The organism is Pseudomonas sp. B6(2017) (assembly GCF_002112765.1).
Lineage (GTDB): Bacteria > Pseudomonadota > Gammaproteobacteria > Pseudomonadales > Pseudomonadaceae > Aquipseudomonas > Aquipseudomonas piscis.
In genome coordinates, this window is record NZ_NEIQ01000024.1 from 1 (window position 1) to 53603 (window position 53603).

The following is a 53603-nucleotide window of genomic DNA, read 5'->3' on the forward strand; positions in this document are numbered from 1 at the left end:
CCTGAGATCCCAACCATCGAAACTATCGAGGACGACAATGGACTTCTCGCAGAGCAAGAAAACCTTCACTGAGCAGGATCGGAAAGCCAACGAGGCCCGGGAGTACCTGCGCCAGACCGACTGGCTGGTGGTACGCAAGCTGGAAACCGGCAAGGACGTCCCGGCAGATATCGCAGAGAAGCGTGCCGAGGCGCGCAGCTTGATCTAACTCAACAACACCCGTCCACACCCGCCAGCGAGCGGGTATTTTTTTGCCTGGAGAAAAATCCAATGCCACTCACAGAGCAGCAACTGCTGCAGATCCTTCCGAACGCCGGCCCTCGAGCCGGCGTTTTTGTTCCTGCACTCAATCGCGCAATGATGCGCTGGAAGATCGATAGCCGGATCCGCCAGGCAGCGTTCATCGCCCAGGTCGGGCATGAGTCTGGCCAGTTGCGCAGCCTCGTCGAGAACCTGAACTACAGCGCCGAGGCGTTGGCGCGAACCTGGCCCAACCGGTTCACCGCGGAGACCGCTGCCACCTGCGCTCGTCAGCCTGAGAAGATCGCCAACAAAGTGTATGGCGGCCGCATGGGCAATGGCCCGGAGGCTTCCGGTGACGGTTGGAGATTCCGCGGTCGAGGCCTACTGCAGGTCACTGGCCGGTCGAACTATGTCGCCGCCGGCGTAGGCCTGGGCCTGTCACTGGAGACCCAGCCCGAGCTACTCGAGCAACCAGAACAAGCCGCCCAGTCTGCCGCATGGTGGTGGTCAACCCATGGCCTGAACGAACTGGCCGACGCCGGCCGAATCCAGGACATCGGCAGCATTATCAACACTGGGCAGCCGGGCCGGGTGCCGAATGGCGCGGCTGATCGCAAGGCCCTTTATGAACTGGCGCTGAAGGTGTTGGCATGAACGCCCTAGTGCTGAAGGTTGGCGGAATTGCTCTGGCTGCCTTGCTGCTGGCCGGCCTGGAAGCCTGGGCTCTGTTCAGCGTCTACGGCCACGGCAAGGCAGTGAGGGATGCCGAATGGCAGGTGCGCTGGAGCAACCGGGACGCCGGCGACAAGCAAGCCTGGGCCATCGATGAGCGGGCAGAGCGCGACAAAGAGCAGGCCCGGCAGAACTCAATCAACAAGGCGGTGCAGGATGGACAACGGAAAATCGATAGCGCGGTCGCTGATGCTGTTACCGCTCGCTCTGCTGCTGATAGCCTGCAGCGGGCCGTCGACGATCTCACAGAGCGCCTCAAGCGTACGGCCAGCAGCAATTCCTGCACTGCCGCCGCAAGCGCGGCAGCAACCCGCACCGCCCTGGTGCTTGCCGAGCTGTTCAAGCGCGCTGACGCGCGAGCGGGAGACCTGGCAGCAGAGGCTGATCAGAGCCGGAGCAGGGGAGTGACGTGCGAGCAGGCCTATGATGCTCTGGTCAAACTATCCGGGCAGCGCCATGAAGCGAATCATTGAAGGAATGATAGAGGCGGGTGAGTCACTTATTCGCAAGGCCAACGAGAGCCTTCACACTTACAACAGCGCCCCTGCCGCCGGCGTCCGGGTAGAAGAGCTCGAGCGCCCCCGGTTGTCGCTAAAATTCGTTGCGTAATTCAAATCGATGCATTTCATCATCAAGGCCTGCGTACCTCCAGCCTACTGAGGAGAAGAATGCTGCCGCCACAGCATTCTGAGGTGAGACGAAAGCTACCCATCCGCTACAAGGAGGATGCCCAGGCCATTTGATGGTCTCGTATAAAGCGTTACGACCGAGGCCTTGCTTCTTGTAAGCAGGAGACACCGCGATATCTGTTATGCCATGCAGCTCATGAGGTGCGGGATGCCAGGCGCACCCTATAAGCGCCACTGGCTGGTTATCCTCAAGCGCTACAAGCTGAATGCCGTTGTCTTCACTCATTACGGCATCTAGCCATTCCCGGTCTAAAGGTCCCAGTTCTTGATTGAGTTGGGGGTCTTTGAACCAGTCTTGAATCCAGCCCCAATCCTCTTGTACAAGTCGCCTAAGTTGCATGGTGACGCTCCGTTGCTAGCCCCACGCATCGTACCATGAGGCAGCAAACGGAATTTGGTGGCAAGAAGGTTGAGCCAGAGATCTGGACTTTGCAAGTCCGACAGCTTAGAAGTCACGGCGCGTGCGGTGCTGGCAGAACTCCGACAGCGGATCGAATATGAGTGTGTGCTCGTTGCGGCCGTTGTAGCTTGCGAGTAATCAGCAGATGCTGATCAAAGCCGGGGAAGGGGGATGAATGACGTGCGAGCAGGCCTACGAGAGCTTGGCGAGATAGCGTGTAAGGCGCGGAGTGAAAGACTGAACCCTGTTCGTTGCTGTTAAGTCACAAAGATATCGGGAAATCGCCGGCGTGCCGCCGGATAAGAAGACGTGCAGAGGCCAAATCATCAGGCCTGGAAGTGTTGCTATACATTAAGCGTGGAGTGCTACTCAGCGAGGTCAAGCCCATGATTAATACGGCCCTGGTTGAATGGCGGTATCTATTGGCTATACAGGATATCGCTGAGGAATCTATCGATGATCGATACTGTCAACTGATCTCCACCGCCAATGAGATGTTGCGATTGGGGCTAGTTAATCGCTCTGAGTGGCACGCTCAGATTCAGCAGGCTGGAGATTGGTTGGTGGCCGCGATTGAGCGCGAGCAATCCTTGCTGGAAACTAAAGAACCTGCCGGCGCGAGCAAAATCCGATGATGGCCTGTGCAGTCATCATCCTTAAGGAGGGCGAGCTGCATCGTCGGCGCCGCGTTGTAGCGCCCCAAGGGCTGGCCACCTGGGCGCATTCCGCAATCGCTCTATATGCGTCAGGATCATCGATGTTCGTGTACTCGACGCCGTTGATTCGTTGACCCGTTATCACCAGGTCATGCATCCGGTCGTCAAGGTGGCGGCGCCATTGCGCCATCCTCTCGGCTTTCGCGCCTGGTGGGGGTAGGGGTTGATTCTTCATCGGATCAGACTACGTAACTGAGACTGTTTTTATGTGCAGTATCTGATATGTGGCGAGGTCGCGATTTGAGGCGATGAGATGTCGAGGCAGGAGGATTGGTGTATGGTCGACAGGATGCCAGAGGAAGGCAGGATTTTTGGTGCTATTTTTGCGTGGTTCTCACGCACCTGTAGATCTTAATGAGCATTCGATTGTAGCAAGCGCATAGGTCACAAGGCTTATGCCGTAGCTTTCGGACGGGACTACGTGCCTAGCTCTCTAACCATAGAAAAGGAGTTCTAATGGGTCTTTTTAGGCTATTTCTAGCGCTATTTGTCATAGCCGGACATTCGTTGGCTGAAGTGTTTGGCGTGATAGGAACTACATGGTCCGCCATGGCGGTATTTGTTTTTTTCGTTATCTCTGGCTTTTACATGGCCTTGGTAATGGACACAAAGTATAAAGATACACCTGTTAGCGCTTTCTACTTTAGTCGTGCCGCTAGGATATTCCCAACATACTGGCTTGCTGCAATATTTTCATTTGCATCCCTATATTATATGTTTGGTAGCATCTATTTTGTTCCATTTAAAAGTGTTTCTTTTCTAGATCAGGTTTTTATTTTATTTACTAACCTGTTTGTTTTTGGACAGGATCTCACGTATTTACTGTGCTTTCGAAACTTGACGGATAGCATCTGCTTGACAGAGGGTCAATATCTCCTTAATGCTCCAGGTTGGTCTATATCGGTTGAGCTTATTTTCTACCTCATTGCTCCGTTTTTTGTCAGAGGGTTGTGGAGAAGTGCGCTTCTTCTATGTATTGGTCTTGTTTATGTATTTGTTGTTAAGGAGTTAGGGGTTTCTGCTTTTCAGGAGTTTTTCAATAATCCTGGAATAAATGATGCCTCGATATATTACTATTTTTTCCCTGTATCATTCACATTTTTCGGTGCTGGTGCGTGCTCTTATTATGCCATCTATAAGGTGGGTGCTGGTAAGTCTCATATAACCACGCTTAACTATATATTTGGTGTTTTTGTTCTGTTCGCTGCATCTCAGGTTTTCACGCCAATGATTTCCTGGTGGTGGACTGCGCTTATTGCATTCATGGTTCCCGGATTGTTTTCAGCTACAAAATCCAATAAATACGATCGTATGATTGGGGAGCTTTCTTATCCGGTCTACATGTTCCATTTCCCCATTATGGTACTTTTCAGAACATATCAGATTGGGGTTGGGTCGATAGGTCTTGGCAACGCAGTAGCTATCGCATCTATCGCAGCAGGCATCCTTGTCTATGTAGCCGTTGACCGTCCTATAGATAAGTGGCGGCATGCCATGACACAGAGAAAAATTTTGGGAAAAAATATCGAGGTTTCTGCATAGCTGGAGAATTGTGTTCGTTCGGCAGGACGCCGGAGGCGGGGTGTAAATATCTAATTGCGGACCACGGTCGTTTTTGCGGACCAGAAACAACAAGGGCCTGCGAGAGGAAAACTCACGCAAGCCCTTGATTTATATGGTGCCCGAAGCCGGAATCGAACCGGCACGCCCTTACGAGCGGGGGATTTTAAGTCCCATGCGTCTACCAGTTTCGCCATTCGGGCGGTAGCGCGATAACGCGGCACTGGGGTCTTGAGTTGGCATTGCGCCAGCCAGTGCTTGAAACAGGGTGTGGAATATATACATCCACTCCTTGTGAAGCAAGGTCGAAACCGCCAAAAAGGCTTCTTCCGGCGCTTTGGAGGCACGAAAAAAACCGCGATAAATCATGGGGCTACGATTATTTTGGCTGGTTTTGCTTCAGCGCTGTCCTGGGTCCGGCTGCACCAGGTGCCGCCAGGGAAATACCTCGCGGGCGAAATGACTCACGTAGCCGCCTGTCGTGGCCTGGATCACCATGAACTGCAAAGCGGCACGCATCTGTTGCAAGGCTTGCAGTTGCGCAAGGCTCAGGCAGGTGTTGCGCAGCCGCAGTATCCGCAGCGAGTCCATGGCGGGGCTGGCGAACAGCTTTTCGTAGCTGGAAAACGCGGTGACGACACCGGCCTCGCGCCGCTGCGCCCAGGTCTGTTGCAGCTCGCTGGATTCGCTGAAGTCCAGGGTGGACAAGCCTGGCAAGTTGTTCGCTGCGGCCAGGTTGTCGATGAAGCCCTGGGTGTCGGAGCCAGCGCCAATGCGCAGCAGTTCCAGGTGTGACAGGTCCACCTGGAAGAAATCGCCATTGGGAGCGTTGGGCAAGGTCAGTTCGCTGAGGTAGGGCGCCTTGGCGACGAAGCGGGCGATCTCTCCGGCCTCTGCCATCATGCTGCCGGCCTTTTGCACCAGCGAGGTGTTGTGGTGCTCGGGGGCGGTGGGGCTGATCTCCAGGGACCTGAGCTGGGTAAAGATCACGGCGCTGTCCAGCAACGGAGTGAACTCCCATTCGCGGGTGCCGTTGGCGCCGGTGTCGGGGCCGCAGAACAGCAGCGAACTGATGACGCTGGCCACGGCCTGCTCGGCCAGGCACTCCAGGGTCCAGGCCAGGGGCTCGTCCCACAGTTCGCCATGGAACTCCACATGCAAGCCACCGCGCATGGGCGCCAGGGCCAGGTAGTTGTAGTCGCTGGTCCACAGCGGCGTGGTGAAGTCATCGGGATCGTCGTCGCGCTCGGCGGCCTGCTCTCGAGTGAACTGATGAATGCGCTGCTGCAGCGCCAGTAGCCGCTGGTAGCCTGGAGAGGACAAGGGATCGGACATCGGGAAAATCCACGGGTGGGGTAGGGGCAGGGCGCTCAAGGCGGATCGATGATAACAAACCCGCAGGGCGTCGCAGGCGGGGCGATCGGTACAGTTTTCCAACAAATAGAGCCTGTTGCCGGACTGTCGCGCAGGCTAGGATCGGCCCGCAAACCACACTTGGATCATGCGGGACGGAGCCGGAACATGTTGCAAGCACCACTGCCCCTGGCGGCATCGACGGGCCTGGACGCCAGGGAAATCACCCCGGCCGACGAAGCCGTGCTGCAGCGGTTCTTTGTCGCCAACCCAGGCTACTTCCATCTGGTGCATGGTTGCGCGCCGCAGCCGGACGAAGCCCGCAACGAGATCCAGGACAGCCTGCCCGAAGGCTGGAGTTTTACCCGCAAATGGAAGATCGGTTATTTCGACGATCAGGGCGAGCTGGTGGCTTTTGCCAGCCTGGTCAGCGATCTGCTGGCCCAGGGGATATGGCATATCGGCTTGTTCATGGTGGCGAGCTCCCACCAGGGCGGCGGCATCGCCGGGCAACTGCATGAACAGCTCGAAAGCTGGGCTGGTGAACAGGGCGCGCGCTGGCTACGGCTGGTGGTGGTGCAGGACAACCTGCGGGCCCAGGGCTTCTGGAGGCGATGCGGCTACGCCCAGGTGCGAACCCGGGACGATATCGAGCTGGGTCTGTTGCGCCATCAAGTGTCGATCATACTCAAGCCACTGGTGCCGAGCGATCTTGCCGATTACCTGGAACTGATGCCCCATGACCGGAGCGGTTCCATGGCGCCACCCAAGTCCAGGCCTGCACTAGATGAGTAAGCCGCCATGTCGATGAAACTGCCGTCCAGCATTGTCCGGTTCATCGGCGATGCTCAGCTGGTGCCCGATACCGTAGGCGAGTCGCCCTGTCGGGTGCAGAGCTTTCATCGTTCGGGGGAAGTGTTTTTCCTCAAGTCGTCACCGGCGATCTTCGCGCCCACCACCTACAGCGTATTGCGCGAGGCTCGGGTCCTGGACTGGCTGGCCGGGCGGCTGAAGGTCCCCGAGCTGGTACTGGTGGCGCAGGACCCTGGGCACGAGTTCATGATCACCCGCCAAGTGCCTGGAGTGCCGCTGTCCGAGTGGCTCGGCGAGCCAACGGTGGTGCTGGAGCTGTTCGTGCAGGCATTGCGCCAGGTACAGGCGGTGCCGGTGATGGATTGTCCATTGGATTCGGGTGTCGCGGTGCGCCTCGCGGAGCTGGACTACCTGCTGGCCAACGGACTGTGTGCTGCGGAGCATGATCTCGGGCAATGGGCGGGCCTGACCAGCGCCGAGGATCTACGGGATCGTTTGCATGGCAACAGGCCCCGGGAAGAGCGGCTGTTCTCCCATGGCGATCTGGGCGACAGCAATATCTTCGTCGATCAGCGCGGTGAACTGCATTTCATCGATCTCGGGCGCGGCGGCCTGGCCGATCCTTGGCTGGATATCGCCTTCGTCCACCGTGACCTGCGCGAACAGCTCGGCCCGCAGCTTGCCGATGAGTTCCTGGCCGGCCTGCCGCTGCCCGACCAGCCTGCCCGGCGTGAATACTTCGAACAGCTGGATGAGTTGTTCTAGGGCGGTCCATGGGCTGAACTAACAACGGTCCTGCCAGTCCCATGGGACGTCTTTATCTGTCTGGGGGAAACACCATGAAGAACCGTCTTGCACCGCTCTGCGCCGCTGTTCTGGCCTCGACCCTGCCGATGCTGGCCCACGCCGCGCAGCCACAGGTTGCAGAGCCCTCCTATCAGAGCCAGGTCGCTCGCTACCAGTGCGAAGGCAAGGTGCGTATCGACGCTGCCTACTTGAACATCGACAACGGTACTTCCTTCGCCACCCTCTACTACAAGGACCAGCTGATTCCGATGCACATCGCACGCTCGGCTTCCGGGGCCCTGTATGTGGCGGACGACGAGCAGAACAGCTTCCGCTGGCATACCAAGGGCAAGGGCGCCGTGCTGTCGTTCCTGGAGGCCGATCACACTGCCAAGGAGCAGGTCCTGCTCAAGGACTGCCAGGAACTGGACCCTCAGTAAGGGGTGTTCGGGAGGCAAAAAAATGCCCGCGGGAGAGCGCGGGCCAATACCTTAGTTGCTTGAATGAGCAAGGCGACTATACCGAGACCGAGCCGGGGCCTGGATGAAAGAAGTTTCATCCAGGCCCCGCTTCGTATTTGGTCGGCAAATGGCCGGCTGCTGCGGTAACTGTTCTAACCTCAAGAAGCGAAGCACAAATCCCTTCAGGAAGAGAGGTGGGCATGGCACTGCAACAGCAACGCCCTGGCGAGCACGAAAGCAACGAGGAGGTGGAGGAGCCCGAGGTCGAGCACTGGGAGCCGCCACCCCAGACCTGGAAGCATCCGGACGACGGCAAGAGCCTGTCGGAGCTGGATGAAGAACGTCCCCTGAGACCCTGAGCCACAGCCCCGCCATCGAGCGGGGTTGTGGTTCCTGGTGCCGGCTGCCTGCTCTGGTACCATCGCCGGCGTTGCCGTCCCGGGGTATCGGGACGGGTTGTTCGCTTAAGGGAGAAACCCATGATCGTCACCACCACCGCCCAGATCGAAGGCCGCGAAATCGCCGCTTACCTGGATATCGTCAGCTCGGAATCCGTCCAGGGCATCAACGTGGTCCGCGACCTGTTCGCCGGCATGCGCGACTTCTTCGGTGGGCGCTCCCAGACCCTCGAACGTGCCTTGCGCGAGGCCCGGGTCCAGGCCACTGACGAGATCAAGGATCGCGCGCGTCGGCTGGATGCCGATGCCGTGGTCGGTGTGGATTTCGAGATCAGCATGCCTTCAGGTCGCGGCGGCATGGTGGTGGTCTTCGCCACCGGCACTGCGGTCAAGCTCAAGTAACCGGTGGCGAGTCGGCGAGGTTCATCCGATCGGGGTGCACAATTCCACCAGGGTGCCATCCGGGCAACGGACGTAGGACACCGTCTGCCCCCAAGGCTTGGTGGTGGGTGCGGCCAGTTCCCGCGCACCGTGTTCCAGGGCCTTGGCGTGCGCCGCCTGGACATCCTCGGTGACCAGGCCCAGCTCCATGCCCAGGGGTTGCCGTGAGCTATGGGCGGCGACGTGGCCGTCCTGGAAGTTCATCTGCGCCAACTGGTGGTCGGCGAAGGCCAGGGCGGTGCTGCCGGTCTCCAGTTCCCCGTAGGTGCCGGACTCGTGGAGGAAGCGGCGCTTGAAGCCGAAGGCTTGCTCGAAGAACCGCAAGGAGTCTTCCACCTGCGGAACATAGATGATGGTGTAGCCGAACTGCATGGGTTGACGCTCCCTGTCACTGGATGAGAGGACGCGAATCTAGCACGAAGTCGCGCACTGCCTGTAACGCGTGAACTCATGCTTGGTGCTCCTGGAGCTGCCAGCCTTGGGCCGACCATTGCAGGGTATGGGTCACGGCCAGGGCCTGGAGAAAGTCCTGGTCATGGGAGGCCACCACCATGGCTCCGGGGAAGTCCCGCAGGGCCCGTTCGAAGGCTTGCACCGACTCCAGGTCCAGATGGTTGGTCGGTTCGTCGAGCAACAGCAGGCGTGCCGGGTTGCCATTCCACAGCGCCAGCGCCAGTGCGGCTTTCAAGCGTTCCCCACCACTGAGCAAGGCGCAGGGTTGCTGCACCCGCTGGGCGTCCAGTTGCAGGCGCGCCAGGCGAGTGCGCAGGGCGCTCTCTTCCAGAGGCAAGGTGACGCTGGCCAACTGCTCCAGCAGGGAGTGTCCAGGGTCCAGCTGCGCCAGGTGCTGGTCCAGGTAGGCGCTGGCCACTGCCACCCGACATTCGCCGCTCAGGGGTTGCAACTGGCCGGCGAGCATCTTCAGCAAGGTGGATTTGCCACAGCTATTGGGGCCGACCAGAGCGATGCGTGCCGGCCCGCTGACATTGCAGGTCAGGAAGGACGATGGCGCGCGGCTATCCAGCCAGGGCAGCTGTGCCTGTTGCAGGTTGAACACGCTCTGGCCCGCCGGCAGGGTGGTGGCGGGCAAGGTCAGCAGCGTCGGCTGTTCCGGGCCGACGCGGGCAAAGGCCTCGCGCACCTGGTCATCCAGGTTGTCCTTGTGCCCTTGGTGGGTGTGGCGCACCTTGCCCATGATGTCCCGGGCGGCGCCGAGCATCTTGGCCCGTTCGAAACCCGAGACATTGGCGGTCTTGGCGTACCGGCGCGATGCCGCGGCGTGGCGCTGGATGGTGTCGTGCTCCCGTTGCAGGCGCTTGTGCTCGCGACTGCGCTGGGTCCGCGCATGTTCCAGGGCCGCCTGGGCCGCTTCATGCTGCGCCTCGCGCTGGGCCTGGAACAGCTCGTAGTTGCCGCCGTAGACCTGTACCCCGTGGGGGCTGAGCTCGACGATACGCTGCACCTGCATCAGCAACTGGCGGTCGTGGCTGACCAGGATCAGCCCGCCACGCCATTGCTGCAATTGCTCGCTGAGCCAGCGCCGGCCGCTGCGATCCAGGTGGTTGCTGGGCTCGTCGAGCAACAGCAACTCGGCGGCGCTGAGCAGGGCGCCGACCAGCACCACCCGGGCCAGTTGCCCGCCACTGAGGACTGCGGCCGGATCGTCCGGCCCGACCTCCGGCAGGCCGGCAGCGTCCAGGGCCTGGCGCAGGCGTTCGGCCAGGTCCCAGCGCTCCTCCACCTGTTGCAGGTCTTCCAGGCTGGCGGTGCCGGCCGCCAAGCGCTCCAGCGCGCCCAGCGCCTCGGCGAGCCCGGCGACCTGGGCCACGCTCTGCCCAGGTTCGGGCCGCGGGTCCTGGGGCACGTAGGCCAGGTGGGCATTGCGCTGAATGCTGCCGGAAGTGGGTTGCAATTGGCCGGCGATCAAGCGCAGCAGCAGGGATTTGCCCATGCCGTTACGCCCGACGATGGCCGTTGGCTGGCGATCGAAAGTCAGGTTCAGGGCGTCAAGCAGGGTTTCGCCATTGGCGAATTGGTAAGTCAGCTGGTTCAGGGAAACCAGTGCGGGCAGCCGGGTGACGTGAGTCATCAGCACCTCCGGAAAATGCGCAAACAGGCCAACGAGCATGGAAGGGCTCGTCGCGGATACATTTCTGGAAGGCTTAGTTGTTCACGTTGGCAATCGCCCTTGGACGGCTAGGAAGGTGCGTAGCCTAGCGCCGGAAGATTCCGGCTGCCAAGCCTTAAATGTATGGGTTTTGTATTCAAGCCGGCGGCTTGGGCTGCCCAAGGTCTCGGAGAAAGCGTGCCAGGGCGGCTTCCTCGGCTTTCAGGCCCTGGCGTTTGCGCGAGCGTGGCAAGCGGGCCAGTTCACCTTGGGCGAAACCCTCCAGCAGCGCCGGATGGATGTAGCACTTGCGGCAGACCGCCGGGGTATTGCCCAGTTCGCAGGCCACTTGCTTGACGGTGGCCACCAGGTGTTTCCTGGCTTCCGAGTCCGGCTGCCATGGCAGGCGCCGCAGCAGCGCCAGGGCCAGAGCGCTACCGGCCCAGGTGCGGTAGTCCTTGGCGGTGAAGCTCATCCCGGTCAGTTGCTGCAGGTGCAGATTGATATCCGACGAACTCACCGAGTGCCGCTGGCCGTCTTCGTCCAGGTACTGGAACAGCTGCTGGCCGGGCAACTCCCGGCAGCGCTTGACCACTCGTGCCAGGCGCGGGTCCCGGACCGTGATCTGGTGCTCGACGCCGCTCTTGCCACGAAACTGGAAGTGAATGGCATTGCCGTTGACCTGGACATGGCGGTTACGCAGGGTAGTCAGCCCGTAGGAGCGATTGTCCCTGGCGTACTGGCTGTTGCCGACCCGGATCAGGCTTTCATCGAGCAAGGTGATGACCGTGGCCAGGACCTTGTCGCGGCTGAACCCGGGACTGGCCAGTTGCGCCTGCAGCTGGCGGCGCAGCCGGGGCAGGGCATTGCCGAACTGCAACAGCCGGGCGTACTTGTCGCTGTCGCGCACCTCGCGCCAACGTGGGTGGTAACGATACTGCTTGCGCCCGCGGGCATCACGCCCGGTGGCCTGCAAGTGGCCCTTGGGGTCGGCGCAGATCCATACCTGGGCGTAGGCCGGCGGGATCGCCAGGGCGTTGATCCGCTGGATCTCGGCTACGTCGGTGATGCGCTGGCCCTGGGCTTGGTAATAGGCGAACTTGCCTCGCAGCTTGCGCCGGCTGATCCCGGGCTGGCGGTCGTCGGTGTAGTGCAGGTCTGGGGGCAGGTCGGGAGTGTCCGGGGTAACGGGCATGGCAGCGGATCCTTCGAGCGGCGGGCCGATAGGGAATGGACCGCGCCGCCGCCCCGGGGTGCCGGATTTCTAACAGGCCGTTGAAAAACGTAGGCGAGGCAGCCAGCGCAAGGCGCAAACAGGCAAAAAAGGCGCAGATTACAAGTGGCAAATGAGCATTTTGACCGGGCTGGCGCACCCGCCTGTTTTCAACGCAGCGATGGCAACGCAGGTAGTTTTTCAACGGCCTGCCAAGCCCCTATGCCAGGACGGCCACGGCCTTGATCTGGGCCCAGAGTCGTTGCCCGGGGTGCAGGCCGAGCTGGTCCCGGGAGAAGCGGGTGATGCGCGCGAGCAAGGGCGTGCCCATGGCGTCCAGGCGCACCAGTACATGGGCGGTGTTGTCGGCCGGGATTTCCTCGCTGACGGTGACCGGCAGGCGATTGAGGATGCTGCTGTGCTCGCTGGCCTGCAGGCTCAGGCTGACGTCCCGGGCCTGGACCTTGAAGCGCAGGCTCCGGCCCGGCGCCACGGGTTCATGGGCCACGCGCACCAGCAGCTGGCTGCCGGGCAGTTGCAGGCTCAGCAGCTGGTAGGCCGGGTCGTAGGCGCTGACCTGGCCCTGGACCACCACGCCGGCGTCGTCGCCCAGGGCCAGGGGCAGGTCCAGGCGCGCCAGTGTGTCGCCCACCGGGCCGCTGGCCAGGGCCCGACCCTCGCTGAGCAGGACGATATGATCGGCCAGGCGCGCCACTTCATCCTGGGAATGGCTGACGTAGAGCACCGGGATATCCAGCTCGTCATGCAGGCGTTCCAGGTAGGGCAGGATCTCGTTCTTGCGCTTGGAGTCCAGGGCCGCCAGGGGTTCGTCCATCAGCAGCAACCGTGGGCTGGTGAGCAGGGCCCGGGCGATGCCGATGCGCTGGCGTTCACCGCCGGACAGGTGCTGCGGATGGCGCTGTAGCAGGTGGCCGATCCCCAGGAGTTCGGTGGCCTGGGCCATGTCGACCCGGCGCTGCTGCCTGGGAATACGGCGCAGGCCGAACTCCAGGTTGGCCTGCACCGACAGGTGGGGGAACAGGCTGGCTTCCTGGAACACGTAGCCCAGGGAGCGCTTGTGGGGGGGGACGAACAGCTTGCGCTGGCTGTCCTGCCAGAGTTCGTCGTTGATCTGGATGCGCCCGCGCCCGGTTTTCTCCAGGCCGGCGATGCAGCGCAGGCAGGTGGTCTTGCCGGAGCCCGAATGGCCGAACAGCGCCGTCACCCCGCGCCCGGGTAATTGCAGGTCAAGATCCAGGGCGAAGGCGCCATAGCCCACTTGCAGTTGCAGTTGGATGCTCATGCCGTCAGCTCCAGCCAGCCCGGGTCTTGCGGCTGGAGTACAAGACCAGCAGCACCAGGAACGAGAACACCAGCATCGCCCCGGCCAGCCAGTGGGCCTGGGCGTATTCCATGGCCTCGACATGATCGTAGATCTGCACCGACACCACCCGGGTCTTCTCGGGGATGTTGCCGCCGATCATCAGCACCACACCGAACTCGCCGACGGTGTGGGCAAACCCGAGGATCGCGGCAGTGATGAAGCCCGGCCGGGCCAGGGGCAGGATCACCGTGAAAAAGGTATCCCAGGGGTTGGCGCGCAAGGTCGCGGCCACTTCCAGGGGCCGGCTGCCGATGGCCGAGAAGGCGTTTTGCAAAGGTTGCACCACGAAAGGCATGGAGTAGATCACCGAGCCCAGCACCAGCCCACTGAAACTGAAGGTCAGGGTGCCCAGCCCGAGGGATTGGGTGAGCTGGCCGAAGAACCCATTGGGTCCCAGGGCCAGGAGCAGGTAGAAACCGATCACCGTGGGTGGCAGCACCAGCGGCAGGGCCACCACGGCGCCGATGGGACCGCGCAGCCAGGAGCGGGTGCGCGACAGCCACAGGGCAATCGGAGTGCCGACCACCAGCAGGATGAGGGTGGTCAGGGACGCCAGTTTCAGGGTCAGCCAGATCGCGGAGAAATCGGCACTCGAGAGGTTCATTTATAGCTGGTAGCCATAGGACTTGATGATCGCCGCGGCCTTCGGACCCTTGAGGTAGTCCACCAGGGCCTTGGCCGCAGGGTTGTCCTTGCCCTTGTTGAGGATCACTGCATCCTGCTTGATCGGGTCATGCATGTCGCCAGGCACGATCCACGCCGAGCCGCCGGTGACCTTGCCATCCTTGTAGATCTGCGACAGGGCGACGAACCCCAGTTCGGCGTTGCCGGTGGAAACGAACTGATAGGCCTGGGTGATGTTCTGGCCTTCGACGATCTTGCCCTTGACCTTGTCGGTCAGGCCCAGCTTGGCCAGCACCTGGGTCGCGGCCAGGCCGTAGGGTGCGGCCTTGGGGTTGGCGATGGACAGGTGCTGGTACTGGTTGTCCTTGAGTACCTGGCCCTTGCCGTCGACGTAACCATCCTTGGCCGACCACAGGGCCAGCGTGCCGACGGCGTAGGTGAAGCGCGAGCCCTTGACGATGTCGCCTTCGCTCTCGAGCTTTTCAGGGGTGCTGTCATCGGCGGCGAGGAAGACCTCGAAGGGCGCGCCGTTCTTGATCTGGGTATAGAACTGCCCGGTGGCGCCATAGGCGGCTACCAGCTTGTGTCCGGTGTCTTTCTCGAAGTCGCTGGCGATGGCCTGGATCGGGGCGGTGAAGTTGGCGGCGACCGCCACCTGGACCTCGGCGGCCTGGACCGAGCCGAAGGCGAACAGGACAAGCAGGGTAGCGAGGCAAGTCGGGGCGAAACCTGGGGCGCGAAGGTTCATCGAACAGCTCCATTGAGGGGAAAAGGAAGCGTTGGGCAGTGATGGGCGGGAACGCAAGGGCTGCACCAAGGCGAGGAGAAATCGCTGTATAGCGAAATATATAGCGAATTGCCGACGAACGGAACTGCGCCCAGGGTGCGGCAAGCGGTGGCCGCGACCCGATCACGGCCACCAGGCATCAATGCCTGCGCAGTCGTGCCAGGGTCTGTTCGGCCAGGCGCAGGGTCAGCTCGTAGGCCGGCAGCTCCACGCCCAGGCGCAATGCTTGTCCGGACCACAGGTTGGCGAATTGCGCCTCGCCTTTTGCCCGCAGCGGCAGCAGTGCGCCACCGGCCCGGGGAAAGGCCGGGGCCAGCGGGCTGATCGGGCCGAGTTCGCGCATCACGCGGTTGACGATGCCCCGCGCCGGGCGGCCAGTGAACAGGTTGGTCAGCGCGGTCTGGCTTTCCTTGGCGGTGCGCAGCGCCTTGTGGTGGGAGGCGCTGACCTTGGCTTCCGGAGTGAACAGGTAGGCGGTGCCCAGTTGTACGGCCGAGGCGCCCAACGCCAGTGCCGCGACGATGCCCCGGGCATCACCGATGCCGCCGGCGGCGATCACCGGCACCTTCACGGCATCGACGATCTGCGGCACCAGGGCCATGGTGCCGACCTGGGTATCCAGGCTGTCGCTGAGGAAGATCGCCCGGTGCCCGCCGGCTTCGTAACCCATGGCGATGATCGCGTCGCAACCACGAGCTTCCAGCCACAGGGCTTCGTCGACGGTGGTGGCCGAGGACAGGATCTTCGCGCCAGTGGCCTTGACCCGCGCCAGCAACGCCGGCTCCGGCAGGCCGAAATGGAAGCTCACGACCTCGGGCCGCAGTTCTTCCACCAACTGGCAACTGGTTTCATCGAAGGGGGCACGGTCGCTGACTGGTGTCGGTGCGTCGAAGTCGACTCCCAGTTCGCGGTAGTAGGGTTCCAGGGCGTTCTTCCAGCGGCTTTCGCGCTCGCTGTCGACGGCCTGCGGCTGGTGGCAGAAGAAGTTGAGATTCAACGGATGGTGCGTGGCGGAACGAATCACCTGTACTTCCTGGCGGATCTGCTCGGGGCCGAGCATGGCGCAAGGTAGCGAGCCCAGGGCGCCGGCGCGGGAGGCGCCGATCACCATGGCGGAACCGGCGGGGCCGGCCATGGGCGCTTGAATGATCGGCAGTTCGATTCCCAGCAGGTCCAGCAGGCGAGTATCGGTCCATGGGCTCATTTGAAGTGGTTCTCCAGCGGCGGATTCAGACGATGCTGCGGCGTTTTTTAACAGGAGAAAGCGGCCCAAGGCCAGCTGAGTTTTGCCCGGCTTGCATGAAAGCCCCGGTGGATCGGCCGTGCCGGGTGATACCGGGCAGGCTGTCTGCGGCTGCTTCCAGGCGCTAGACTGCGCCGGGATTTTCCACTCATCGTTTCGTTAAGGAAGGCCGACCATGGAAGTAAAACTGCGGGAAGTGCTGCCTTTCAGGGTGGCGGGATTGCAAGTGCGTACCCTCAACACCCTGGAGCAACAGGCGGATACCGCACGGATCGGTCCGATGTGGCAGCGTTTCTACGTCGAGAACCTGTACGACAAGATTGCCCCAAGGCAAATGGATTCCTTCGTCTACGGGGTGTATTCCAACTACGAGTCCGATGCCTCGGGGTATTTCGACGTGACCGCCGGCGTGGCGCTGGACGCGGCCTGCGCCGATTATCCGATGGTGGATATCCAGGGAGGGGATTACCTGGTGTTCAGCACCAAGGGGGAAATGCCGGAGTGCGTGATCCAGGCCTGGGGATTCATCTGGGCGTACTTCCAGGACAACCCCCAGGTGCGCCGCGCCTATGCCACCGACTTCGAGGTCTATACCAGCGCCGACTCGGTGGCGATCTATATCGGCGTTCATGCCTCGGGCGAGCTTTCTCGCTCCAGCAACTGACGCTTGCGTTCCACACCCCAGCGATAGCCCGAGAGGTCGCCGTCGCTGCGCACCACGCGGTGGCAGGGAATCGCCACTGCCAGGCTGTTGGCGCCACAAGCCTGGGCCACTGCCCGGTACGAACGCGGGGCCCCGATGCGTTGGGCGATCTCGGAATAGCTGGCGGTGCTGCCGGCCGGGATGGTTCTCAGGGCCTGCCAGACCCGCTCCTGGAAAGCGGTGCCGCGCAGGTCCAGGGGCAGGTTCAGGCCGATGGCCGGTGCCTCGATGAAGCCCACCACCTGGGCTACCAGTTGCTCGAACTGCTGGTCGGCGCCGATCAGGTTGGCCCGGGGAAATTTGTCCTGCAGTTCCTGCACCAACCGCTCGGGATCGTCTCCCAGGAGAATGGCGCAGACCCCGCGTTCGCTTTGGGCCACCAGGATCGCTCCCAGCGAGCACTGGCCCACGGCGAAGCGGATATCGCGGTTGGAGCCGCCTGCGCGATAGTCGCTGGGTTTCATGCCCAGGACCTGGTCCGCCGCCTCGTAGAAGCGGCTGTTGGAATTGAAGCCGGCGTCGTACAGGGCATCGGTCACTGATTGACCCTGCTGCAAATGCGAGCGGACCTTGCGCGAGCGCTGCGCATTGGCATAGCCCCGCGGGGTCAAGCCGGTGACCGCCTTGAAGACCCGGTGGAAGTGGTAGCTGCTCATCCCCGCCTGCTGTGCCAGTTGCTCCAGGCTGGGCGCCGACTCGGCGCTCTCGATCTGCCGGCAGGCCGCCGCCACCAGCGCACCATAGCGCGCCGCGAGCTGGGTCTGGTCGCCGGCCTGGCGCTTGCTCGGGCGATAGCCTGCGGCCTCGGCTTGCTCGGCATTGTCGAAGAACTCGACGTTTTCCGCCTTCGGCAGACGTGACAGGCTGCTGGGCCGGCAATACACGCCGGTGGTCCTGACGGCATAGACGAAGCGGTCGTCGGCGCTGGCGTCGCGGTTGAGCACGGCCTGCCAGCGGGGGTCCTGTTCGATGCGCTGTTTGCGCGACGGAGCATTCATGGTCGGTTCTCGGCTGGGAATGGTGGCCAGCTTAACCTTGTCCCCCTTGCTCGGCACTCCGTCGCTTGCGGTCTAATTCCAGGGTCGGGCCGGCTTGGCGAAATGTCAGGTTGATCCGTTGCTGGCCGAGCAAGGGATGGCTGCCATCCTTCACGGGGAGTACGCCGTGATAGCGCAGGCGATCCACGCCGCCCCAGACCACCACGTCGCCGTGCAGCAAGGGCACCCGCAGGCTGCGATCGCTGCGTTGCAAGCCGCCGAACAGAAAGACCGCCGGCAGGCCCAGGGACAGGGAGACGATGGGCGCGCTGTAGTCGTGCTCGTTCTTATCCTGGTGCAGGGACATCTTTGCCCCGGGACGGTAGCAGTTGATCAGGCAGGAATCGGGGGTGAAGTCGGCGAAGCCTGCGGCGTGCGCTGCCGCCACGGCCAGTTGGCGGAAGACTTCGGGCATCCTCGGCCATGGATACCCATTCTGCGGGTCGGTGGCGCTATAGCGGTAGCCAGTCAAGTCGGTGGTCCAGCCCAGTTGCCCGCAACTGCTCAGGCCCACCGACATGGTGAAGCCGCCGGGGGTGAGCATCTGGCGAAAGGGCGCCTGCGCCAGCACTTGCTCCAGTGCCGGCAGCAGGCGTTCGATCCAGGGCAAGGCAAACCCGCGCAGCGCCAGGGATTGTGGCCCCAGATGCTCCATGCGTGGGGGCTGCTGCAGTTCTTCCTCGCTGAACAGGCCGAGGTTGCCAGGGGCGGTATCGCTAGAGCGCATCGTGGAAAATAACTCCCAGAGTATGGCGTTGGCCGCTGTGCACACGGCTGACGCCATGGCGCATGGTCACCCGGTAATGGCCGCGAGAGCCCTTGACCGGTCGATGATGCACGGCGAATACCAGCCCATCACCCTGCTTCAGACCAATGACCTGGGGGCGCGATTGCATGCGTGGACGCTGTTCGGTGAGCACCAGTTCGCCACCTGTGAAGTCCTTTTCGGGTTGGGACAGCAAGAACACCACCTGCAAGGGAAAGACATGTTCGCCGTAGAGGTCCTGGTGCAGGCAGTTGTAGTCCCCGGTGGTGTATTGCAGCAACAGCGGCGTGGGGCGTTGCTGCCCAGCCTCATGGCAGCGCTGCAGGAACTGCGGGTGCTGTTCGGGGTAGTGGGTGTCGATGCCCATGGCCAGGTTCCAGCGGTTGGCGATCGCCACCAAGCGTGGATACAGCTGCTGGCGCAACTGGGCTACCAGCTCGGGCAGCGGATAGCGAAAGTACTGGTACTGGCCAAGCCCGAAGCCATGGCGGGCCATGAGCACCTTGGAGCGAAACAGCTCGCTGTGGGGGTAGAGTTCGCTCAGGGCCTGGCATTCATCGACGTTCAGCAGCCCTTGGAGACGAGCGCAGCCGTCCTGGTCGAGGGCCTGGTCGATGCAGGCCCAGTCCAGTCGTTGCAGGCGATGGGGCAGGGGGGAGACGGTCATGGCGCAAGTTTCCTGGACCGAAGGCGGACTGCAGTCATTCTGCGGCCCCGAGAAGTGGCGGGCACTCCGCTGCTTGCGCTTGAATCCGATTACAGGGCCTTGCTCACGCTGACATCGCTGATGACGTCGTCGCTCTGGCCGTGCAGGGCCAGCAGGGCGGTCAGTGCTTCTTCGGCGGTACCGGTTTCGAGCTGGGCGAATTCGAAGCGACGCTCGCCGTTTAGCTTGTACTTGATGACGTATTTGGTGGTGTTGGGCACGGGGCTACCTGTTTGTCACAAGGAGGGGAAAGCGCTACCTAGCGCAATTTCGAAGTGGAGCGGCGGATGATGCGGATCGAGTGAGTCAGGTTCGGCTTGCGGGTCACGCTGATGGCGCGCCGGGAAACGGTGTCGATGGTGATGTTCCAGAAGCCGGTGCTGGGGGCGGTGATCTTCGCCGGGAACTTGTCGAAGGCGCCGCCGTGATAGGTGTGCCGGCCGCCGTTCTTGAAGCTGCGGAAGTTGGCGTCGTTCATCAGGCGGATGTTGCAGGTCTGGGAGCATTCGATGACGACGATGTCGTCCTCGTTGAGGTGCTCGCGCTGATGGATGAATTTCATGTTGGGGGGGACTCCAGGAAGCCGATTGCGGCTAAAGCAAAAAACGTTTGCGTGGGCAGTGCTGCAGTTTATCAGGCTGAAGGGTTTATTATCCGGCCCCGCTGTCGGGCTTTGACAATTTAAAACAGTTATTTGGATTTTTATCGGCGATAAAGCCGTGCCTCCGGAGAAAAATGGCGTGCTGGCTGTCGGAGGGGTTTTCATTGGAGATTTCATATGAAGCGGTGGGTGTGGGTACTGGCATTGGCAATTGGCGGCTGTTCCACCGTCTCGGATATCAACCAGACGCCACCGACTCTGAATGTCATTTCCGGGAAAAAGCCCGAAGAGTACGCCAAGTGCCTGAGCGCGAGGCTGGCCGACAGCCGTGGTGCCTTGCAGCTTGAGGCGAACAAGTCCGGCGGTTATCGAGTGATAGTCCCGCAAAGCCTGTCGCCGGCCCCGGCGGCGATTTTCTATATCGATGAACGTTCTGGTGGTAGCAGCATCAAGCTGCACGAGCAGATGTCCAACAACCCGTTGCGTCCTGGGGATGTGCTCAAGGCCGGGGAGCGCTGCATCTCCGGTTGAAGGGCGTGTAACGGCACGCCTGCAAGGTTTCCTGCGTTACTCGACAGGAAGCCGGCAGGCTTTTTTTTGCCTGCTGGAAAGACCGGGCAACCCCGGCTTTTCGGGCTGTAGAGGGTAATTGGGCGTTGTCGGTGTGGATCTATTGACCTACTATTCTGTTGCTTATATCAAGTAAGTCTAAGCATATAACTAGAATAATGGAGTTCATATGATCCCACTGGATCGAATGCTATTGAGTGGCCTGATGCTGCTTTTTGTGCAATCTGCCCATGCCGTGGACGGGCAGAAAGTCTTCACCCAGGGCGGCTCCCAGCCGGGGGCGGCGGCCTGCATGGCCTGTCATGGTGCGGATGCGATGGGCCTGGGGCCAGCCGGTTTTCCGCGTCTGGCCGGCTTGCCGGCGGGGTACCTGAGCAAGCAACTGCATGATTTTCGCAGTGGTGCTCGTACCAGCCCGGTCATGCAGCCGCTGGCCAAGGCCCTGACCGAAGATGAAATCTCCGCCGTGACCGCCACCCTCGCTGCCATGCCTGCCTCGAAAACCCCTGCTACCAGTCGCGCCCAGCCTGCGGTCGGGGTGGGCGAGCGCCTGGCCTTGCGCGGAGCCTGGGATCGCCAGGTACCCGAGTGCGTCAGTTGTCATGGCCCGGGGGGTGCGGGTGTCGGCCAGGCTTTTCCACCGCTGGCCGGGCAGCCTGCTACCTATTTGGCGGCGCAGCTGAACGCCTGGCGCGAGGGTGCTCGGCACAATGACCCCAATGACCTGATGGGGCATATCGCCAAGTCCCTGAGTGCCGAGGAAGTCACCGCGGTGGCGGACTACTTCGCCAACCTGAGCCAGAAGGAGGCACGTCCATGAAGCCAATGATTGCAGGGACGGTGCTGGCGGCGCTGGCGGCCCAGGTGCAAGCGGCCGGGATCGCCATGGAAGACCAGTCGCAGATCCAGGCGCCGAGCGCATCCGCCAGCACCCGGTATTTCCAGGCACCGGCCGAGAGTGAACTGCCGGACAACGCCTACGGCAAGCTGGTGCGCGAGGGGCATGCATTGTTCGTCGATACCAAGCGCCTGGCGCCGAAGTATGTGGGCAACGGCCTCAACTGCAGTAACTGTCACCTCGACCAGGGGCGCCTGGCCAACTCCGCTCCGCTGTGGGGCGCCTATCCGATGTATCCCGCCTATCGCAAGAAAAACGACAAGGTCAATACCTTCGCCGAGCGCTTGCAGGGCTGCTTCCAGTTCAGCATGAACGGTGGCCAGCCGCCGGCGGCGGACAGTCCGGAAATCACCGCGTTGTCGGTATACGCCTATTGGTTGGCGAGCAAGGCGCCGTTGGGCACCGAGCTGCCGGGCCGTGGTTATCCCGACGTGCCGCAGCCGGCCAAGGGGTATGACCTCAAGCGTGGCGCCGCGGTGTACCAGGCGCAGTGCTCGGTCTGCCATGGCGAGCAAGGCCAGGGGCAGAAATCAGGGGAGGGCTACGTGATGCCGCCGCTCTGGGGCAAGGACTCCTACAACTGGGGAGCAGGGATGCACCGGATCAATACCGCGGCGTCATTCATCAAGCACAACATGCCCTTGGGCAAGGGGGGCAGCCTGAGCGATGAGCAAGCGTGGGACGTCGCGGCCTTCGTCAACAGCCATGAACGGCCTCAGGATCCGCGCCTGGTGGATGGCTCGATCGAGAAGACCCGAGTCAAGTTTCACGCCAACGATGGGGTGAATCTGTATGGGCAAACGGTAGAAGGCGTACTGATCGGCCAAGGCATCCGATAAACTGTCGTCTATCGTCACCGATGCCGCCCGGGCTCCCGCCTTGGCGGCATCGTCTTTATGGGAGAAAGCATGAAGCGGGAACACGTCAGGGAAAAGCATGCAGAGGGCTTGATCTCTGCCACCCATGTAATCCAGAACCCGGCCAACTCCGGGGAGTGGATCGTGTTTTTCAAGAAAAGCGCTGGGCGCAGCTATTTCCTGGTGGATGACAGCGATGAGGTGGAATCCTTCGCGCGCCTGGACGACTTGATCGAGACCATTCGCGGCCTGGGGATCAAGTTTGCCGAGATCCATATCTAGACCTCGCTATTTGCAGACCACTACCACGCTGCGGCTCTTGTAGTTGCCGACATCCACGCCCAGGGTCTTGTCGCTTTCATTGGGGGCAGGAGTGCCTTGCGTACCGATGATCCGATAGCCGGTACCGGCGCAGGAGGCCTCGGCCTTTTCATAGCAGCCGGCCCAGGATCCGGCTTCCCCGGAACAGTCTATGCTCAAAGCCTGTTCGCCATTGGCCAGGTAGGTATCGGACACGGTGGCGCAGCCGCCCAGGGCCAGGATCGCCGAGATTGCCAGCAGTTTGTTCATGGATTTTTCGTCGTCTTGAAGGGGGTGGGAACATCGGTTGGCGATGCTATAGCTAATGGCCATCGCGGTACAGGAATTGCTGATCGCTCTTGGCCTTGCTCTTGTTGTAGCTGCTTGCAGGCGGTGTTGCGAGATCGGTGCCGCAGGCATCATGCCTGGTGCCATCACCGGTTATCCGAAAGGGGCTTGGATGTTACCCGGGATCGCCCGCAAGCAGGCTGTCTACGCTCTCGCTGGTCGGGCTGGAAGCAGCGCACTGCAAGCCTTTGGGCTCATGCTCCAAGCGATCCGATGGACGCTGCGGAACTATCTGGCGCTTTATTTCTCTATGATGGCAGCGGTTAGCCAGTGTGGGGCATTGTAAGGTGCTCGCCGCCTGATTAGACTGCGCCGAAACTCGTACGCACAGCCTTATTTAAGGACTCATATGATCAAGAAATGCTTGTTCCCTGCAGCCGGTTACGGTACTCGCTTCCTGCCAGCGACTAAGGCCATGCCCAAAGAAATGCTGCCGGTGGTGAACAAGCCACTGATCCAGTACGGCGTTGAAGAAGCGCTGGATGCTGGGTTGAATGAAATCTCCATCGTGACCGGTCGTGGCAAGCGCGCCCTCGAAGACCACTTCGACATCAGTTACGAGTTGGAAAACCAGATCAAGGGCACCGACAAGGAGAAGTACCTGGTCGGTATTCGCAAGCTGCTGGACGAGTGCTCGTTCTCCTACACCCGCCAGACCGAAATGAAGGGCCTGGGCCATGCGATTCTCACCGGTCGCCCGCTGATCGGTGACGAACCTTTCGCGGTAGTGCTGGCTGACGACCTGTGCGTCAACCTCGAAGGCGACGGCGTGCTGACCCAGATGGTCAAGCTGTACAAGCAGTTCCGTTGCTCGATCGTGGCCATCCAGGAAGTCGACCCACAGGAAACCAACAAGTACGGCGTGATCGCCGGCGAGATGATCCGCGACGATATCTATCGCGTTCACAGCATGGTCGAGAAGCCAAAGCCCGAGGATGCTCCATCGAACCTGGCGATCATCGGCCGCTATATCCTGACTCCGGATATCTTCGACCTGATCGAGCAGACCGAGCCAGGCAAGGGTGGCGAGATCCAGATCACCGACGCCCTGATGAAGCAGGCGCAAAACGGTTGCGTGATGGCCTACAAGTTCAAGGGCAAGCGTTTTGACTGCGGTGGCGCCGAAGGCTACATCGAAGCGACCAACTTCTGCTTCGAGAACTTCTACAAGACCGGCAAGGCTTACTGATAGTCGCTGCACGGTTTTCTCTGGAAAAGCCACCTGCGGGTGGCTTTTTCATTTATCGCCCATATGTCCATCCACTGCGCTGACCGCTTCGCCATCTGCGGTTATGCTTGTCAGCCTGCCTGGGAGAGTGAAATGGCCTACGATTTTGATCTGTATGTAATTGGCGCCGGTTCCGGCGGTGTACGTTGCGCACGTTTTGCCGCAGGCTTCGGGGCGAAGGTCGCGGTGGCCGAGAGCCGTTACCTGGGAGGCACCTGCGTCAACGTCGGCTGCGTGCCGAAGAAGCTGTTGGTGTACGGCGCCCACTTCGCCGAAGACTTCGAGCAGGCCTCCGGGTTCGGCTGGGATCTTGGTGCGGCGAATTTCGACTGGGCGACCCTGATCGGCAACAAGGATCGGGAAATCCATCGCCTCAACGGCATCTATCGCAACTTGCTGGTCAACAGCGGCGTGACCCTGCACGAAGGGCATGCAAAGTTGATCGATCCGCATCAGGTGGAGGTCAATGGCCAACGCTATACCGCCAGGCACATCCTGATCGCCACTGGCGGCTGGCCGCAGATTCCGGACATTCCGGGGCGCGAGCATGCCATCAGCTCCAATGAAGCCTTCTATCTCAAGGAACTGCCCAAGCGCATCCTGGTGGTGGGTGGCGGCTACATCGCGGTGGAGTTCGCCGGAATCTTCCACGGCCTGGGGGCGGATACCCAATTGTTGTATCGCGGCGACTTGTTCCTGCGCGGCTTCGATGGCGCGGTGCGCAAGCACCTCCAGGAAGAGCTGACCAAGCGCGGCTTGGGGTTGCAGTTCAATGCCGACATCGAGCGTATCGACAAGCAAGCCGACGGCAGTCTCGAGGTTACCCTCAAGGATGGTCGCAAGCTGGCGGCCGACTGCGTGTTCTATGCCACGGGGCGCCGGCCGATGCTCGACAACCTGGGCCTGGAGAACACCGCGGTCAAGCTCGACAAGCGCGGCTTCATCGAGGTCGACGATCTGTATCAGAGCAGCGAGCCGTCGATCCTGGCCATTGGCGATGTGATCGGCCGGGTGCAGTTGACCCCGGTGGCCCTGGCTGAAGGCATGGCCGTGGCGCGCCGCCTGTTCCAGCCCGAGCAGTATCGCCCGGTGGATTACCGGATGATTCCTACTGCCGTGTTCAGCCTGCCGAACATCGGCACCGTCGGTCTCACTGAAGAGCAAGCGCGCGAGGCCGGGCACCAGGTGCAGATTTTCGAAAGCCGTTTCCGGCCGATGAAGCTGACCCTGACCGACTGTCAGGAGCGCACCCTGATGAAGCTGGTGGTGGATGCCGAGACCGACAAGGTGCTGGGTTGCCACATGGTCGGCCCGGACGCAGGTGAGATCGTCCAGGGCCTGGCCATTGCACTGAAGGCCGGGGCGACCAAGCGTGACTTCGACGAAACCATCGGCGTGCATCCGACCGCCGCTGAAGAGTTCGTCACCATGCGGACCCCGGTCGTCGGCTGATCAGGCGTCCTTTGCTGGGCCTGGCTGGGCCTTGTCGGCAGCCAGGCGCAGCGCCTCCAGGCTGGTTTCGGCCTTGGTGACGCGTGCTTCCAGTTCCTTGCCCGCCCGGGTTTGTTGCCGATTCTTTTCCTTGAGTGCCTGGATCTCTTCCAGAGCTACGCGCAAGCGCTCCTGAAGCAGGGTGCCTTCGTTGCCCTGGCGGGCCAGTTGCTCATTGAGTTGCGCCTGCTGGGCGCTGCCCTGGCTCAGCGCTTCCTGGGTCTGCTTGAGCGCCTTGAGAGTGGTGCGTTGCTCGCTGAGCAGGCGTTCGTTGTCGCGGTGCAACTGGGTGATCTCATCCTGGCGTACCAGGAGGCTCTGCTGGGCCTGGCGCAACTCCATCTGGACTTGCTGCATTTGCCCCTCGTGGCGACGCAGTTCCTGGTCGCGCTGCTCCTTGCTGGCTGCGCGGTAATGCTCCAGGGCGTCGCGGGCATGCAGGTGCTTTTCTTCCAGGGAACGGATCTGCTGTTCCTTGTCGGCCAGGCGCAGGTCGTAGTCCTTGAGGGCCTGGCCGAGTTCGGCATTGTGGGTCCGTTCGCCCTGCAGCATGTTGCGGGTGTCGTGTAGCGTGGCGCTTTCGTTGGCCAGTGCCGCGACCTTGTCCTGTATTTGCTGCTGCAGTCGCTCTTCGTGGCGGCGCATTTCCTCCAGTTGCTGTTCCAGCGCCTGCTTCTGCTCCTGGAAGTGGGCGAGGGCCTGTTCCAGTGGCTCCTGGGCCTGCTCCGAAAGACGCCGGGCGAGGCGCCCGACCAGCTCCGCGAGCTCTTCGTCCAGCGGTACCGGGCCGGAATCCCGTTGTCCGGCGCCGTCATCCAGCTCTTTCAAGTAGCGGTGGATGGTGGTTTTCGAGCCGGTATTGCCCATTTCTATACGTACTGCATCGATGCTGGGGTGCCCGCCGCGGGCAAGGATCGCCTGGCGCGCCTTTTTCACCACCGCTTTGTTTATGCCTCCGCGAGCCATCTTGCCTCCAACGATTTAGTACTGTGTTACGTGGTATGTAATTTAGGTAATTGTACATATGAATTTGCATGCCAGATAGCAGGATCATGACAGTGGATATTTTAGTATTATCCAATCTCAGCGACCTGCATCGGGTTTTCCTGCCGATTTTGCCCTGTACTTGCTGGAGTCAAGGCGCCATGAGTGAACTGGATCGTTATCTACAAGCGGCCACCCGCGACAACACACGCCGCAGCTATCGAGCGGCCATCGAGCATTTCGAGGTGCAGTGGGGAGGCTTCCTGCCGGCGACGGCGGAAGGCGTCGCCCGTTACCTGGCGGCCTATGCCGGCGAGTTGTCGATCAACACCTTGAAGCTGCGCTTGTCGGCATTGGCGCAGTGGCATAACAGCCAGGGGTTCGTCGACCCGACCAAGGCCCCGGTGGTGCGCCAGGTACTCAAGGGGATTCGGGCCTTGCACCCAGCCCAGGAGAAGCAGGCCGTGCCTTTGCAGTTGCAGGACCTGGAGCGGGTGGCCAGCTGGCTCGATGAGCAGGCGTCGCAAGCTCTGGCCGAGCGATGCCAGGCCGGCCTGCTGCGTGCGCGGCGGGATCGGGCGTTGATCCTTCTGGGGTTCTGGCGTGGCTTTCGCAGCGACGAGCTCTGTCGTGTGCAGGTCGAGCATGTGCAGGCCCACGCCGGCTCCGGCATCAGCCTGTACTTGCCGCGCAGCAAGGGCGATCGCGACAACCTGGGCCGTACCTACAGCACGCCTGCCTTGCAGCGCCTGTGCCCGGTGCAGGCCTACATCGAATGGATCAATACCGCCGTACTGGTGCGCGGGCCGGTATTTCGCGCCATCGATCGCTGGGGCAACCTGGGCGAGCAGGGGTTGCATGCCAACAGTGTGATTCCCCTGTTGCGCCAGGTGCTGGAGCAGGCCGGTATCGCCGCCGAGCGCTACACCAGTCATTCCCTGCGCCGCGGGTTCGCCACCTGGGCCCAGCGCAGCGGCTGGGACCTGAAGTCGCTGATGGCCTACGTGGGGTGGAAGGACCTGAAATCGGCCATGCGCTATGTCGAGGCAGAGCCCTTCGCGGGCATGGCGCAGCTCAGGGAGAAGGCGGTCGCCCCTTAGGCAAGGTTTTTTCTATTAATACTCAGGGCTCATAGCCAAAACCAATCGAGAGCATCAGGTTTACCAATGAGCCAGATGGCGACTCATTGGCTAGGATTCTCCCCATCAAGTTTTCACCCAATGTCTTCAACCACTGATGGAGAGTCAACGATGCCTATCATCAACAGCCAAGTTAAACCGTTCAAAGCTACTGCATTCAAAAACGGTGAGTTCGTCGAAGTATCGGATGCCGACCTGAAAGGCAAGTGGTCCGTAGTGTTCTTCTACCCAGCTGACTTCACCTTCGTCTGCCCGACCGAGCTGGAAGACCTGGCCGACAACTACGCCGAATTCCAGAAGCTGGGCGTTGAGATCTACAGCGTTTCCACCGACACCCACTTCGCCCACGCTGCCTGGCACAACACTTCGCCAGCCATCGGCAAGATCAAGTACACCATGATCGGCGATCCGACCCTGGCCATCTCCCGCAACTTCGACGTGCTGATCGAAGAAGCCGGCCTGGCTGACCGCGGTACCTTCGTGATCAACCCGGAAGGCCAGATCAAGATCGTTGAAATCAACGATGGTGGCGTAGGCCGTGACGCTTCCGAGCTGCTGCGCAAGATCAAGGCCGCCCAGTACGTCGCTGCCCACCCAGGCGAAGTCTGCCCAGCCAAGTGGAAAGAAGGCGAGGCCACCCTGGCTCCGTCCCTGGACCTGGTCGGCAAGATCTAAGTCCATGCGTCATCCAGAGGCGGTCATCCGCACTTAAGTAAGCCGCACCGCCCTCAAATAACGCCCGGGCGAGATTCGCCCGGGCGTTGTTTTTTTACCGAACCAAAGGAAATCGCCCGTATGTTGGACGCCAATCTTAAATCTCAGTTGAAGTCATACCTGGAGCGGGTCACACAGCCGATCGAGATCGTCGCCTCCCTCGACGACGGTGCGAAATCCCAGGAAATGCTCGCTCTACTCAAAGACATCGTCAGTCTTTCCAATCAAATTACCTTGCTCGACAACGGTACCGATGCGCGCAAGCCGTCGTTCTCGTTGAATCGCCCGGGGAGTGATATCAGCCTGCGTTTCGCCGGTATCCCCATGGGCCACGAGTTCACTTCCCTGGTACTGGCGCTGTTGCAAGTGGGTGGCCATCCATCCAAGGCCAGCGCGGAAGTGATCGAGCAGGTCCGCTCGCTCAAGGGCGAGTTCAACTTCGAAACCTATTTCTCGCTGTCCTGCCAGAACTGCCCCGACGTGGTCCAGGCACTGAACCTGATGGCGGTGCTCAACCCCAATATTCGCCACGTGGCCATCGATGGCGCGCTGTTCCAGGCCGAGGTTGACGAGCGCAAGGTCATGGCCGTGCCCAGCATCTACCTCAATGGCGTGAATTTCGGCCAAGGCCGCATGGGCCTGGAAGAAATCCTGGCCAAGCTCGACACCGGCGCGGTGGAGAAACAAGCGCAGAAACTCAGCGCCAAGGAAGCCTTCGACGTGCTGGTGGTCGGCGGTGGCCCGGCCGGCGCTGCGGCAGCCATCTATGCTGCGCGCAAGGGGATCCGCACCGGTGTGGTCGCCGAGCGTTTCGGTGGACAAGTGCTGGACACCATGGCCATCGAGAACTTCATTTCGGTGCAGGAGACTGAAGGCCCGAAACTGGCCGCGGCCCTGGAAGAGCACGTCAAGCAATACGACGTCGATATCATGAACCTGCAGCGTGCCAGTGCCCTGGTGCCAGCCAAGGATGCGGGTGGCCTGCATGAGGTGCGGTTCGAGAGCGGCGCCAGCCTCAAGGCCAAGTCGGTGATCCTGGCCACCGGTGCGCGCTGGCGTGAAATGGGCGTGCCCGGTGAGCAAGAGTACAAGGCCAAGGGTGTGTGCTTCTGCCCGCACTGCGATGGTCCGCTGTTCAAGGGCAAGCGCGTGGCAGTGATCGGCGGCGGCAACTCAGGTGTCGAAGCGGCCATCGACCTGGCGGGTATCGTCAGCCATGTGACCTTGCTGGAGTTCGACAGCCAACTGCGTGCCGACGCTGTGCTGCAACGCAAGTTGTTTAGCCTGCCCAACGTCAAGGTCATCACCAGTGCCCTGACCAGCGAAGTCAAGGGCGACGGGCAGAAGGTCACTGGCCTGGTCTACAAGGATCGCCAGTCGGGTGAGTTCAACAACGTCGAGCTGGAAGGCATCTTCGTGCAGATCGGCCTGCTGCCCAACACCGACTGGCTCAAGGGCACGGTTGAATTGTCGCCACGTGGCGAGATCATCGTCGATGCGCGCGGCGAGACTTCCTTGCCTGGAGTGTTTGCGGCAGGTGACGTCACCACGGTGCCGTACAAGCAGATTGTGATCGCGGTGGGCGAGGGGGCCAAGGCATCCCTGAGTGCTTTCGACCACCTGATCCGGACCTCGGCGCCGGACTGAGCCGCCCCCTGGAACAACAAAACCCCATGAGCCATGGCCCATGGGGTTTTTTCTTGCCTGGCGAACCAGGCCCGGTTGGCTGCTGCCTTACAGCGGAGCTGGCTGGATGATCTCGACCCAGTAGCCATCCGGATCCTTGATGAAGGCCAGGCTTTTCATGCGGCCGTCGTTCAGGCGCTTCTGGAAGTCGCAGCCCAGGGCTTCGAAGCGCTCGCAGGCGGCGACGATGTCCGGTACCGAGATGCAGATGTGGCCGAAACCGCGAGGGTCGGTATTACCGTTGTGATAGGCGAACTGCGGGTCGTTCTCGGTGCCGTGGTTGTGGGTCAGCTCGAGAATGCCGGGGATCGACTTCATCCATTCGGTACGCGCTGCGGCGTCGACCGGGATCTGCGCCTTGTCCACCAGGGCCAGGAAGTACAGGCTGAACTCAGCCTCGGGGAAATCACGTTTCTCCACCAGGGAGAAACCCAGGACCCGGGTGTAGAAGTCCAGGGAGCGGGTGATGTCCTTGACGCGCAACATGGTGTGGTTGAACACGAAGCGGGCGGTGGCGGCGTCAGGCTGGGCGGTTACGCCGGGAAAAGTGTTGAGTTCGTTGAGGCTCATGGGCCCTCCGGGAAAATGAGACGGCAAGGGCTGGTCGAAGGCTCGGGCAGCGGCTTGCCGGGGCAATGGTTCGGACATCCTTGGGATTGGCCAATGATACGCAAGTGCCTGGGATGGGCCAAACCCAAAGCTCTTGATCTATTGCCCATTCCTGGCGCCGGGCTCAGACTCCAGGCTCCCTTTTCCAGTGTGCAGAACATGATCCTGTCGTTCAGAACCCCCGTTGTAGCCCTGTTCCTGGCAATGCTCGCCGGTGCCGCCCAGGCGGCTCCCGAAATCAGCTGGCCCCAGGGCTGGACGGTTGAACCGGTGCCCTCCCAGGAGGCCGACCAGGCCGCCAAGGTGTCGCGCCAGCGGGCGGTGAAGAACGATGCCGCGGGCAATCCGCAACTGGTCATGGAGTTGACCATGAGCCAGGTCGAGCCCGGGCATGTAGTCAATCTCCAGGGGGTATTGCTGGAGATGCGCAAGTCAGTACAGAAGGACTTTGCCCAAGGTGGTTACCAGAGCGTGTGCAACAAGATCCATGCCGCGCAGTTGAGTCGCCTCGAAGCATTGGAAACCACTTGCACTATTACCCAGAATGGCCGGCATGTGCTGTCACAAACATTGGTGGCCGCATTGGATGGGGATAAGGCTTATGTACTTTCATACGCTGGCCAGGCAGCGGCTTATGCCGATAGTCGGGATGAAGTACTCGCCATTCGAAATAACCTGAAACTTTAAGCGGGTTTAAGGCTCATCGTTTGCTTTCTGCGTGTTGCAGGTTCGTTATCGAAAGGCATTAAGCGTGAAGTTGAGCATGCCCGGCCCTTATTCCGCGCTGGCTGCAGCTCGCGAGAGGGCAGATGTGATGCAGGAGTCTGCCTGCAATGTGCGTAAGATCTTTCCTTTGACTCTGGGGCACTAAAATTATTCCGCTCAATAAAAAGCCCTGCATGTGCAGGGCCTTTTTCAGGTGCGGCTTTGTTCAAGCGCGCAGCCAGGAGTCCACAGTAGCGGCGCCGTATTGTTCTTTCCAAGCCTTCAGGCCGCGATGGTTGCCGCCCTTGGTTTCGATCAGCTCGCCGGTGTGCGGGTTCTGGTAGACCTTGACCACACGGGCGCGGCGCTGTTTAGGGGCGCTGGCCTGTGGCAGGCCGGCCTTGCCCAGGTTCGGATCGAGGATCGCGATGATGTCACGCAGGTTCTTGTCGTAGGACTTCATCAGAGCCTGGAGTTTTTCTTCGAACTCGATTTCCTTCTTGAGCCCGGCGTCGTTCTTCAGGGATTCAAGCTGGGCGAGCTGTTCTTGAAGTGCTTTCTCGGCAGCACGGAATTCAGCAAGTCTGGACAATATCTTCACTCCAATAGTCTATTTTGGCTAATACACAGCACAAACAAAGCTATAAGCCATGAACTGGTTAAGGTTCGATTAACTGGCCTACCTGTGAATCTTGTACAGGCGTGAAAAATTGTAGTAGTTAACGCGCCGCGAGTAAATCGTGTTGTTCTTGTTCCAGGCCATATTTGTAAATTGATGCAAAGCTGCTCATGCCCGGAGTTACTTGTCGAGCATTATTTTTCTGACATGGCTATTTAATGGCGCGCTATAGCTGTAACAAATTCTGAGCTGGGCATGGGCTTTCCAAACAAGTAACCCTGGAGCAAATGCACGCCCTTGGCTGTCAGGTAATCCCGTTGTTCGGCAGTTTCAATACCTTCGGCGACTATGCTCAGGTCGAGTTTGAGTGAGAGTTCGATAATGCTGTCCAGTATATGCAGCGACAGTGCATCGGCACCGATCATGGCCACGAAACTCTGGTCGATTTTCAAGTAGTCGACATTGAAGGTGCGCAGATAACCGAGGCTGGAGTGGCCGGTGCCGAAGTCATCGATGGCGATCATCACCCCCAGTTCACGTAATTCAGCGAACAACTGCTGGGTGACGGCCGTAGGCTCGATCAGTTCGCGTTCGGTCAGTTCCAGCACCAGGACCACCTTGCCCGGCTCGAATGCCGCCAGGAACTCCCGGCAGTCCTCCAGCAATTGCAGGTCCTGGCAATGGCGCGCGGTGATATTGATCGCGATATGAAAGCCGTCGGGGAAGTTCCCGGCCCAGGGCGCCAGTACTTCTCGGGTCTGGCGCAGCAACGAACGGGTCATGGGCACGATCAACCCCGTATGTTCGGCGAAGGGAATGAACAGGTCAGGACGGACCAGGCCCTCCCTGGGGTGTTGCCAGCGCATCAGCACTTCGATACCGGCCCACTGCAGGCTGTCGCCGCGCACAATCGGCTGGAAGTACGGGATGAACTCCCGCGCCATCAGTGCCCGCTGCAACTCGTGCCTGGGGGAAACGGCACGTTGTTGCAGCCAGTGGGCGAGGCCGCCGGCGGCGGCGCCGAGGAAGATCAGCAAGCTGAACAGCGCCGGATACTGGCTTTTCATATAGCGCCAGACACTGCCCTGGGCGAACCCGGCATTGACGCTGTAGGGATAGCGTGACGAGCTCAGTTGCTGGCTGGCCACCGCTGCCAGGGGAGCGTTGCCTTCGCGCACCTGGCCGTCACTGGACAACCAGTGCCGGCCCACTTGCAGTTGCAACTGAGCGAAACGGCTGAGCATGCGCAGGGTGTTGGTCGGATGATAACCGTTGATGGCCGCCAGGGCCGCGCCTTCGCCAGCGCTCGAGCGGTAGACCAGCAGCGGGGTCTGGGGAGTGACATGGTTGCCATCCATCAGGCGCAGCCGGCCATCCACGTAGTCCCGGGGATCGAGGACCGCCGCGTAGCTGCCCAGGTATGAACTGCAGTAGTTGTTGTCGCGCCACACCAGGTTGGTGGAGCGCACCAGTGGGCGCCGGGTCACTTGTTCGCGCAGGGCCAGTTGCCGGGTGGCGTCGCACTCCTGTCCGGCCAGGGGCAGCAGGGCACGGGCGGCGCTGTCGGAGTGGTCGAGCATCTGGTCGAACTGCTCGATGGCTTCCTCGGCGATTTCCTGGCTGTTGTGCAACAAGGTCCGTTGCGCCTGGAGATAGAGGATGACGGCTCCGAGCACGATCGGCAGGAGTATCGCCAGCAAGGTCCAGAAGGTGTGGGTGGAGCGTTGGAGTGGACCTTTGGCGGTCAGCGGCATGGGTCGGACCTGTGGCAAGGGAGAAGGGCAGGGCGCCGGTCACGGACGCGGTATTGCCTGGATCATCGCAGGATAGACGGCTTTGCCTGGCTACAGAGACCCTGGGCAAGGTCGATGAAGGCCAGGGTCGCTGGCGATGACTGGCGGCGGTCCAGCACCGCGACACCGATCTTGCGCTGTACCGCTGGCACCAATGGGCGACTTGTATAGCGCGGGTCCGCCCCTTGGGGCAACGACAACTGGGCGACGATGCTCAGGGCATCGCCCCGGGCCACGGTTTCCAGGGTGCTGAGCAATTGTGAGCAGCGATAGCGAATGTTGGGGACCAGCCCGGCGCCAATGAACAACCGCGACACCAGTTCCGCAGAGCCGGCCTCGGTGAGGACGAAGGGATCCTGGCACAGCTGCTCCAGGCTCAGTTGGGACTCGCCGGCCAGGGGGTGGCCTGCCGGAACCAGGGCCAGCAGTTGGTCCTGCACGAGGGGGAAGCTGTCGAAGCGTTCCTGGGGCAGCACCACGAAGCCCAGGTCGATACGCCGCTCCTCCAGCCACTGCAGGACCTGGCGGTCCGGTCCTTCGTCGATATGCACTTCGATCCCCGGATACTGGGCGCGGTATTGCGCCAGGATCGGTGGCAGCAGGCGGATGGAGGAGGTGGGGCCGAACGAGCCGATGCGCAAGGTGCCACGCTTCATGCCCCGGGCATCGGCGGCCTCCTGTTCCAACGTCGCTGCCAGGCCGAGCATGGCCCGGGCCCGTGCCAGCAATTGCTGGCCGATGTCGGTGAGCTCGACCTGGGCCTGGTGCCGACGGAACAACTCCACCCCCAGCTCCTGCTCCAGGGACCTGATGGCGTGGGACACCGCCGACTGGCTGATGCCCAGGCGCGTGGCGGCGCTGGTGAAGCCCTGGAACTGGGCTACCTGGGAAAAGATTTCCAGCTGGGTCAGGGTCATGAGTAAAAGCTCATTTTACGATGATCAGGCATTAGACAAAGAATATTCCGGCAAGACAAATCCGATCTTCTTCGAGTGCGATCAACATGAGCGAGAGCAGTTTCTTTGCCCCACTGGCTGCCAGGCACCACGACCTGGGGGTCTATTGCAAGTTGGCGGCGGTGACCATGATCTGGGGCGGCACCTTCGTCGCCGGGCGCTACCTGGCCTCGGGGCTGTCGCCGTTGCTGGCCGCCAGCTTGCGTTTTCTCCTAGCCAGCCTGGCCCTGCTGGGTTTCATGGCCCTGGCGCGAATTCCCCTGGCGCGCCCGAGCTTCAGGCAGCTCGGCCAACTGGCACTCTTGGGGTTCTTCGGGATCTTCTTCTACAACCTGTGCTTCTTCCTCGGCCTGCAGCAGATCAACGCCTCGCGGGCCTCGCTGATCGTCGCCCTGAACCCGGCGGTGATCGCCTTGGCATCCTGGGCACTGTTCAAGGAACGCCTGGACCGGCGCAAGCTGCTGGGTATCTGCCTGTGCCTGGGAGGTGCGGCCCTGGTGATCTGCAGTCGTGATCCTTCGGCCCTGGCCAGCCGGGCGGGGAGTTGGCGCGGCGACTTGTTGATCCTCGGTTGTGTCCTGGGCTGGGGCGTGTATTCGCTGTTTTCCAAGGAACTGAACCAGAGCCTGGGACCGCTGCAGACGGTGACCTACTCGGTGGTGCTGGGAACCTTGATGCTGTGCGCGGCGACCCTGGTGCGCGGCGAATTCGACCTGCAAGCGGTGCTCCACCTGGACCTGGCCCAGGGCCTGGCTCTTCTATACCTGGGCGTACTGGGCTCGGCGCTGGCCTACATCTGGTACTACGACGGCCTGCGGCGGATCGGCGCTACCCGCAGCGGGGTATTCATCGCCCTCAACCCGCTGACGGCGGTGATTCTCGGGGCGCTGCTGCTGGCCGAGCAACTGAGCCTGGTGATGGTGCTGGGGGGCGCGCTGATCCTGGGCGGCATCTACCAGTGCAACCGGCCCCTTGCGAAGGGGACAAGAAAGGCGATTTCATAAAGAGTGCGGACAAAGGCTTTTACGCTGTGTAGAATCTGGTTACGCATACAATAATAAAGTCTTCTGGCAGCAGAAGCCTGGCCAGCCGGCAAGACAGGACCGATATGAAGATTCTCGGATTCCAACTCATCTATGGTGACTTCCTCGCGCGCAGCGTGCGGGGCATTTCCTGCGCACCACCTGCCTTCCTCAGCATTGATAGCAACTAACGATCCGTTAATTCTAAAAATATGATGAGGCGCCAACCATGGCAGATATCTTTGAAAACCCGATGGGCCTGATGGGCTTTGAATTCATCGAATTCGCATCGCCCACCCCCAATACCCTCGAGCCGATCTTCGAGATCATGGGTTTCACCAAAGTCGCGACCCATCGTTCAAAAGACGTGCACCTGTATCGCCAAGGCGCGATCAACCTGATCCTCAACAACGAACCCCACAGCATCGCTTCCTACTTCGCCGCGGAACACGGCCCGTCGGTATGCGGCATGGCGTTCCGCGTCAAGAACGCCCAGCAGGCCTACGCCCGCGCCCTGGAACTGGGTGCGCAGCCGATCCACGTCGCCACCGGCCCGATGGAGCTGAACCTGCCGGCGATCAAGGGCATCGGCGGCGCGCCGCTGTACCTGATCGACCGCTACGGCGAAGGCAGCTCGATCTATGACATCGACTTCGTGTTCCTCGAAGGCGTGGACCGCAACCCACCAGGTGCGGGCCTGAAGATCATCGACCACCTGACCCACAACGTGTATCGCGGACGCATGGCCTACTGGGCCGGTTTCTACGAGAAGCTGTTCAACTTCCGCGAGATCCGCTACTTCGACATCAAGGGCGAATACACCGGCCTGACTTCCAAGGCCATGACCGCCCCGGACGGCATGATCCGCATCCCGCTGAACGAGGAATCGTCCAAGGGCGCAGGCCAGATCGAAGAGTTCCTGATGCAGTTCAACGGCGAAGGCATCCAGCACGTGGCCTTCCTCACCGACGACCTGGTCAAGACCTGGGACGCCCTGAAGAAGATCGGCATGCGCTTCATGACCGCACCGCCTGATACCTACTACGAAATGCTCGAAGGGCGCCTGCCAAACCACGGCGAGCCGGTTGATCAACTGCAATCGCGCGGCATCCTGCTCGACGGTGCATCGGATAAAGAAGACAAGCGCCTGCTGCTGCAGATCTTCTCGGAAACCCTGATGGGCCCGGTGTTCTTCGAATTCATCCAGCGCAAAGGCGACGATGGTTTCGGCGAGGGCAACTTCAAGGCATTGTTCGAATCGATCGAGCGTGACCAGGTACGACGTGGCGTGCTCGCCACCGAATAAGCCGCGTAGCGCTTGAAGCCCAAGCCCGGCCAGGTCTTTCCTGGCCGGGCTTTGTTTTGCCTGTCGGTTGGCGATTGTGAATGTGTTAATGTTCTCGCCTTTGTTTCCAGGCCCTGACCGACTCCTTGATGAAAACCCCCAGACCTTCCCTGACCCTGACCCTGCTGCAGGCCCGTGAGGCCGCCATGGCGTTCTTCCGTCCTTCGCTGAACCAGCACGAGCTCACCGAACAGCAGTGGCGGGTGATCCGCATCCTGCGCCAGAACGGCGAACTGGAGAGCCACCAGCTGGCGAAGATGGCCTGCATCCTGCCGCCAAGCATGACCGGGGTGCTGACGCGCCTGGAGCGCGATGAGTACGTCAGCCGGCGCAAGTCACCGGAGGACCAGCGCCGCCTGTTCATCACCCTGACCCAGAGGGGCCATGCCTGCTTCGAATCCATGAGCGACGACATGGAGGTCAACTACCAGAGGATCCAGCAGCAGTTCGGCGAGGAAAAGATGCAAGCCTTGCTGGCACTGCTCAACGAACTGAAGCAGATCAAGCCCTGACGCGGCACTGGCGAAAGTAGCCGGGCTCGAGCCAGGGCGAGGCTGCGGGCAGGTTTGCAGAAGCTCTTTGGCTATCCCATTACCCGCGTCGCTGGCGCAGCAGGTGGCGCGCACCCTCGGTGATCAGCACCAGCACCGCCAGCCAGATCGGCACGTAGGTCAGCCATTGGCCCTCCTTGATGCTTTCCCCCAGCAACAGGGCCACCATCAGCAGCAACACCGGCTCCACGTAGCTGAGCAGGCCGAACAGGCTGAAAGCCAGTTGGCGGCTGGCGATGATGTAGCACACCAGCGCCGAGGCGCTGATCAGGCCCAGCAGCGGGATCAGCAGGTACAGCCGGGGCTGGGCATCCAGCACGGCGAAGCCTTGTTCGCCGCCTTGCACCACCCATAGCGCCACCGGTATCAACAGCGCCATGTCCAGCCACAATCCGCCCAAGTGATCGCTGTGCAAGCGCCGGCGCAGGACGAAGTACAGCGGGTAGCCCACGGCCACCACCAGGGTCGCCCAGGAAAAACTGCCAGCCTGGTACAACTCGTTGAGCACGCCGATGCAGGCCAGCGTTGCGGCCACCTTTTGCAGCCGCGACAGGCGTTCGCCGTAGACGATACGCCCCGTGAGGATCATGGTCAGCGGCAGCAGGAAGTAGCCCTGGGATACATCCAGGCTGTAGCCGTTGAGCGGCGCCCACATGAACAGCCACAACTGCACGCCCACCAGGGCCGAGGACAACAGCAGCGCCAGGGCCATGGCCGGCCTGGCGCGCACCCGGCGCAAGACTTCGCCGACCCTTGGCCATTCGCCGGTGAGCAGCATGAACAGGGTCATGCAGGGCAGGGTGAGGAGCATTCGCCAGCCGAAGATCTCCACCCCGGTAAGGGGCGCCAGCAGCGACGTGTAGAAATACATGACGGCGAACAGCACCGACGCCAGGACCGATAACGCAATACCTTTAGACACACTGTCCTCGTAAGACCCGGATGCGCAGGGCGCCGGGAGTTGGGGGGTAAACAAGCGAGGGCAATATAGAGGGTTTGGCGCGAGATTTTTGCTCTGTTTGCGACATGCCGGCGGGATATTTTTTCATTCGTCTCCCTGGCCGCCTCCAGCAATCGCCGGCGGCGGCCCTAGGACCGCCACCGGCAGCTCTCAGTCGAGGCGGGCAAAACGCCCCGGGACGAAATGGCTGACATCGTTGAAGCCCGGCGTCGAGGCGTGCCCCGGGGTCACCAGGGAGTCGACGAAGGCCTCGTCCTCGGCGCTGATGCGTACGGCCAGCGCCCGGGCATAGGCGTCCCATTGGGCCTCGGTGCGCGGGCCGACGATGGCCGAGCTCACCGCCTGGTTGTTCAGCACCCAGGCGATGGCGAACTCGACGATACCCAGCCCGCGGCCCTGGGCGTACTGCTGGACCTGCTGGGCGATGCGCAGGGACTCCACTCGCCATTCGGTCTCCAGGATGCGCTTGTCCTGGCGGCCGGCGCGGCTGTCGCTGTCCGGGGTCGCGTTGGGTGTGTACTTGCCGCTGAGCACGCCGCGGGCCAGTGGACTGTAGGGCACCACGCCCAGGCCATAGGCACGGGCCGCGGTGATCTGCTCGCCTTCGGCCTGGCGGTTGACCAGGTTGTACAGCGGCTGGCTGATCACCGGGCGCTCCACGCCCAGCTGGTCGGCAATGCGTACCGCTTCGGCGATCCGCCAACCCCGGTAGTTGGACAGCCCCCAGTGGCGGATCTTGCCCTGGCGCAGCAGGTCGCCGATGGCCGCGATGCTCACTTCCAGCGGCGTGTCGTGGTCCTCGCGGTGCAGGTAGTAGATGTCCAGGTAATCGGTGCCGAGCCGGGTCAGGCTGGCCTCGATGGCGTTGCCGATGTGCTTGCGGTTCAGGCCGCTGCGATTGGGCACGCCGTCGGCCGGGCCGAAGCCGACCTTGGAGGCCAGCACCCAGTCATGGCGGTGGCGGGCGATGGCCTCGCCGACAATCTCCTCGGAGCGGCCCTGGTTGTAGACATCGGCGGTGTCGATGAAGTTGATGCCCTGGTCCCAGGCCTTGTCGATGATGCGCAGCGAGTCTTCGGTGCTGGTCTGCTCGCCGAACATCATGGTGCCCAGGGTCAGGCTGGAAACCTTGAGGCCGGAGTGACCGAGGATGCGATAGCTCATGGGGCGGGATCCTTGTGCTGGATAGGTGGCGGGGCCGCCCATCAAATACCAGAACCGCACGCCGGGGCAATGCCTGTCACGGACAGAGTTCGCGGCAGCGCTGGACCAGGAAGCCGTGCAGCAAGCGCACCCGTTCGGACACCTGCAGGCGGTGCGGGCACAGCAGGTTGAAGGGCAGTGGCTCCCCTTGCCAATCCGTGAGCAGTGGCACCAGGCGCCCGGCGCGAAGGTCCTCGGCCACATCCAGCCTTGCCTTGTAGACCAGGCCATGGCCGGCCAGGGCCCAGCGCCGGGCTATCTCGCCGTCGTCGCACGAGTAGTCGCCGCGCACCTGGACCTCGCGCACCTGGTCGTCCCGGCTGAAGCACCAGAGGTCGTAGAGCTGGCCGTCGCGCAGGTAGAGCAGGGCGCTGTGCCGAGCCAGGTCCTCGGGCACCTGCGGTGCGCCATGGCGGGCCAGGTACTGCGGGCTGGCGCAGACCACCCGTCGATGTGCCGCCAGGATCGGCAGGGCCACCAGGCTGGAGTCCCCGGGCACGCCAAAGCGCAGCGCCACATCCACGCTCTCGCGAAACAGGTCGGCATGGCGGTCGTTGAGCTGCAGTTGCAGGCGCAGTTGCGGGTGCTGGCCCTTGAATTCGTCGAGCCAGGGCAGCAACGCGTTGCGCCCGAAATCCGAAGGGGCCGACAACTGCAGCACCCCGCATAGGCCCTGGCCCTGCTGCCTGAGCGCTTGTTCGCCATCCTCCAGGGCGGCCAGGGCCAGGCGCACGCTGTCCAGGTAGCGGCGACCTTCCGGGGTCAGGCGCAGGCTGCGGGTAGAGCGGGCCAGCAGGCGACTGCCCAGGCGGGTTTCCAGGCGCTTCAGGGCGATGCTGGCCGCCGCTGCGGTGAGGCCAAGGCTGCGCGCCGCCGCGGAAATACTGCCTTCGTCGGCAATGCGCACGAAGATCTCCAGGTCGAGGATCGAGCTCATTGATAAAAATCCTTTAAAGATCCTTGCGTTTTAAGCGGATTTTTCTTCGATTGGCAAGCGGTGAAGATGTAATCCCTTTACTTCACAAGAGGTGATCGCAATGACTCTTTCCAATCCAGGCTTGCATAAGCAGACCGTCGTGGTGATCGGAGCCGGCAGTGGCATCGGCGCCGCCGTGGCGCACCAGGCCGCCGCCCGTGGCGCCCGGGTAGTGCTGGCCGGGCGCGATCTCAAGGCCTTGCAGCGCCAGCAGGCACGCCTGCCGGAGTCGGCCCGGGCGCTGAGCGTGGACATCACCGACAGCGCCAGCCTGGAGGCCTTGTTCCAGGCCGTGGGCGGCTTCGATCACCTGGTGATCAGCGCCGGTCCGGCCATTGCTCCCAAACCCTTGGCCGACACTGACCTGCAGGACGCCCAGCGGGCCTTCGAGGTCAAGTTCTGGGGTGTCTGGCGCGCCGTGCAGGCCGCGCTGCCATACCTGGCGGCACGGGGCAGCATCAGCCTGACCTCGGGCATGTTGTCGCGCAAGATGGTCCCGGGGCAGGTGCTCAAGACCACCCTCAATGCCGCCCTCGATGCCCTGGGCAAGCACCTGGCCAAGGAGCTGGCGCCACGGCGGGTGAACGTGATCAGCCCGGGGATCACCGATACCGAGGCCTACGCCGGCATGCCCGCCGATGCCCGAGCGGCGATGTTCGCCAAGGCGGCCGCGAGCTTGCCGGTCGGTCGGGTCGGGGAGCCGGGGGAGGTGGCGGCGGCTTTCATCCTGGCCATGGAGAACGGCTTCATCAACGGCAGCCTGATCGATGTCGACGGTGGAGGCCTGTTATGAACTGGCGCTTCGACCACCTGGCCTTCAACACCGATGGTGGCTCGACCCTGCCCCAGGCCTTTGCCGAGCTATTGGGGCTGCAAGCGGGCCGCCGTCCGCCGTTTCCCTTCCCCGGGCGCTGGCTGTACCAGGATGATCAGGCGCTGGTGCATGTCATCGAGCAGGATGCTTGCCCCGCGCCACAGCTGAGCCATATCGCCTTCAGCACCCATGAGGCCGCTGCCGCGGTCTTGCTGCGGGTGCAGGCCAGCGGTCTTGAGTACCAAGTGGCGCAGGTGCCGGAAGATGGCCTCTGGCAGATCTTCGTGCGCCTGCCCGGTGGCCTGCTGCTGGAGCTGGACGCCCCGGCATCGGGGGCGTTGACCGGCAGTCATGATTACGCCCGGCATCCTGGCGCGCCGGACTGAAGCCGCCACGAAAAAAGCCCGTTCCAGCCGATGCTCGAACGGGCTTTTGCCGCAGCCGGGGCTCAGCGATGCAAGGTACGGGTCATGCGCAGGGCCAACAGGGCGCCGGCGACGATCACTGCCGCCAGCAGGTACAGGGCGGCATCGGTGGAACCGGTGCTGTCCTTGACCCAGCCGACGATGTAGGGGCTGAGGAAGCCGGCCATCTGGCCCATGGAGTTGATCAATGCCAGGCCACCGGCGGCGGCCCCGGCGCTGAGCAGCGCGGTAGGCACCGGCCAGAACATCGGCAGGCCGGTGAGGGCACCCATGGTGGCGATGCTCAGGCCGAGGATGGCGATGGCCGGGTTGGCGGCGAAGTTCACCGCGATCAGCAGCCCCACGGCGCCCATCAGCATGGGTACCACCAGGTGCCAGCGGCGCTCCTTGTTCAGGTCCGCCGAACGTCCTACCAGCAGCATGAACACGGCCGCCAGCAGGTAGGGAATCGCGCTGAGCCAGCCGATCACCAGGTTATCGGCGAACCCCAGGTTCTTGATGATCGACGGCAGCCAGAAGTTGATGGCATAGACCCCGCTCTGGATGCAGAAGTAGATCAGGCCGAAGGCCCAGATCGCCGGGTTCTTGAACACCTGGGCCAGGGAGTCGCTGGCGGTCTTGGGCTGGTTGGCGGCGTCTGCGGCCTGGTCGGCCTCGAGCATGGCGCGCTCGGCGGGGCTCAGCCACTTGGCGTGGGCGAAGCCGTCGCTCAGCAGGAAGTAGGCCAGGGCGCCGAGCACCACGGTGGGGATGCCCTGCAGCAGGAACATCCACTGCCAGCCGGCGAGGCCACCCTGGCCTGCGGCGAAATGATTGAGGATCCAGCCGGAGAACGGGCTGCCCAACAAGCCCGAAACCGGGATCGCCGACATGAACAGGGCCATGATCCGGCCACGGCGGAAGGTCGGGAACCACTGCGACAGGTACAGCACCACCCCTGGGAAGAAGCCGGCTTCGGCAGCGCCGGTGAACAGGCGCAGGGTGTAGAACTGGGTTGGCGTAGTGACGAACAGCAGGCAGGTGGACAGCGTGCCCCAGGCGATCATCATCAGGGCGATCCAGCGCCGCGGACCGAAGCGGGTCAGCGCCAGGTTGCTGGGCACGCCGCACAGCACGTAGCCGATGAAGAAGATCCCGGCGCCCAGGCCATAGACCGTTTCGCTGAACTTCAGGGCGTCGAGCATCTGCAACTTGGCGAAGCCGACGTTGACCCGGTCCAGGTAGTTGAACAGGTAGCAGATGAAGATGAAGGGGATCAGGCGCAGGGTGATGCGCTTGTAGACGGCGTTCTTGTCGTCAGCCTGGGCCAGGGCGGCAGCGGCTCTGTGTGACATGCTGGATCTCTCTTTATTATGATTTTGCACGGTGCAAAGGGTAACGTTGACCGCCCCGAGAGTCTCGGCCACCCTGGCGCCGCTGTCTTTGTGCCGGCGCACAGCGAATGCCGTGCCCCCCTGTGCCACTGAACAACGCCGCGCGTGCCGTGGCCCGCCCTGTCGTAGCCAACCCAAGGATCACCGAGCATGTTCGAACTCGATCATGACCTGGCACAGGACATCGTCGACCGCACGATGGCCATCCTGCCCAACAACGTCAACGTCATGGACAGCCAGGGCCTGATCCTGGGCAGCGGCGAGCCGGAGCGCATCAATACCCGCCATGAGGGTGCGCAGCTGGTATTGGCCAACGGCCGGGTGGTGGAGATCGACGAACCCACCGCCCGCCGGCTCAAGGGCGTGCAGCCGGGGATCAACCTGCCGCTGTTGCACGACCAGCGCTTGATCGGCGTGCTGGGCATCACCGGTGATCCGGCGTTGCTGCGCACCTACGCCGAACTGGTACGCATGACCGCCGAAATGCTGGTGAGCCAGCGACACCAGCAGGCCGAACAGCAATGGCGCCGCCAGCGCTGCGATGACCTGCTGGCATTGCTGCTGGGCGAGGGTGGCGACTCGCCGCGCCTGGTGGACGAGGCGCGGCAGATGGGTCTCAAGCCGCAATTGGCGCGCATTCCCTATCTGTTCGAGCTGGGGCTGGAAGCCGGGGCGGGGCAGGACGTCGATGCCCTCAGCGCCTGGTTGATGTCCCGCTATCCGGACAGCTGGTGCGTCAGTGCCGCGCAAACGTCGTTGCTCTGGTGCCGGCCGGCGAGCCTGACCCTGGACGACCCGCGCCTGCTGGAGCGGCTCGTCGGCCTGGGCTGGGATATCCAGCGGGTGGCGGTGGGCGGTCCGGCCGAGGGCCTCTCGGGGTTGCGCCGTTGCTACCGACGGGTCGGCGACCTGCTGGCCTATGGGCGCGACATCCTGCCCGCTACTCGCCTGCTGACCCTGGATCGCTACCGGCTGCCGGTGATGCTCTGGCGCCACCGCAACGAGGATGCCCTGGACGAGTTGCTCAGCCCCTTGCACAAGGTCCTGGCCAAGGACGGCAACGGTCAGTTGCTCGCGACCCTGCGCAGTTGGTGCGAACACGACGGCCAGAGCCAGGCCTGTGCCGACGCCCTGGGCATCCACCGCAACAGCCTGCGCTACCGCATGGAGCGCATTGCCGAACTCAGCGGCGTCGACCCGTTGCGCCTGGACGGCATGCTGTCGCTGTACCTGGCCGTACAACTGCTGCCCCAGCAACCCGCCACCCAATTCGCACCTGAATAACGGCGGTGCCGGTATTACGGGTGCTGCGCCCGCGGTCGCAGCCTCGCCAACGCGGTCCATGGGTTCCATCTGGATAATGGTGCCCCTTCATCCCGACTGCGCAGCTTGTAGCAATGAACAATAAAGTGCCTGCGCCCTTGTGCAGCGGACCGGCGTCAGCCGCTGCGGCAAATGGCAGCATGGCGCCACAAGAACTGGAGATAGCCCCATGAAGATCATCATCGCCCCCGACTCGTTCAAGGACAGCCTGAGTGCCGAAGGCGTGGCCCAGGCCATCGCCCAAGGGCTGGCCGAGGCCTGGCCCGAAGCCCAGGTACTGCAGTGCCCGATGGCCGATGGTGGCGAGGGCACGGTGGAGTCGGTACTCGCCGCATGCCAGGGGCAACTGCGCAGCACCCGGGTCCAGGGCCCGCTGGGTAGCGAAGTGCAGGCCCGCTGGGGCTGGCTGGCATCGAGCCACACGGCGATCATCGAAATGGCCGAGGCCAGCGGCCTGCAACGGGTGCCGCCAGGCCAGCGCGATGCCTGCCACAGCAGCACCTTCGGTACCGGTGAACTGATCCAGGCGGCCCTGGACGCCGGCGCCCGGCGCATCATCCTGGCCATCGGCGGCAGCGCCACCAACGACGGCGGGGCCGGAGCCCTGCAAGCCCTGGGGCTCAAGCTGCTGGACCGCCGGGGCCAGGCGCTGCCCCGGGGTGGCCTGGCCCTGGCCGACCTGGCCAGCATCGAGCTCGACGCCATGGACCCGCGCCTGGCCCAGGTGCGTTTCGAGATCGCCGCCGACGTCAATAATCCCCTGTGTGGCGAGCAGGGGGCCTCGGCCATCTTCGGCCCGCAAAAGGGTGCCTCGGCGCAGCAGGTAGAGGCCCTGGACCAGGCCCTGGGGCACTTTGCCGATCTCTGCGCCCAGGTGCTGCCCAGGGACGTGCGTGACGAACCCGGCAGTGGCGCCGCCGGTGGCCTGGGATTCGCCGCCAAGGCGTTTCTCGGCGCGAGGTTCCGCCCCGGGGTGGAAGTGGTCGCCGAGCTGGTGGGATTGGAACAGGCGGTGCGTGGCGCCGACCTGGTGATCACTGGCGAAGGACGCTTCGATGCCCAGACCCTGCGTGGCAAGACGCCCTTCGGCGTGGCGCGGATCGCTCGTCAGCAAGGGGTGCCGGTGATCGTCATCGCCGGCACCCTCGGCGAGGGTTACCAGCAGATGTACGCCCATGGCGTGGACGCGGCCTTCGCCCTGACCTCCGGGCCCATGAGCCTGGAGCAAGCCTGCGCCGAGGCCCCGCGATTGTTGCGCGAGCGGGCGGCGGACATCGCCCGGCTCTGGCGCCTGGCCGCTACCCGCCAGGCCAGTGTCTAACAGGCCGTTGAAAAATGTAGGCGAGGCAGCCAGCGCAAGGCGAAAACAGGCGAAAAAGCGCACTTTACATGTGGTAAATGAGCATTTTGACCGGGCTGGCGCACCAGCCTGTTTTCAACGCAGCGATGGCAACGCAGGTAGATTTTCAACGGTCTGCTAGCGCAAGCCCCGCTCAGTAGACCCCACCCTCGCTGCTGGGGGCGTCCTGGGCCTTGTACTGCCCGGCCAGGTTCTGCAAACCCTTCATCAGCACCGTGGTGTCCACCCCCACCGCGACGAAGTTGGCTCCCAGCTCGATGCAACGCCGGGCCAGGCCCGGGTCGGCGCTGAGGATGCCCGCGGCCTTGCCGGCCTGGCGCACCCGCAGGATGGCGTCCTCGATCGCCGCGACCACCTGGGGATGTCCGGGATTGCCGCGATGACCCATGGCCGCCGACAAGTCGGCGGGGCCAATGAACACGCCATCGACACCCTCGACCCGGACGATCTCGTCCAGGTTGCTCAAGCCCTCCAGGTTCTCGATCTGCACCAGCAGGCACATGTGTTCGTCGGCCTGGTCCAGGTAGCCGGGGATGCTGTTCCAGCGGGAGGCCCGGGCCAGGGCGCTGCCGACCCCGCGAATGCCCTGGGGCGGATAACGCATGGCGCTGACCAGCTGGCGCGCCTGGGCCGCGCTTTCGACCATGGGCACCAACAGGGTCTGGGCACCGATATCCAGCAACTGCTTGATCAGCGCGGTATCGCCGATCGGCGGGCGGACGATGCCGTGGGCACCGTAGGGGGCGATGGCCTGCAATTGCCCCAGCAAGCTGCGCAGGTCGTTGGGGGCGTGCTCGCCGTCCAGCAGCAGCCAGTCGAAACCGGCATTGGCCGCCAGCTCGGCGCAGTAGGCATTGGCCAGGCCCAGCCACAGGCCGATCTGTGGCTCGCTGCCTTGCAGGCGTTGCTTGAACAGGTTCTGCGGCATGTCCATGGCGTTCTCCTCAGACGAAACGGCAGGCGATGCTGCCCAGTTGGTCGTAGTCGACGTGAAATACATCCCCCGGGTGCGCGGCCACCGGACGGGTGAACGAGCCGCCAAGGATGATCTGCCCGGCTTCCAGGCCGACGTCGTAGGCCGCCAGCTTGTTGGCCAGCCAGGCCACGCCCTTGGCCGGGTGGTTGAGCACCGCGGCCGAGACCCCGGACTCTTCGATCACGCCGTTGCGGTACAGCACCGCCGGCACCTTGCGCAGGTCCACGTCGCCGGGGCGCACGGCCCGGCCACCCATTACCACCCCGGCGTTGGCGGCGTTGTCGGAAATGGTATCGAAGACCTTGCGCGTGGCCTGGGTCTGCGGGTCCACCTGCTGGATGCGCGCGTCGATGATCTCCAGCGCCGGGATCACCCAGTCGGTGGCCTCCAGCACATCGAACAGGGTGCAGCCGGGGCCCTTGAGGGGCTTGCCGAGGATGAACGCCAGCTCCACCTCGACCCGCGGCACGATGAAGCGCTGGAAGGGAATGTCACTGCCTTCATCGAACAGCATGTCGTCCAGCAGGGCGCCGAAGTCCGGCTCGCTGATGTTCGACGACACCTGCATCGCCCGGGAGGTGAGGCCGATCTTGTGGCCCACCAGCCGGCGGCCGTCGCGGATCTTGCGTTCCACCCAGCTGCGCTGGATCGCATAGGCATCCTCGATGCGGATATCCGGGTATTCCAGGGACAGCTGGCCGATCTGTTCGCGGCTGCGTTCGGCGGCATCGAGGCGCGCTGCGGCCTGTTGGATGGCGGAGGGGCTGAGCATGTTCATTTCTCTTGTGGGTTGACGATATGGGCCGGCACCCAGAGCACCAGCCAGGCGCCCAAGGCGATCAGCAGGGCCAGGGCATACAGCGCCAGGCTGGCGCTTTGGGTGGCGTCACGCACCACGCCGATCAGGTAAGGCGCGAGGAAGGCCGCAACGCTGCCGAAGGAGCTGATCAGGGCGATGCCTGCAGCCTGGGTATTGCTGGCCAGAAAGGCCGGCGGCAGTTGCCAGAACATCGGCAGTGCGGCGCTGGCGCCCATGCCCGCCACCAGCAGGCCGAACATCACCAGCCAGGGGTTCTGTGGCGCCAGGGCGGTCAGCGCCAGGCCCAGGCAGGCCATCAGCAGCGGCACAGCCAGGTGCCAGCGCCGCTCGCGCAGGCGGTCCGAGGAGCGGCCGACCGCCAGCATGAACAGGCAACCGGCGAGGTAGGGCAGGGCGCTGAGCAGGCCGACGTCGCCGTCCCCGGCCACGCCAGAATGGTGGATCAGGGTCGGCATCCAGAAGGCGATGGTATTGACCGCCAGCATCACCGCGAAATAGATGCCCACCAGCAACCAGGCGTGGCGGTCCTTGAGAATGTCGCTGAAGCGGTTGATGGACTTGCGCTGCTCCTCTTGCTGCTGGGTCTTGTGCAACCAGGCCTTTTGCGCGGCGCTGAGCCACGTGGCCTGGTCGATGCTGTCCGGCAATGCCTTGAGCACCAGCAGCCCGAGCAGCACCACCGGCAGGCCCTCGATCAAAAACATCCATTGCCAGCCGCGCAAGCCGCCCCGGTCATGGAAATTCTCCAGGATCCAGCCCGACAGCGGGCCGCCCAGGACCCCGGCCATGGGCACGGCGATGGCGAACAGCGCGGTGGCCTGGCCACGGCGGTCGGCCGGGAACCAGCGGTTGAGCAGCACCAGGATGCCGGGAAAGAAGCCGGCCTCGGCCACCCCCAGCAAGAAGCGCAGCACATAGAAACCCCAGGCGTCCTGGACCAGCATCAGCGCGCTGGACAGCAGGCCCCAGACCAGCATCAGCAGGGCGATCCAGCGCCGTGGCCCGACCCGCTCCAGGGCCAGGTTGCTGGGCACGCCGAACAGCGCGTAGGCGATGAAGAACAACCCGGCGCCCAGGCCGTAGACGCTGTCGCTGAAGCCCAGGTCCTGGGTCATCTGCAACTTGGCGAAGCCGATGTTGATCCGATCCAGGTGGGCGAAGATGTAGCAGACGAACAGCAATGGCATCAGGCGCCAGGTGATCTTGCGATAGCAATCGTTGGCCTCGGCCAGCGGGGCCTGGGCAATGGCAGGGCGGGACATGGGCATGGCCTCGTTGTTGTTCTTGTGGGTTGCGCAAGCCGCCGGTTACGGCGGCTACAGCGACTTGAGGAAGGCGTGGACGTTGTTGTGCTTGAAGTTGAGCTCGGCCTCCAGCTCGCTCATCTCGAACGACAGGGCCAGCAGGCGCTGGGCCTGCAACTGGGCGAAGTGCGCCTTGATGATCTGGAACAGGCCCTCGGCCACCTGGCGCCGGGTTTCAAGGTCGCGCCCGGCCCCCACTTGCAGGCGCATATGGACGAAGGCGTAGTCATGCTTGCCGTCGGCCATGCGCCAGGTGTCCAGGCGTACCCCACGGCTGCGGATGCCACCCAGGGGGAACACGCCACTGGCGCCCAGGTAGTCGTGGACCTTTTCGAACAGCCCCGGCAGGTCGGCCTGGGCTTCGATGTTGTCGGTGTATTCAGCGATGAAATGCGGCATGGGACCTCCTTTGGAGGCAGCTGCAAGCTACAAGCTACAAGCCGCAAGAGGGATCTCCTGTGGCTGTAGCTCGCGGCTCACCGCTGCTCTTGATGTTTTCTTGCAGCGTGTCGCTAGAAGCTTGTCGCTGACTTCACAACGCAAAGATGGCGTTGATCTGGCCGGTGCCGGAGCTGCCGAACAGCGGCGTGACGATCTCGGCCGGGCGGTTGTACTCGGGGCCGCCCAGCAGCCCTAGGAGCATCGCCGTGTCGTGCATCTTGCCTTCGCCATAGCAGTGCTCGGCGTAGTCGGGGAGCATCGCGCAGAACTCGCGGAAGCGGCCCTGCTGCCACAACTCCACCACGCGCTGGTCGACCTGCTTGTCGAATTCCCGGGTCCAGTTGTGGATGTTGGCCTCGGCCTCGCGGTCATCGGAAAACCGGTGGGACAGGGAGCCGGAGGCCAGCACCAGGACCTTGCGGTCGCTCTTCTCGATGGCCCGGCGCACGGCGGCGCCGAAGGTGAAGCTGTCGGCCAGCTTGTGCCAGGCGCACCAGGCAGCGATGGACACCACCTGGAAATGCTCGGCGGCGGGCACGTCCATGTGCATGTAGCGCATGGGCACCAGGGTCCCGTACTCCAGCTCCAGGCTGGGGATGTTATGAGCCAGGGTGCGCACGTCGGCGGCGTTGGCCTCGGCGGCGATCAACTCTCCCAGCGCCGGGCAGCCCGGGTAGTCATAGGTCATGTTCTTGATGAAATGCGGCAGCTCGTTGCTGGTGTAGGTGCCGTTGAACACCTCGCCGCAATTGATGTGATAGCCGCTGTTGACCAGCCAGTGCACATCGAACACCACCGCGGTGTCGGCGCCCAGGGCCCGGGCCCGGCGAGCGATTTCCTTGTGCCCGGCGATGGCCGCCTCGCGGCAGCCGTGGTGCTTGCCCGGCAACTCGGACAGGTACATCGATGGAACGTGGCAGACCTTGGCGGCCATGACGACTTCGCCCATGGTGCTTCTCCTGAAACATCTTATTGTTGGGGGGATCCGGGACGGTCCTGAACCTTACCAGAGCGTTGAAAAACGTAGGCGAGGCAGCCAACGCAGGTAGTTTTTCAACGGCCTGTTACACGCCCCAGCGCGGGATGTGGTGGCTGCCCATGGAGAGGCAGACGTTCTTGATCTCGGCGAACACCTCGAAGCTGTATTCACCCCCTTCGCGCCCGGTGCCCGAGCCCTTGACGCCGCCGAATGGTTGGCGCAGGTCGCGCACGTTCTGGCTGTTGATGAACACCATGCCGGCCTCGATGCCCCGGGCCAGGCGGTGGGCCTTGCCGATGTCCTGGGTCCAGATGTAGGACGCCAGGCCGTACTCGGTGTCGTTGGCCAGGGCCAGGGCCTGGGCTTCATCCTTGAACGGGATCAGGCACACCACCGGGCCGAAGATCTCTTCCTGGGCGATGCGCATCTTGTTGTCCACGTCGGCGAACACCGTGGGCTGGATGAATTGCCCGCGCGACAGGTGCGCCGGCAGGCCGGCCGGTCGTTCCAGGCCACCGGCCAGCAGGGTCGCGCCTTCCTCGATGCCGATGCGGATGTAGCCGGTGACCTTGTCGTAGTGCTGCTGGGTGATCATCGAGCCGACCTGGGTCTTGGGGTCGGTCGGGTCACCGACGATCAGGCGCTTGGCCCGGGCCGCGAACTCCTTGACGAACTGCGGGTACACGCTTTGCTGGATGAAGATCCGGCTGCCGGCGGTGCAGCGCTCGCCATTGAGCGAGAAAATGGTGAACAGCGCGGCGTCCAGGGCCCGTTCCAGGTCGGCGTCCTCGAAGATCAGCACCGGCGACTTGCCCCCCAGTTCCATGGAGTACTTCTTCAGGCCCGCGGTCTGCATGATCTTCTTGCCGGTGGCAGTGCCGCCAGTGAAGGAAATGGCGCGCACATCCGGGTGGCGCACCAGGGCATCGCCGGCGGTGGCGCCATAGCCCTGGATGACGTTGAGCACGCCGTTGGGAATGCCGGCTTCCACGGCCAGGCGCCCCAGTTCATTGGCGGTCAGCGGCGACAGCTCGCTCATCTTCAGCACCGCAGTGTTGCCCAGGGCCAGGCAGGGCGCGGTCTTCCAGGTGGCGGTCATGAACGGCACGTTCCACGGTGACACCAGGGCGCAGACCCCCACCGGCTGGTACAGGGTGTAGTTGAGCATCTGGTCGTCCACCGGGTAGCTGTGGCCGTCCATGCGGGTGCAGACCTCGGCGAAGAAATCGAAGTTGTGCGAGGCCCGGGGAATCAGCACGTTGCGGGTCTGGTGGATCGGCAGACCGGTGTCCAGGGTCTCCAGCTCCGCCAGTTGCGGCACGTTCTGGTCGATCAGCTCACCCAGGCGGCGCATCAGGCGGGCGCGTTCCTTGGCCGGGGTATTGGCCCATTTCGGAAACGCCTCCTTGGCCGCGGCCACCGCACGGGCCACTTCCTCGGCGCCGCCGCTGGCGACTTCGCCGATGGCCTCGCCGGTGGCCGGGTTGTAGTTGACGAAGGTGTCGCGGCTTGCGACTTCGCGGCCGTCGATCCAATGCTTGATCATGCTGTTGCCCCTTGTGCTGGATGGGCGAAGAACTCGGCTTCGCTGACGATTCGGTTGACCAGGCGCGCCACGCCTTGCACTTCCACCACCACTTCATCGCCGGGCACCACGTCGGCCAGGCCCTCGGGGGTGCCGGTGGCGATCATGTCGCCCGGTTGCAGGGTCATGAAGCTGGAGAAGTATTCGATCAGGTAGGGAATGTCGAAGATCATGTCCGCAGTGGTGCCTTCCTGCTTCAGCTCGCCGTTGATCCAGGTGCGCAGCTTCAGGTTGCCGGGATCGGGCACGTCGCCGACGTCGACGATCCAGGGGCCCACCGGGGTGGTGGCATCGCGGTTCTTCACCCGCAGGTTGGGGCGGTAGTAGTTTTCCAGGTAGTCGCGGATGGCGTAGTCGTTGCACACCGTGTAGCCGGCCAGGTAGTCGAGGGCGTCGGCGCGCTTGACGTTCTTCGCCGGCTTGCCGATGACCGCCACCAGCTCGCACTCGTAGTGCATGTAGGCGACGCCATCCGGGCGCCAGGTCCGCTGGTTGTGGCCGGTGTAGGTGCCCGGTGACTTGATGAACGCCAGGGGCTCGGTGGGCGGGGTGAAGGCCAGCTCGCGGGCGTGGTCGGCATAGTTCAGGCCCAGGGCGAACATGTTGCCGGTGGCGGGCGGCAGCCAGGTGACCTGTTGCTCACCGAGCGTGCGGCCATCGGCCAGGCGCACGTTGTGCTGGTCGTCGACCTGGACCCTGTGAACCTTTCCTTCGAACAGGATGCGGGCGTGTTTCATGGGCGAGCCTCCTGTGGCGCGACGATGTGGTTGGTGAGGCGGCCCAGGCCGCTGATCTCGATATCGACGCGATCACCGGGCTGCACGTCGACCCGGCCTTCGGGGGTGCCGGTGAGCAGCACATCGCCGACGTCCAGGGTCATGAACTCGCTGAGCTCGGCGATCAGCCGGGCCACGCTGCGGACCTGGTTGGCAGTGGTGTTTTCCTGCACCACCTGGCCATTGACCAGCAGCTTGATGGTCAGCGCCTGCGGGTCGGCGACCTCGGCGGCCGGCACCAGGACCGGGCCCAGGGCGCAGAAGCCGTCGCGACACTTGGCCTTGACCGCCGGGCGGTAGTAGCTGTCCTCCGGCAGGCTGAATTCGTTGGCGATGGTGTAGCCGGCCACGTGTTCCAGGGCCTGGGCTTCGCTGACCCGACTGGCGCGCTTGCCGATCACCACGGCCAGGGCCGGGCCCGGTTGCAGCCGTTCGCCGGCCGGATGCTCGACAGCGCCGTCGTGCTGGTTGCGGGTGTTGGGGGTCTTGATGAACAGCACCGGCTTCACCGGCGGCTTCTGGTAGGGCGGCTGGCTGAAGCTCTCTAGGTGCTCGTGCAGCAACCCCTGGTAGTTCAGCGCCACGCCGAACAGGGTGCCGCCAGCGTGGTCGTTCAAGGCTCGGCTCATCGAGCGTCTCCTGGTTGCGGGTCTCGGGCCCGTGCGGCGCTTGCCGGTCGCGGGATGAATTCGTTAATGTGTTAACGTTA

General features: G+C 62.8%; 60 protein-coding genes and 1 tRNA gene. 28 read left to right on the top strand and 33 right to left on the bottom strand.

All coding sequences use genetic code 11. From position 1 onward, the window contains the following. Positions 1–37: 37 nt before the first annotated feature. The 3 genes from CAG11_RS33885 to CAG11_RS29755 all read left to right on the top strand — a co-directional run bounded on the left by CAG11_RS33885 (position 38) and on the right by CAG11_RS29755 (position 1448). Entirely contained in the window at positions 38–208 is a 171-nt protein-coding gene (locus tag CAG11_RS33885; RefSeq protein ID WP_177409160.1) for a hypothetical protein, read from the top strand. Between the two features lie 62 nt (positions 209–270). After that, positions 271–897, top strand: coding sequence for a glycoside hydrolase family 19 protein (locus CAG11_RS29750; protein ID WP_085599814.1), 627 nt, complete (start codon positions 271–273; stop codon positions 895–897). Then, positions 894–1448 carry a DUF2514 family protein gene (locus CAG11_RS29755; RefSeq protein ID WP_085599816.1) on the top strand — a complete coding sequence of 185 codons (555 nt, stop codon included), beginning with the start codon at positions 894–896 and terminating at the stop codon, positions 1446–1448. The genes CAG11_RS29750 and CAG11_RS29755 overlap by 4 nt, the downstream gene beginning before the upstream one ends. Before the next feature lie 118 nt (positions 1449–1566). Here the strand turns inward: CAG11_RS29755 and CAG11_RS29760 are convergent, their stop codons facing one another. Continuing rightward, positions 1567–2004: a GNAT family N-acetyltransferase gene (locus tag CAG11_RS29760; protein WP_085599818.1), complete on the bottom strand. Its 438-nt coding sequence runs from the start codon at positions 2002–2004 to the stop codon at positions 1567–1569. A gap of 446 nt (positions 2005–2450) precedes the next feature. Here CAG11_RS29760 and CAG11_RS33705 point away from each other — a divergent pair, with 446 nt between their 5' ends. Continuing rightward, the gene (locus tag CAG11_RS33705; protein WP_158091449.1) at positions 2451–2699 is read left to right on the top strand and encodes a hypothetical protein; all 249 of its coding nucleotides are present in this window, start codon (positions 2451–2453) and stop codon (positions 2697–2699) included. A 537-nt stretch (positions 2700–3236) separates the two neighbouring features. Further along, positions 3237–4322, top strand: coding sequence for an acyltransferase (locus CAG11_RS29775; RefSeq protein ID WP_085599824.1), 1086 nt, complete (start codon positions 3237–3239; stop codon positions 4320–4322). A 134-nt stretch (positions 4323–4456) separates the two neighbouring features. Here CAG11_RS29775 and CAG11_RS29780 read toward each other — a convergent pair. Continuing rightward, positions 4457–4543, bottom strand: a tRNA-Leu gene (locus CAG11_RS29780). 196 nt (positions 4544–4739) lie between these two features. Then, on the bottom strand, positions 4740–5675 hold the full coding sequence (locus CAG11_RS29785; RefSeq protein WP_085599826.1) for a hypothetical protein: 936 nt from the start codon (positions 5673–5675) through the stop codon (positions 4740–4742). Between the two features lie 186 nt (positions 5676–5861). Here CAG11_RS29785 and CAG11_RS29790 point away from each other — a divergent pair, with 186 nt between their 5' ends. The 5 genes from CAG11_RS29790 (at position 5862) to CAG11_RS29805 (ending at position 8553) form a co-directional block, all read left to right on the top strand. After that, positions 5862–6488, top strand: coding sequence for a GNAT family N-acetyltransferase (locus CAG11_RS29790; protein ID WP_256578760.1), 627 nt, complete (start codon positions 5862–5864; stop codon positions 6486–6488). 6 nt (positions 6489–6494) lie between these two features. Next, the gene (locus tag CAG11_RS29795; RefSeq protein ID WP_085599828.1) at positions 6495–7271 is read left to right on the top strand and encodes an APH(3') family aminoglycoside O-phosphotransferase; all 777 of its coding nucleotides are present in this window, start codon (positions 6495–6497) and stop codon (positions 7269–7271) included. Positions 7272–7345: 74 nt separating this feature from the next. Then, positions 7346–7732 (top strand): MliC family protein, encoded by a 387-nt coding sequence (locus CAG11_RS29800; RefSeq protein ID WP_085599830.1) that lies wholly within the window; start codon positions 7346–7348, stop codon positions 7730–7732. 221 nt (positions 7733–7953) lie between these two features. Next, positions 7954–8112, top strand: coding sequence for a hypothetical protein (locus CAG11_RS33890; protein ID WP_177409191.1), 159 nt, complete (start codon positions 7954–7956; stop codon positions 8110–8112). Between the two features lie 120 nt (positions 8113–8232). After that, positions 8233–8553: a YbjQ family protein gene (locus CAG11_RS29805; RefSeq protein ID WP_022639133.1), complete on the top strand. Its 321-nt coding sequence runs from the start codon at positions 8233–8235 to the stop codon at positions 8551–8553. A 21-nt stretch (positions 8554–8574) separates the two neighbouring features. On the opposite strand, the gene CAG11_RS29810 is transcribed toward CAG11_RS29805, so the two are convergent. From CAG11_RS29810 to CAG11_RS29840, 7 genes are all read right to left on the bottom strand, one after another. Next, the gene (locus tag CAG11_RS29810) at positions 8575–8964 is read right to left on the bottom strand and encodes a VOC family protein (protein WP_085599832.1); all 390 of its coding nucleotides are present in this window, start codon (positions 8962–8964) and stop codon (positions 8575–8577) included. A gap of 76 nt (positions 8965–9040) precedes the next feature. Next, positions 9041–10681 carry an ABC-F family ATP-binding cassette domain-containing protein gene (locus CAG11_RS29815; protein ID WP_085599944.1) on the bottom strand — a complete coding sequence of 547 codons (1641 nt, stop codon included), beginning with the start codon at positions 10679–10681 and terminating at the stop codon, positions 9041–9043. Positions 10682–10856: 175 nt separating this feature from the next. Then, positions 10857–11894, bottom strand: a complete 1038-nt coding sequence (locus tag CAG11_RS29820; RefSeq protein ID WP_085599834.1) for a DNA topoisomerase IB — start codon at positions 11892–11894, stop codon at positions 10857–10859. A gap of 238 nt (positions 11895–12132) precedes the next feature. Next, positions 12133–13215: a molybdenum ABC transporter ATP-binding protein gene (modC, locus tag CAG11_RS29825; RefSeq protein WP_085599836.1), complete on the bottom strand. Its 1083-nt coding sequence runs from the start codon at positions 13213–13215 to the stop codon at positions 12133–12135. Between the two features lie 4 nt (positions 13216–13219). Next, positions 13220–13900: a molybdate ABC transporter permease subunit gene (modB, locus tag CAG11_RS29830; protein WP_085599838.1), complete on the bottom strand. Its 681-nt coding sequence runs from the start codon at positions 13898–13900 to the stop codon at positions 13220–13222. Then, positions 13901–14668 carry a molybdate ABC transporter substrate-binding protein gene (gene modA / locus CAG11_RS29835; RefSeq protein WP_085599839.1) on the bottom strand — a complete coding sequence of 256 codons (768 nt, stop codon included), beginning with the start codon at positions 14666–14668 and terminating at the stop codon, positions 13901–13903. It abuts the gene before it with no gap. Positions 14669–14846: 178 nt separating this feature from the next. Next, a complete protein-coding gene (locus CAG11_RS29840; RefSeq protein ID WP_022639125.1) occupies positions 14847–15911 on the bottom strand; it encodes a nitronate monooxygenase family protein in 1065 nt (354 codons plus the stop codon). A gap of 214 nt (positions 15912–16125) precedes the next feature. Here CAG11_RS29840 and CAG11_RS29845 point away from each other — a divergent pair, with 214 nt between their 5' ends. Then, positions 16126–16614, top strand: coding sequence for a GyrI-like domain-containing protein (locus CAG11_RS29845; RefSeq protein ID WP_085599841.1), 489 nt, complete (start codon positions 16126–16128; stop codon positions 16612–16614). Here the strand turns inward: CAG11_RS29845 and ada are convergent. From ada to CAG11_RS29865, 5 genes are all read right to left on the bottom strand, one after another. After that, positions 16578–17651, bottom strand: a complete 1074-nt coding sequence (gene ada, locus CAG11_RS29850) for a bifunctional DNA-binding transcriptional regulator/O6-methylguanine-DNA methyltransferase Ada (protein WP_085599946.1) — start codon at positions 17649–17651, stop codon at positions 16578–16580. The two genes, CAG11_RS29845 and ada, sit on opposite strands and share 37 nt — an antisense overlap. 31 nt (positions 17652–17682) lie before the next feature. Next, positions 17683–18417, bottom strand: a complete 735-nt coding sequence (alkB, locus tag CAG11_RS29855) for a DNA oxidative demethylase AlkB (RefSeq protein WP_085599843.1) — start codon at positions 18415–18417, stop codon at positions 17683–17685. Then, positions 18407–19123, bottom strand: coding sequence for a 2OG-Fe(II) oxygenase (locus CAG11_RS29860; protein WP_085599845.1), 717 nt, complete (start codon positions 19121–19123; stop codon positions 18407–18409). The genes alkB and CAG11_RS29860 overlap by 11 nt, the downstream gene beginning before the upstream one ends. 89 nt (positions 19124–19212) lie before the next feature. Next, positions 19213–19383 carry a hypothetical protein gene (locus CAG11_RS33895; protein WP_022639120.1) on the bottom strand — a complete coding sequence of 57 codons (171 nt, stop codon included), beginning with the start codon at positions 19381–19383 and terminating at the stop codon, positions 19213–19215. Positions 19384–19421: 38 nt separating this feature from the next. Further along, entirely contained in the window at positions 19422–19724 is a 303-nt protein-coding gene (locus CAG11_RS29865) for a DUF1883 domain-containing protein (protein ID WP_022639119.1), read from the bottom strand. A gap of 216 nt (positions 19725–19940) precedes the next feature. Between CAG11_RS29865 and CAG11_RS29870 the strand changes: the two genes are divergently transcribed. From CAG11_RS29870 to CAG11_RS29885, 4 genes are all read left to right on the top strand, one after another. Beyond that, the gene (locus CAG11_RS29870) at positions 19941–20294 is read left to right on the top strand and encodes a hypothetical protein (protein ID WP_022639118.1); all 354 of its coding nucleotides are present in this window, start codon (positions 19941–19943) and stop codon (positions 20292–20294) included. 208 nt (positions 20295–20502) lie between these two features. Next, positions 20503–21153, top strand: coding sequence for a cytochrome c (locus CAG11_RS29875; RefSeq protein WP_085599847.1), 651 nt, complete (start codon positions 20503–20505; stop codon positions 21151–21153). Positions 21154–21218: 65 nt separating this feature from the next. Beyond that, positions 21219–22070 (top strand): c-type cytochrome, encoded by an 852-nt coding sequence (locus tag CAG11_RS29880; protein WP_371857927.1) that lies wholly within the window; start codon positions 21219–21221, stop codon positions 22068–22070. A gap of 69 nt (positions 22071–22139) precedes the next feature. Then, entirely contained in the window at positions 22140–22370 is a 231-nt protein-coding gene (locus CAG11_RS29885; protein ID WP_022639115.1) for a hypothetical protein, read from the top strand. A gap of 6 nt (positions 22371–22376) precedes the next feature. On the opposite strand, the gene CAG11_RS29890 is transcribed toward CAG11_RS29885, so the two are convergent. Further along, positions 22377–22658 carry a hypothetical protein gene (locus tag CAG11_RS29890; RefSeq protein ID WP_085599851.1) on the bottom strand — a complete coding sequence of 94 codons (282 nt, stop codon included), beginning with the start codon at positions 22656–22658 and terminating at the stop codon, positions 22377–22379. 427 nt (positions 22659–23085) lie between these two features. Between CAG11_RS29890 and galU the strand changes: the two genes are divergently transcribed. Next, complete coding sequence (gene galU, locus CAG11_RS29900) at positions 23086–23925, top strand: UTP--glucose-1-phosphate uridylyltransferase GalU (protein WP_022639112.1); 840 nt, start codon at positions 23086–23088, stop codon at positions 23923–23925. Positions 23926–24057: 132 nt separating this feature from the next. Further along, the gene (gene gorA / locus CAG11_RS29905; RefSeq protein WP_085599855.1) at positions 24058–25416 is read left to right on the top strand and encodes a glutathione-disulfide reductase; all 1359 of its coding nucleotides are present in this window, start codon (positions 24058–24060) and stop codon (positions 25414–25416) included. On the opposite strand, the gene CAG11_RS29910 is transcribed toward gorA, so the two are convergent. Beyond that, the gene (locus CAG11_RS29910; RefSeq protein ID WP_085599857.1) at positions 25417–26421 is read right to left on the bottom strand and encodes a DNA-binding protein; all 1005 of its coding nucleotides are present in this window, start codon (positions 26419–26421) and stop codon (positions 25417–25419) included. It abuts the gene before it with no gap. A 179-nt stretch (positions 26422–26600) separates the two neighbouring features. Here CAG11_RS29910 and CAG11_RS29915 point away from each other — a divergent pair, with 179 nt between their 5' ends. From CAG11_RS29915 to ahpF, 3 genes are all read left to right on the top strand, one after another. Then, entirely contained in the window at positions 26601–27539 is a 939-nt protein-coding gene (locus CAG11_RS29915; RefSeq protein WP_143494822.1) for a site-specific integrase, read from the top strand. Between the two features lie 150 nt (positions 27540–27689). Further along, positions 27690–28253, top strand: coding sequence for an alkyl hydroperoxide reductase subunit C (ahpC, locus tag CAG11_RS29920; RefSeq protein ID WP_017907017.1), 564 nt, complete (start codon positions 27690–27692; stop codon positions 28251–28253). Positions 28254–28373: 120 nt separating this feature from the next. Continuing rightward, positions 28374–29939: an alkyl hydroperoxide reductase subunit F gene (gene ahpF, locus CAG11_RS29925; protein ID WP_053130755.1), complete on the top strand. Its 1566-nt coding sequence runs from the start codon at positions 28374–28376 to the stop codon at positions 29937–29939. An 87-nt stretch (positions 29940–30026) separates the two neighbouring features. On the opposite strand, the gene gloA is transcribed toward ahpF, so the two are convergent. Next, positions 30027–30548 carry a lactoylglutathione lyase gene (gene gloA, locus CAG11_RS29930; RefSeq protein WP_022639107.1) on the bottom strand — a complete coding sequence of 174 codons (522 nt, stop codon included), beginning with the start codon at positions 30546–30548 and terminating at the stop codon, positions 30027–30029. A gap of 198 nt (positions 30549–30746) precedes the next feature. On the opposite strand from gloA, the gene CAG11_RS29935 reads away from it, so the two are divergent. Beyond that, positions 30747–31274: a DUF4946 domain-containing protein gene (locus CAG11_RS29935; RefSeq protein WP_085599948.1), complete on the top strand. Its 528-nt coding sequence runs from the start codon at positions 30747–30749 to the stop codon at positions 31272–31274. A 244-nt stretch (positions 31275–31518) separates the two neighbouring features. Here CAG11_RS29935 and CAG11_RS29940 read toward each other — a convergent pair whose 3' ends face one another. The 3 genes from CAG11_RS29940 to CAG11_RS29950 all read right to left on the bottom strand — a co-directional run bounded on the left by CAG11_RS29940 (position 31519) and on the right by CAG11_RS29950 (position 34621). Further along, a complete protein-coding gene (locus CAG11_RS29940; protein WP_022639105.1) occupies positions 31519–31884 on the bottom strand; it encodes a histone-like nucleoid-structuring protein, MvaT/MvaU family in 366 nt (121 codons plus the stop codon). A gap of 242 nt (positions 31885–32126) precedes the next feature. Further along, a complete protein-coding gene (locus tag CAG11_RS29945; RefSeq protein ID WP_085599861.1) occupies positions 32127–33665 on the bottom strand; it encodes an EAL domain-containing protein in 1539 nt (512 codons plus the stop codon). A 62-nt stretch (positions 33666–33727) separates the two neighbouring features. Then, positions 33728–34621: a LysR family transcriptional regulator gene (locus CAG11_RS29950; protein WP_085599863.1), complete on the bottom strand. Its 894-nt coding sequence runs from the start codon at positions 34619–34621 to the stop codon at positions 33728–33730. 86 nt (positions 34622–34707) lie between these two features. On the opposite strand from CAG11_RS29950, the gene CAG11_RS29955 reads away from it, so the two are divergent. From CAG11_RS29955 to hpaR, 3 genes are all read left to right on the top strand, one after another. Next, the gene (locus CAG11_RS29955) at positions 34708–35664 is read left to right on the top strand and encodes a DMT family transporter (RefSeq protein WP_085599864.1); all 957 of its coding nucleotides are present in this window, start codon (positions 34708–34710) and stop codon (positions 35662–35664) included. 247 nt (positions 35665–35911) lie between these two features. Beyond that, entirely contained in the window at positions 35912–36988 is a 1077-nt protein-coding gene (hppD, locus tag CAG11_RS29960) for a 4-hydroxyphenylpyruvate dioxygenase (RefSeq protein WP_022639100.1), read from the top strand. A 128-nt stretch (positions 36989–37116) separates the two neighbouring features. Beyond that, entirely contained in the window at positions 37117–37539 is a 423-nt protein-coding gene (gene hpaR / locus CAG11_RS29965) for a homoprotocatechuate degradation operon regulator HpaR (protein ID WP_085599865.1), read from the top strand. 79 nt (positions 37540–37618) lie between these two features. On the opposite strand, the gene rarD is transcribed toward hpaR, so the two are convergent. The 3 genes from rarD to CAG11_RS29980 all read right to left on the bottom strand — a co-directional run bounded on the left by rarD (position 37619) and on the right by CAG11_RS29980 (position 40679). After that, a complete protein-coding gene (gene rarD / locus CAG11_RS29970; protein WP_085599867.1) occupies positions 37619–38500 on the bottom strand; it encodes an EamA family transporter RarD in 882 nt (293 codons plus the stop codon). 189 nt (positions 38501–38689) lie between these two features. Then, on the bottom strand, positions 38690–39703 hold the full coding sequence (locus CAG11_RS29975) for an aldo/keto reductase (protein ID WP_053130744.1): 1014 nt from the start codon (positions 39701–39703) through the stop codon (positions 38690–38692). Positions 39704–39779: 76 nt separating this feature from the next. Further along, complete coding sequence (locus CAG11_RS29980; RefSeq protein ID WP_085599869.1) at positions 39780–40679, bottom strand: LysR family transcriptional regulator; 900 nt, start codon at positions 40677–40679, stop codon at positions 39780–39782. Positions 40680–40779: 100 nt separating this feature from the next. Between CAG11_RS29980 and CAG11_RS29985 the strand changes: the two genes are divergently transcribed. Both CAG11_RS29985 and CAG11_RS29990 read left to right on the top strand, forming a co-directional pair. Continuing rightward, positions 40780–41511 carry an SDR family oxidoreductase gene (locus CAG11_RS29985; RefSeq protein ID WP_022639095.1) on the top strand — a complete coding sequence of 244 codons (732 nt, stop codon included), beginning with the start codon at positions 40780–40782 and terminating at the stop codon, positions 41509–41511. Beyond that, positions 41508–41918 (top strand): hypothetical protein, encoded by a 411-nt coding sequence (locus tag CAG11_RS29990; protein ID WP_085599871.1) that lies wholly within the window; start codon positions 41508–41510, stop codon positions 41916–41918. The genes CAG11_RS29985 and CAG11_RS29990 overlap by 4 nt, the downstream gene beginning before the upstream one ends. A gap of 62 nt (positions 41919–41980) precedes the next feature. Here the strand turns inward: CAG11_RS29990 and CAG11_RS29995 are convergent, their stop codons facing one another. After that, complete coding sequence (locus CAG11_RS29995) at positions 41981–43291, bottom strand: MFS transporter (protein WP_085599873.1); 1311 nt, start codon at positions 43289–43291, stop codon at positions 41981–41983. A gap of 189 nt (positions 43292–43480) precedes the next feature. Between CAG11_RS29995 and CAG11_RS30000 the strand changes: the two genes are divergently transcribed. Together CAG11_RS30000 and CAG11_RS30005 are read left to right on the top strand one after the other, a co-directional pair. Next, on the top strand, positions 43481–44614 hold the full coding sequence (locus tag CAG11_RS30000; protein ID WP_085599875.1) for a sugar diacid recognition domain-containing protein: 1134 nt from the start codon (positions 43481–43483) through the stop codon (positions 44612–44614). 208 nt (positions 44615–44822) lie between these two features. Continuing rightward, positions 44823–45974 carry a glycerate kinase gene (locus CAG11_RS30005; protein ID WP_085599877.1) on the top strand — a complete coding sequence of 384 codons (1152 nt, stop codon included), beginning with the start codon at positions 44823–44825 and terminating at the stop codon, positions 45972–45974. 172 nt (positions 45975–46146) lie between these two features. Here CAG11_RS30005 and hpaI read toward each other — a convergent pair whose 3' ends face one another. From hpaI to CAG11_RS30045, 8 genes are all read right to left on the bottom strand, one after another. Beyond that, positions 46147–46947, bottom strand: coding sequence for a 4-hydroxy-2-oxoheptanedioate aldolase (hpaI, locus tag CAG11_RS30010; protein ID WP_022639091.1), 801 nt, complete (start codon positions 46945–46947; stop codon positions 46147–46149). A 10-nt stretch (positions 46948–46957) separates the two neighbouring features. Then, positions 46958–47761 (bottom strand): 2-oxo-hept-4-ene-1,7-dioate hydratase, encoded by an 804-nt coding sequence (gene hpaH / locus CAG11_RS30015; protein ID WP_031319953.1) that lies wholly within the window; start codon positions 47759–47761, stop codon positions 46958–46960. A gap of 2 nt (positions 47762–47763) precedes the next feature. Continuing rightward, positions 47764–49071, bottom strand: coding sequence for an MFS transporter (locus CAG11_RS30020; RefSeq protein ID WP_022639089.1), 1308 nt, complete (start codon positions 49069–49071; stop codon positions 47764–47766). A gap of 54 nt (positions 49072–49125) precedes the next feature. Continuing rightward, entirely contained in the window at positions 49126–49512 is a 387-nt protein-coding gene (locus CAG11_RS30025) for a 5-carboxymethyl-2-hydroxymuconate Delta-isomerase (protein ID WP_053130723.1), read from the bottom strand. A gap of 133 nt (positions 49513–49645) precedes the next feature. Further along, a complete protein-coding gene (gene hpaD, locus CAG11_RS30030) occupies positions 49646–50503 on the bottom strand; it encodes a 3,4-dihydroxyphenylacetate 2,3-dioxygenase (protein WP_085599879.1) in 858 nt (285 codons plus the stop codon). A gap of 115 nt (positions 50504–50618) precedes the next feature. After that, entirely contained in the window at positions 50619–52079 is a 1461-nt protein-coding gene (gene hpaE / locus CAG11_RS30035; RefSeq protein ID WP_085599881.1) for a 5-carboxymethyl-2-hydroxymuconate semialdehyde dehydrogenase, read from the bottom strand. Then, entirely contained in the window at positions 52076–52855 is a 780-nt protein-coding gene (locus tag CAG11_RS30040) for a fumarylacetoacetate hydrolase family protein (protein WP_085599883.1), read from the bottom strand. Before CAG11_RS30040 ends, hpaE begins: the two co-directional genes overlap by 4 nt. Continuing rightward, a complete protein-coding gene (locus tag CAG11_RS30045; protein WP_053130711.1) occupies positions 52852–53523 on the bottom strand; it encodes a fumarylacetoacetate hydrolase family protein in 672 nt (223 codons plus the stop codon). The genes CAG11_RS30040 and CAG11_RS30045 overlap by 4 nt, the downstream gene beginning before the upstream one ends. Positions 53524–53603: the final 80 nt, after the last annotated feature.

Bases quoted from the DNA above. Each gene is read 5' to 3' on its own strand.
- CAG11_RS30000 (WP_085599875.1), top strand. From the start codon at position 43,481: ATGTTCGAACTCGATCATGACCTGGCACAGGACATCGTCGACCGCACG.
- CAG11_RS29760 (WP_085599818.1), bottom strand. From the start codon at position 2,004: ATGCAACTTAGGCGACTTGTACAAGAGGATTGGGGCTGGATTCAAGAC.
- CAG11_RS29875 (WP_085599847.1), top strand. From the start codon at position 20,503: ATGATCCCACTGGATCGAATGCTATTGAGTGGCCTGATGCTGCTTTTT.
- CAG11_RS29755 (WP_085599816.1), top strand. From the start codon at position 894: ATGAACGCCCTAGTGCTGAAGGTTGGCGGAATTGCTCTGGCTGCCTTG.
- hpaD (WP_085599879.1), bottom strand. From the start codon at position 50,503: ATGGGCGAAGTCGTCATGGCCGCCAAGGTCTGCCACGTTCCATCGATG.
- CAG11_RS29935 (WP_085599948.1), top strand. From the start codon at position 30,747: ATGATCCTGTCGTTCAGAACCCCCGTTGTAGCCCTGTTCCTGGCAATG.
- CAG11_RS29945 (WP_085599861.1), bottom strand. From the start codon at position 33,665: ATGCCGCTGACCGCCAAAGGTCCACTCCAACGCTCCACCCACACCTTC.
- CAG11_RS29865 (WP_022639119.1), bottom strand. From the start codon at position 19,724: ATGAAATTCATCCATCAGCGCGAGCACCTCAACGAGGACGACATCGTC.
- gloA (WP_022639107.1), bottom strand. From the start codon at position 30,548: ATGAGCCTCAACGAACTCAACACTTTTCCCGGCGTAACCGCCCAGCCT.
- CAG11_RS29795 (WP_085599828.1), top strand. From the start codon at position 6,495: ATGTCGATGAAACTGCCGTCCAGCATTGTCCGGTTCATCGGCGATGCT.
- CAG11_RS29890 (WP_085599851.1), bottom strand. From the start codon at position 22,658: ATGAACAAACTGCTGGCAATCTCGGCGATCCTGGCCCTGGGCGGCTGC.
- CAG11_RS29815 (WP_085599944.1), bottom strand. From the start codon at position 10,681: ATGACTCACGTCACCCGGCTGCCCGCACTGGTTTCCCTGAACCAGCTG.
- CAG11_RS30025 (WP_053130723.1), bottom strand. From the start codon at position 49,512: ATGCCGCATTTCATCGCTGAATACACCGACAACATCGAAGCCCAGGCC.
- hpaE (WP_085599881.1), bottom strand. From the start codon at position 52,079: ATGATCAAGCATTGGATCGACGGCCGCGAAGTCGCAAGCCGCGACACC.
- CAG11_RS29950 (WP_085599863.1), bottom strand. From the start codon at position 34,621: ATGACCCTGACCCAGCTGGAAATCTTTTCCCAGGTAGCCCAGTTCCAG.
- CAG11_RS29990 (WP_085599871.1), top strand. From the start codon at position 41,508: ATGAACTGGCGCTTCGACCACCTGGCCTTCAACACCGATGGTGGCTCG.
- hpaR (WP_085599865.1), top strand. From the start codon at position 37,117: ATGAAAACCCCCAGACCTTCCCTGACCCTGACCCTGCTGCAGGCCCGT.
- CAG11_RS29995 (WP_085599873.1), bottom strand. From the start codon at position 43,291: ATGTCACACAGAGCCGCTGCCGCCCTGGCCCAGGCTGACGACAAGAAC.
- CAG11_RS29955 (WP_085599864.1), top strand. From the start codon at position 34,708: ATGAGCGAGAGCAGTTTCTTTGCCCCACTGGCTGCCAGGCACCACGAC.
- CAG11_RS33890 (WP_177409191.1), top strand. From the start codon at position 7,954: ATGGCACTGCAACAGCAACGCCCTGGCGAGCACGAAAGCAACGAGGAG.
- modA (WP_085599839.1), bottom strand. From the start codon at position 14,668: ATGAACCTTCGCGCCCCAGGTTTCGCCCCGACTTGCCTCGCTACCCTG.
- CAG11_RS33705 (WP_158091449.1), top strand. From the start codon at position 2,451: ATGATTAATACGGCCCTGGTTGAATGGCGGTATCTATTGGCTATACAG.
- ahpF (WP_053130755.1), top strand. From the start codon at position 28,374: ATGTTGGACGCCAATCTTAAATCTCAGTTGAAGTCATACCTGGAGCGG.
- galU (WP_022639112.1), top strand. From the start codon at position 23,086: ATGATCAAGAAATGCTTGTTCCCTGCAGCCGGTTACGGTACTCGCTTC.
- CAG11_RS29915 (WP_143494822.1), top strand. From the start codon at position 26,601: ATGAGTGAACTGGATCGTTATCTACAAGCGGCCACCCGCGACAACACA.
- CAG11_RS29860 (WP_085599845.1), bottom strand. From the start codon at position 19,123: ATGACCGTCTCCCCCCTGCCCCATCGCCTGCAACGACTGGACTGGGCC.
- hpaI (WP_022639091.1), bottom strand. From the start codon at position 46,947: ATGGACATGCCGCAGAACCTGTTCAAGCAACGCCTGCAAGGCAGCGAG.
- hppD (WP_022639100.1), top strand. From the start codon at position 35,912: ATGGCAGATATCTTTGAAAACCCGATGGGCCTGATGGGCTTTGAATTC.
- CAG11_RS29750 (WP_085599814.1), top strand. From the start codon at position 271: ATGCCACTCACAGAGCAGCAACTGCTGCAGATCCTTCCGAACGCCGGC.
- CAG11_RS29870 (WP_022639118.1), top strand. From the start codon at position 19,941: ATGAAGCGGTGGGTGTGGGTACTGGCATTGGCAATTGGCGGCTGTTCC.
- CAG11_RS29800 (WP_085599830.1), top strand. From the start codon at position 7,346: ATGAAGAACCGTCTTGCACCGCTCTGCGCCGCTGTTCTGGCCTCGACC.
- CAG11_RS29805 (WP_022639133.1), top strand. From the start codon at position 8,233: ATGATCGTCACCACCACCGCCCAGATCGAAGGCCGCGAAATCGCCGCT.
- CAG11_RS29775 (WP_085599824.1), top strand. From the start codon at position 3,237: ATGGGTCTTTTTAGGCTATTTCTAGCGCTATTTGTCATAGCCGGACAT.
- CAG11_RS29885 (WP_022639115.1), top strand. From the start codon at position 22,140: ATGAAGCGGGAACACGTCAGGGAAAAGCATGCAGAGGGCTTGATCTCT.
- alkB (WP_085599843.1), bottom strand. From the start codon at position 18,417: ATGCGCTCTAGCGATACCGCCCCTGGCAACCTCGGCCTGTTCAGCGAG.
- CAG11_RS29785 (WP_085599826.1), bottom strand. From the start codon at position 5,675: ATGTCCGATCCCTTGTCCTCTCCAGGCTACCAGCGGCTACTGGCGCTG.
- modC (WP_085599836.1), bottom strand. From the start codon at position 13,215: ATGAGCATCCAACTGCAACTGCAAGTGGGCTATGGCGCCTTCGCCCTG.
- CAG11_RS29910 (WP_085599857.1), bottom strand. From the start codon at position 26,421: ATGGCTCGCGGAGGCATAAACAAAGCGGTGGTGAAAAAGGCGCGCCAG.
- CAG11_RS29880 (WP_371857927.1), top strand. From the start codon at position 21,219: ATGGAAGACCAGTCGCAGATCCAGGCGCCGAGCGCATCCGCCAGCACC.
- CAG11_RS29790 (WP_256578760.1), top strand. From the start codon at position 5,862: ATGTTGCAAGCACCACTGCCCCTGGCGGCATCGACGGGCCTGGACGCC.
- CAG11_RS33885 (WP_177409160.1), top strand. From the start codon at position 38: ATGGACTTCTCGCAGAGCAAGAAAACCTTCACTGAGCAGGATCGGAAA.
- gorA (WP_085599855.1), top strand. From the start codon at position 24,058: ATGGCCTACGATTTTGATCTGTATGTAATTGGCGCCGGTTCCGGCGGT.
- hpaH (WP_031319953.1), bottom strand. From the start codon at position 47,761: ATGCTCAGCCCCTCCGCCATCCAACAGGCCGCAGCGCGCCTCGATGCC.
- CAG11_RS30005 (WP_085599877.1), top strand. From the start codon at position 44,823: ATGAAGATCATCATCGCCCCCGACTCGTTCAAGGACAGCCTGAGTGCC.
- ada (WP_085599946.1), bottom strand. From the start codon at position 17,651: ATGAATGCTCCGTCGCGCAAACAGCGCATCGAACAGGACCCCCGCTGG.
- CAG11_RS30020 (WP_022639089.1), bottom strand. From the start codon at position 49,071: ATGTCCCGCCCTGCCATTGCCCAGGCCCCGCTGGCCGAGGCCAACGAT.
- CAG11_RS29810 (WP_085599832.1), bottom strand. From the start codon at position 8,964: ATGCAGTTCGGCTACACCATCATCTATGTTCCGCAGGTGGAAGACTCC.
- CAG11_RS29975 (WP_053130744.1), bottom strand. From the start codon at position 39,703: ATGAGCTATCGCATCCTCGGTCACTCCGGCCTCAAGGTTTCCAGCCTG.
- CAG11_RS30040 (WP_085599883.1), bottom strand. From the start codon at position 52,855: ATGAAACACGCCCGCATCCTGTTCGAAGGAAAGGTTCACAGGGTCCAG.
- CAG11_RS29845 (WP_085599841.1), top strand. From the start codon at position 16,126: ATGGAAGTAAAACTGCGGGAAGTGCTGCCTTTCAGGGTGGCGGGATTG.
- CAG11_RS29820 (WP_085599834.1), bottom strand. From the start codon at position 11,894: ATGCCCGTTACCCCGGACACTCCCGACCTGCCCCCAGACCTGCACTAC.
- modB (WP_085599838.1), bottom strand. From the start codon at position 13,900: ATGAACCTCTCGAGTGCCGATTTCTCCGCGATCTGGCTGACCCTGAAA.
- CAG11_RS29985 (WP_022639095.1), top strand. From the start codon at position 40,780: ATGACTCTTTCCAATCCAGGCTTGCATAAGCAGACCGTCGTGGTGATC.
- CAG11_RS29980 (WP_085599869.1), bottom strand. From the start codon at position 40,679: ATGAGCTCGATCCTCGACCTGGAGATCTTCGTGCGCATTGCCGACGAA.
- CAG11_RS30045 (WP_053130711.1), bottom strand. From the start codon at position 53,523: ATGAGCCGAGCCTTGAACGACCACGCTGGCGGCACCCTGTTCGGCGTG.
- CAG11_RS29840 (WP_022639125.1), bottom strand. From the start codon at position 15,911: ATGAGCCCATGGACCGATACTCGCCTGCTGGACCTGCTGGGAATCGAA.
- ahpC (WP_017907017.1), top strand. From the start codon at position 27,690: ATGCCTATCATCAACAGCCAAGTTAAACCGTTCAAAGCTACTGCATTC.